The 55,756-nt window shown below is 73.2% G+C and carries 51 protein-coding genes; 24 read left to right on the top strand and 27 right to left on the bottom strand.

Features of this window, described 5'->3' with window-relative positions; genetic code table 11:
* Positions 1-345 precede the first annotated feature (345 nt).
* Positions 346-711, bottom strand: a complete 366-nt coding sequence (locus AB0D93_RS29810) for a nuclear transport factor 2 family protein (RefSeq protein ID WP_362125700.1) — start codon at positions 709-711, stop codon at positions 346-348.
* 175 nt (positions 712-886) lie between these two features.
* Between AB0D93_RS29810 and AB0D93_RS29805 the strand changes: the two genes are divergently transcribed.
* Positions 887-1,192, top strand: coding sequence for a hypothetical protein (locus AB0D93_RS29805; protein WP_362125697.1), 306 nt, complete (start codon positions 887-889; stop codon positions 1,190-1,192).
* An 87-nt stretch (positions 1,193-1,279) separates the two neighbouring features.
* Here AB0D93_RS29805 and AB0D93_RS29800 read toward each other — a convergent pair whose 3' ends face one another.
* Positions 1,280-2,059, bottom strand: a complete 780-nt coding sequence (locus AB0D93_RS29800; RefSeq protein ID WP_362125694.1) for an acyltransferase domain-containing protein — start codon at positions 2,057-2,059, stop codon at positions 1,280-1,282.
* Positions 2,060-2,335: 276 nt separating this feature from the next.
* Between AB0D93_RS29800 and AB0D93_RS29795 the strand changes: the two genes are divergently transcribed.
* Both AB0D93_RS29795 and AB0D93_RS29790 read left to right on the top strand, forming a co-directional pair.
* A complete protein-coding gene (locus tag AB0D93_RS29795; RefSeq protein ID WP_362125691.1) occupies positions 2,336-3,424 on the top strand; it encodes an S-(hydroxymethyl)mycothiol dehydrogenase in 1,089 nt (362 codons plus the stop codon).
* On the top strand, positions 3,424-4,053 hold the full coding sequence (locus AB0D93_RS29790; RefSeq protein ID WP_362125688.1) for an MBL fold metallo-hydrolase: 630 nt from the start codon (positions 3,424-3,426) through the stop codon (positions 4,051-4,053). Before AB0D93_RS29795 ends, AB0D93_RS29790 begins: the two co-directional genes overlap by 1 nt.
* A gap of 215 nt (positions 4,054-4,268) precedes the next feature.
* Here the strand turns inward: AB0D93_RS29790 and AB0D93_RS29785 are convergent, their stop codons facing one another.
* On the bottom strand, positions 4,269-5,174 hold the full coding sequence (locus tag AB0D93_RS29785) for a LysR substrate-binding domain-containing protein (RefSeq protein ID WP_362125686.1): 906 nt from the start codon (positions 5,172-5,174) through the stop codon (positions 4,269-4,271).
* A gap of 70 nt (positions 5,175-5,244) precedes the next feature.
* On the opposite strand from AB0D93_RS29785, the gene AB0D93_RS29780 reads away from it, so the two are divergent.
* Both AB0D93_RS29780 and AB0D93_RS29775 read left to right on the top strand, forming a co-directional pair.
* Positions 5,245-5,883: a maleylpyruvate isomerase family mycothiol-dependent enzyme gene (locus tag AB0D93_RS29780; RefSeq protein WP_362125683.1), complete on the top strand. Its 639-nt coding sequence runs from the start codon at positions 5,245-5,247 to the stop codon at positions 5,881-5,883.
* A 114-nt stretch (positions 5,884-5,997) separates the two neighbouring features.
* A complete protein-coding gene (locus AB0D93_RS29775) occupies positions 5,998-6,696 on the top strand; it encodes a L,D-transpeptidase family protein (protein WP_362125680.1) in 699 nt (232 codons plus the stop codon).
* 30 nt (positions 6,697-6,726) lie between these two features.
* Here the strand turns inward: AB0D93_RS29775 and AB0D93_RS29770 are convergent, their stop codons facing one another.
* A complete protein-coding gene (locus AB0D93_RS29770; RefSeq protein ID WP_362125677.1) occupies positions 6,727-7,929 on the bottom strand; it encodes a Gfo/Idh/MocA family oxidoreductase in 1,203 nt (400 codons plus the stop codon).
* A gap of 128 nt (positions 7,930-8,057) precedes the next feature.
* Between AB0D93_RS29770 and AB0D93_RS29765 the strand changes: the two genes are divergently transcribed.
* Positions 8,058-9,206, top strand: coding sequence for an ROK family transcriptional regulator (locus AB0D93_RS29765; RefSeq protein ID WP_362125673.1), 1,149 nt, complete (start codon positions 8,058-8,060; stop codon positions 9,204-9,206).
* A gap of 99 nt (positions 9,207-9,305) precedes the next feature.
* On the top strand, positions 9,306-9,491 hold the full coding sequence (locus AB0D93_RS29760) for a hypothetical protein (protein ID WP_362125671.1): 186 nt from the start codon (positions 9,306-9,308) through the stop codon (positions 9,489-9,491).
* A 107-nt stretch (positions 9,492-9,598) separates the two neighbouring features.
* On the opposite strand, the gene AB0D93_RS29755 is transcribed toward AB0D93_RS29760, so the two are convergent.
* Both AB0D93_RS29755 and AB0D93_RS29750 read right to left on the bottom strand, forming a co-directional pair.
* Complete coding sequence (locus tag AB0D93_RS29755; protein ID WP_362125668.1) at positions 9,599-10,984, bottom strand: S1 family peptidase; 1,386 nt, start codon at positions 10,982-10,984, stop codon at positions 9,599-9,601.
* Between the two features lie 544 nt (positions 10,985-11,528).
* Complete coding sequence (locus tag AB0D93_RS29750; RefSeq protein ID WP_362125665.1) at positions 11,529-12,359, bottom strand: SAM-dependent methyltransferase; 831 nt, start codon at positions 12,357-12,359, stop codon at positions 11,529-11,531.
* A 146-nt stretch (positions 12,360-12,505) separates the two neighbouring features.
* Between AB0D93_RS29750 and AB0D93_RS29745 the strand changes: the two genes are divergently transcribed.
* Both AB0D93_RS29745 and AB0D93_RS29740 read left to right on the top strand, forming a co-directional pair.
* Positions 12,506-13,684 (top strand): aminotransferase class I/II-fold pyridoxal phosphate-dependent enzyme, encoded by a 1,179-nt coding sequence (locus AB0D93_RS29745; RefSeq protein WP_362125662.1) that lies wholly within the window; start codon positions 12,506-12,508, stop codon positions 13,682-13,684.
* Positions 13,685-13,726: 42 nt separating this feature from the next.
* Positions 13,727-14,113 (top strand): PPOX class F420-dependent oxidoreductase, encoded by a 387-nt coding sequence (locus AB0D93_RS29740; RefSeq protein ID WP_362125659.1) that lies wholly within the window; start codon positions 13,727-13,729, stop codon positions 14,111-14,113.
* Between the two features lie 21 nt (positions 14,114-14,134).
* On the opposite strand, the gene AB0D93_RS29735 is transcribed toward AB0D93_RS29740, so the two are convergent.
* The 3 genes from AB0D93_RS29735 to AB0D93_RS29725 form a co-directional block, all read right to left on the bottom strand.
* Positions 14,135-14,536 carry a hypothetical protein gene (locus AB0D93_RS29735; RefSeq protein ID WP_362125656.1) on the bottom strand — a complete coding sequence of 134 codons (402 nt, stop codon included), beginning with the start codon at positions 14,534-14,536 and terminating at the stop codon, positions 14,135-14,137.
* A gap of 254 nt (positions 14,537-14,790) precedes the next feature.
* On the bottom strand, positions 14,791-15,210 hold the full coding sequence (locus AB0D93_RS29730; protein ID WP_362125653.1) for a zinc ribbon domain-containing protein: 420 nt from the start codon (positions 15,208-15,210) through the stop codon (positions 14,791-14,793).
* 160 nt (positions 15,211-15,370) lie between these two features.
* On the bottom strand, positions 15,371-16,117 hold the full coding sequence (locus AB0D93_RS29725; protein WP_362125650.1) for a TetR family transcriptional regulator: 747 nt from the start codon (positions 16,115-16,117) through the stop codon (positions 15,371-15,373).
* Positions 16,118-16,436: 319 nt separating this feature from the next.
* On the opposite strand from AB0D93_RS29725, the gene AB0D93_RS29720 reads away from it, so the two are divergent.
* The gene (locus AB0D93_RS29720) at positions 16,437-17,279 is read left to right on the top strand and encodes a hypothetical protein (protein ID WP_362125647.1); all 843 of its coding nucleotides are present in this window, start codon (positions 16,437-16,439) and stop codon (positions 17,277-17,279) included.
* On the opposite strand, the gene AB0D93_RS29715 is transcribed toward AB0D93_RS29720, so the two are convergent.
* Positions 17,266-19,683 (bottom strand): polysaccharide lyase 8 family protein, encoded by a 2,418-nt coding sequence (locus AB0D93_RS29715; protein ID WP_362125644.1) that lies wholly within the window; start codon positions 19,681-19,683, stop codon positions 17,266-17,268. The two genes, AB0D93_RS29720 and AB0D93_RS29715, sit on opposite strands and share 14 nt — an antisense overlap.
* A 193-nt stretch (positions 19,684-19,876) precedes the next feature.
* Here AB0D93_RS29715 and AB0D93_RS29710 point away from each other — a divergent pair, with 193 nt between their 5' ends.
* Together AB0D93_RS29710 and AB0D93_RS29705 are read left to right on the top strand one after the other, a co-directional pair.
* Positions 19,877-20,560 (top strand): peptidoglycan-binding domain-containing protein, encoded by a 684-nt coding sequence (locus AB0D93_RS29710; RefSeq protein ID WP_362125641.1) that lies wholly within the window; start codon positions 19,877-19,879, stop codon positions 20,558-20,560.
* 158 nt (positions 20,561-20,718) lie between these two features.
* Positions 20,719-21,192 (top strand): flavin reductase family protein, encoded by a 474-nt coding sequence (locus AB0D93_RS29705; RefSeq protein ID WP_362125733.1) that lies wholly within the window; start codon positions 20,719-20,721, stop codon positions 21,190-21,192.
* 240 nt (positions 21,193-21,432) lie between these two features.
* On the opposite strand, the gene AB0D93_RS29700 is transcribed toward AB0D93_RS29705, so the two are convergent.
* The 6 genes from AB0D93_RS29700 to AB0D93_RS29675 all read right to left on the bottom strand — a co-directional run bounded on the left by AB0D93_RS29700 (position 21,433) and on the right by AB0D93_RS29675 (position 28,506).
* The gene (locus tag AB0D93_RS29700) at positions 21,433-23,808 is read right to left on the bottom strand and encodes a SpoIIE family protein phosphatase (protein WP_362125730.1); all 2,376 of its coding nucleotides are present in this window, start codon (positions 23,806-23,808) and stop codon (positions 21,433-21,435) included.
* Positions 23,809-24,005: 197 nt separating this feature from the next.
* Positions 24,006-24,386, bottom strand: a complete 381-nt coding sequence (locus AB0D93_RS29695; RefSeq protein ID WP_362125638.1) for a hypothetical protein — start codon at positions 24,384-24,386, stop codon at positions 24,006-24,008.
* 441 nt (positions 24,387-24,827) lie between these two features.
* Complete coding sequence (locus AB0D93_RS29690; RefSeq protein ID WP_362125635.1) at positions 24,828-25,745, bottom strand: MurR/RpiR family transcriptional regulator; 918 nt, start codon at positions 25,743-25,745, stop codon at positions 24,828-24,830.
* A gap of 78 nt (positions 25,746-25,823) precedes the next feature.
* Positions 25,824-27,911 carry a phospholipid carrier-dependent glycosyltransferase gene (locus tag AB0D93_RS29685; protein WP_362125632.1) on the bottom strand — a complete coding sequence of 696 codons (2,088 nt, stop codon included), beginning with the start codon at positions 27,909-27,911 and terminating at the stop codon, positions 25,824-25,826.
* 92 nt (positions 27,912-28,003) lie between these two features.
* A complete protein-coding gene (locus AB0D93_RS29680; protein ID WP_362125629.1) occupies positions 28,004-28,198 on the bottom strand; it encodes a hypothetical protein in 195 nt (64 codons plus the stop codon).
* Positions 28,199-28,215: 17 nt separating this feature from the next.
* On the bottom strand, positions 28,216-28,506 hold the full coding sequence (locus tag AB0D93_RS29675) for a hypothetical protein (RefSeq protein ID WP_362125626.1): 291 nt from the start codon (positions 28,504-28,506) through the stop codon (positions 28,216-28,218).
* A gap of 226 nt (positions 28,507-28,732) precedes the next feature.
* On the opposite strand from AB0D93_RS29675, the gene AB0D93_RS29670 reads away from it, so the two are divergent.
* A complete protein-coding gene (locus AB0D93_RS29670) occupies positions 28,733-28,888 on the top strand; it encodes a hypothetical protein (protein ID WP_362125623.1) in 156 nt (51 codons plus the stop codon).
* Between the two features lie 6 nt (positions 28,889-28,894).
* Here the strand turns inward: AB0D93_RS29670 and AB0D93_RS29665 are convergent, their stop codons facing one another.
* Positions 28,895-29,557: a nucleoside/nucleotide kinase family protein gene (locus AB0D93_RS29665; RefSeq protein WP_362125620.1), complete on the bottom strand. Its 663-nt coding sequence runs from the start codon at positions 29,555-29,557 to the stop codon at positions 28,895-28,897.
* A gap of 84 nt (positions 29,558-29,641) precedes the next feature.
* On the opposite strand from AB0D93_RS29665, the gene AB0D93_RS29660 reads away from it, so the two are divergent.
* Positions 29,642-30,382: a beta-phosphoglucomutase family hydrolase gene (locus AB0D93_RS29660; protein ID WP_362125617.1), complete on the top strand. Its 741-nt coding sequence runs from the start codon at positions 29,642-29,644 to the stop codon at positions 30,380-30,382.
* Positions 30,379-32,733 (top strand): glycosyl hydrolase family 65 protein, encoded by a 2,355-nt coding sequence (locus AB0D93_RS29655; RefSeq protein WP_362125614.1) that lies wholly within the window; start codon positions 30,379-30,381, stop codon positions 32,731-32,733. Before AB0D93_RS29660 ends, AB0D93_RS29655 begins: the two co-directional genes overlap by 4 nt.
* Before the next feature lie 48 nt (positions 32,734-32,781).
* On the opposite strand, the gene AB0D93_RS29650 is transcribed toward AB0D93_RS29655, so the two are convergent.
* On the bottom strand, positions 32,782-33,675 hold the full coding sequence (locus tag AB0D93_RS29650) for a M56 family metallopeptidase (RefSeq protein ID WP_362125611.1): 894 nt from the start codon (positions 33,673-33,675) through the stop codon (positions 32,782-32,784).
* Positions 33,672-34,055: a BlaI/MecI/CopY family transcriptional regulator gene (locus AB0D93_RS29645; protein WP_362125608.1), complete on the bottom strand. Its 384-nt coding sequence runs from the start codon at positions 34,053-34,055 to the stop codon at positions 33,672-33,674. The genes AB0D93_RS29650 and AB0D93_RS29645 overlap by 4 nt, the downstream gene beginning before the upstream one ends.
* Before the next feature lie 168 nt (positions 34,056-34,223).
* Between AB0D93_RS29645 and AB0D93_RS29640 the strand changes: the two genes are divergently transcribed.
* From AB0D93_RS29640 to prcB, 3 genes are all read left to right on the top strand, one after another.
* Positions 34,224-35,708: a hypothetical protein gene (locus AB0D93_RS29640; RefSeq protein WP_362125728.1), complete on the top strand. Its 1,485-nt coding sequence runs from the start codon at positions 34,224-34,226 to the stop codon at positions 35,706-35,708.
* Complete coding sequence (locus AB0D93_RS29635) at positions 35,705-36,652, top strand: lysylphosphatidylglycerol synthase domain-containing protein (RefSeq protein ID WP_362125605.1); 948 nt, start codon at positions 35,705-35,707, stop codon at positions 36,650-36,652. Before AB0D93_RS29640 ends, AB0D93_RS29635 begins: the two co-directional genes overlap by 4 nt.
* 74 nt (positions 36,653-36,726) lie before the next feature.
* Positions 36,727-37,581: a proteasome subunit beta gene (gene prcB / locus AB0D93_RS29630; protein ID WP_362125602.1), complete on the top strand. Its 855-nt coding sequence runs from the start codon at positions 36,727-36,729 to the stop codon at positions 37,579-37,581.
* A gap of 135 nt (positions 37,582-37,716) precedes the next feature.
* Here prcB and AB0D93_RS29625 read toward each other — a convergent pair whose 3' ends face one another.
* The 4 genes from AB0D93_RS29625 to AB0D93_RS29610 are packed head-to-tail and all read right to left on the bottom strand — an operon-like array spanning position 37,717 to position 40,250.
* Positions 37,717-38,382, bottom strand: a complete 666-nt coding sequence (locus AB0D93_RS29625) for a response regulator transcription factor (RefSeq protein WP_362125599.1) — start codon at positions 38,380-38,382, stop codon at positions 37,717-37,719.
* Positions 38,336-39,091 carry a phosphatase PAP2 family protein gene (locus AB0D93_RS29620; protein ID WP_362125596.1) on the bottom strand — a complete coding sequence of 252 codons (756 nt, stop codon included), beginning with the start codon at positions 39,089-39,091 and terminating at the stop codon, positions 38,336-38,338. The genes AB0D93_RS29625 and AB0D93_RS29620 overlap by 47 nt, the downstream gene beginning before the upstream one ends.
* Positions 39,088-39,591 carry a hypothetical protein gene (locus AB0D93_RS29615; RefSeq protein WP_362125593.1) on the bottom strand — a complete coding sequence of 168 codons (504 nt, stop codon included), beginning with the start codon at positions 39,589-39,591 and terminating at the stop codon, positions 39,088-39,090. The genes AB0D93_RS29620 and AB0D93_RS29615 overlap by 4 nt, the downstream gene beginning before the upstream one ends.
* Positions 39,588-40,250 (bottom strand): DedA family protein, encoded by a 663-nt coding sequence (locus AB0D93_RS29610; protein WP_362125590.1) that lies wholly within the window; start codon positions 40,248-40,250, stop codon positions 39,588-39,590. Before AB0D93_RS29610 ends, AB0D93_RS29615 begins: the two co-directional genes overlap by 4 nt.
* Before the next feature lie 212 nt (positions 40,251-40,462).
* On the opposite strand from AB0D93_RS29610, the gene efeU reads away from it, so the two are divergent.
* The 4 genes from efeU (at position 40,463) to AB0D93_RS29590 (ending at position 45,691) form a co-directional block, all read left to right on the top strand.
* Positions 40,463-42,493, top strand: a complete 2,031-nt coding sequence (efeU, locus tag AB0D93_RS29605; RefSeq protein ID WP_362125725.1) for an iron uptake transporter permease EfeU — start codon at positions 40,463-40,465, stop codon at positions 42,491-42,493.
* A 56-nt stretch (positions 42,494-42,549) separates the two neighbouring features.
* A complete protein-coding gene (gene efeB, locus AB0D93_RS29600) occupies positions 42,550-43,821 on the top strand; it encodes an iron uptake transporter deferrochelatase/peroxidase subunit (protein WP_362125587.1) in 1,272 nt (423 codons plus the stop codon).
* A 168-nt stretch (positions 43,822-43,989) separates the two neighbouring features.
* Positions 43,990-45,147: a HoxN/HupN/NixA family nickel/cobalt transporter gene (locus AB0D93_RS29595; protein ID WP_362125723.1), complete on the top strand. Its 1,158-nt coding sequence runs from the start codon at positions 43,990-43,992 to the stop codon at positions 45,145-45,147.
* Positions 45,148-45,214: 67 nt separating this feature from the next.
* The gene (locus tag AB0D93_RS29590; RefSeq protein WP_362125584.1) at positions 45,215-45,691 is read left to right on the top strand and encodes a DUF5709 domain-containing protein; all 477 of its coding nucleotides are present in this window, start codon (positions 45,215-45,217) and stop codon (positions 45,689-45,691) included.
* Positions 45,692-45,805: 114 nt separating this feature from the next.
* Here the strand turns inward: AB0D93_RS29590 and sthA are convergent, their stop codons facing one another.
* Positions 45,806-47,206, bottom strand: a complete 1,401-nt coding sequence (gene sthA, locus AB0D93_RS29585; RefSeq protein WP_362125581.1) for a Si-specific NAD(P)(+) transhydrogenase — start codon at positions 47,204-47,206, stop codon at positions 45,806-45,808.
* 142 nt (positions 47,207-47,348) lie between these two features.
* Positions 47,349-47,555 (bottom strand): hypothetical protein, encoded by a 207-nt coding sequence (locus AB0D93_RS29580; RefSeq protein WP_362125578.1) that lies wholly within the window; start codon positions 47,553-47,555, stop codon positions 47,349-47,351.
* Positions 47,556-47,708: 153 nt separating this feature from the next.
* Between AB0D93_RS29580 and AB0D93_RS29575 the strand changes: the two genes are divergently transcribed.
* Complete coding sequence (locus AB0D93_RS29575) at positions 47,709-49,550, top strand: glycoside hydrolase family 15 protein (RefSeq protein ID WP_362125575.1); 1,842 nt, start codon at positions 47,709-47,711, stop codon at positions 49,548-49,550.
* 91 nt (positions 49,551-49,641) lie between these two features.
* Positions 49,642-49,875, top strand: coding sequence for a hypothetical protein (locus AB0D93_RS29570; RefSeq protein ID WP_362125572.1), 234 nt, complete (start codon positions 49,642-49,644; stop codon positions 49,873-49,875).
* A 120-nt stretch (positions 49,876-49,995) separates the two neighbouring features.
* Here the strand turns inward: AB0D93_RS29570 and AB0D93_RS29565 are convergent, their stop codons facing one another.
* Together AB0D93_RS29565 and AB0D93_RS29560 are read right to left on the bottom strand one after the other, a co-directional pair.
* Positions 49,996-52,635 carry a SpoIIE family protein phosphatase gene (locus AB0D93_RS29565; protein WP_362125569.1) on the bottom strand — a complete coding sequence of 880 codons (2,640 nt, stop codon included), beginning with the start codon at positions 52,633-52,635 and terminating at the stop codon, positions 49,996-49,998.
* A gap of 197 nt (positions 52,636-52,832) precedes the next feature.
* Complete coding sequence (locus AB0D93_RS29560) at positions 52,833-55,340, bottom strand: SpoIIE family protein phosphatase (RefSeq protein WP_362125566.1); 2,508 nt, start codon at positions 55,338-55,340, stop codon at positions 52,833-52,835.
* Positions 55,341-55,756: the final 416 nt, after the last annotated feature.

Genomic DNA, 55,756 nt, shown 5'->3' with positions numbered 1-55,756 from the left:
GGGTGCGCTCTCGGCCCGGCTGGGACGAGGAGGCGGGGCTGATCACCCGTACCCACGAGACCGGTGACCGGCGGCGGGTACGGCTCCGGTTCACCGGGGCCGGCCATGCCGTGTTCGAAGCGCACGCGGCAGCGGAGGACGCGGGCGAAGACGCGCTGCTCTCAGCGCTGACCGAAGCAGAGCGGCGGACACCGGCCGACCTGTCGCGGAAGCCGGTGCCGGCTGCCGAGGGCGCACCCGGGGGATCCGTCCCAGGCTCGCCCGGGCCGAGAAGGTCCAGGTCAGACGGGAGGTGACCTGGACCCTCGCGCATCTCCTTCCGGCACCTGTCATGCGGGGCTGTGCCTACTCGTCCCAGGCCTGGATGATCAACTGGTCGGCTATCTTGCCGTCGCGCAACGTGATCATCGACTCGGCGAGGACGCGCGTGCCGTCCCCGTACTGGCATGACTCGCTGAACGCGGCGTGTTCGCCCTGCACGACGCACCGCTCCAGCTTGTGTGTCATGTCGCGGCTGTAGACGTCGTCCAGCAACTCGGCGATCTGGCCCCTGCCGCGCAGGACGGTGGGGTGACTGGGCTGGTTGTTGCGATCGACGATACGGATCTCCGCGTCGTCGGCGTAGAGCGACAGAAGGGTGTTCCCGGTGGTCCCTTCTATGCCCCGGCGCAGTGTGTCGACGTCGAAAGCGGAACCTGTCGCGGTGCCCATGGGTGACCTCCTTCGAGCGCCCGCGGCCCGGCGGGGCGCGGGCCGCACGGACTCCCACCCTTCGAGACTCCTCCGGCCCGGCGGTCACGGCAAGCGCACGCGGCGGTCTCCGCCTCACGAGTGAGGAACGGCCCCGGCCCGTGTCCGGACGGGGCCCGGCACCGTTGCTGAGGGCATGATCTCAACACGACGTATCGTCGCGGCCCTCGGCCTCGCCGCCGGGGTCACGGGCCTTGCCGCACCGGTGGCGAACGCGGCCGCCGTGAGCGCACCGCACACCGGGCAGATCAACCCCATGACCGTGGTCGACTCGCTCGCCGTCAGCGACATCCCCGCCGATCACAGGGCGAAGGTCCCGCGGGTCTCGGAGCAGATGCGGGCGGTGAACAAGGTCGGCCAGCTGAAACGGCTGAACGAACTGCACCAGGTCACCGACCCCGTGGCCCCGGTCACGGGGCTGCTGCCGGCCGTCGGGGCCTAGCCACCGGCGGCGCGCCGTCCCGGGCCGAGGGGCCCGGACGCCGGGGCCGTCGGCGGGTGTGCACAGGGCCGTCCCGCGGGGCGGCCCTCACTGCTGTGCGGCCCCCGAGCCGGAGCCCGGCCCCGAGCCCAGCAGCGCCCAGTCACGGGACAGCGCGAAGGCCGAGGGCGTGACGCCCGGCGGGCAGTCCGGGAGACAGGCCGGGAGCATGCGGGTGAGCCGGTCCCCGGAGCCCAGTTCCAGCCAGGTGCGGACGCCGTCGCGGTGGAGCACGCCGACGGTCTCCGCGAAACGCAGCGGCGCACGCCGCACCCAGTACTCCGGCTCGGCCGTCTCGGCGCCCACCGGGCGCGCGGTGAGGTCGGAGACGAGGGGCAGCAGCGGCGCGCGCGGGTGGAGCGTGGCGAGGGTACGGCCGTAGGCGTCGAGGAGGCCGTCCGGGTGCGGGGAGTGCGCCGGGCCGCCCAGCAGCCGGGCGAGGGTACCCACCGCGTGACAGGCGTCCGCCAGGGAGAAGACACCCGCGGCGTACGCGGCGGCCATCCGCCCGGCCGCCTGCCCGAACACCACGTCCGGCCGGACTCCCCAGCTGTGCAGCAGCCGGTACTGCGCCACCTGGAGCGCGAAGACCGCCGGCCCGGAGAACGCCTCCCGGTCCAGCAGCGCGGCCGTACGCGAGTCGTCTCCGGCGAACATCACGCATTTCAGGGGAAGTTCGAGATACGGATCCAGGCGCGCGCAGATGTCGTCCAGCGCTTCGGCGAACACCGGGAATGCGTCCCGGAGTTCACATCCCGTGCCGGGGCGCGGTGCGGTGCAGGCCGAGAAAAGGAATGCGGTACGTCCATTGCGGCCGTCGAGAGACATGCCCCCATTGAGGCACGCCCGGTTCCGTGCACACACCAGGCAAACTCCCGCACCCAGCAAAAAGATTGCCATCATGGAATGACGTTATTCGGTCACATTCTTACCGGAGAGCGAGTAATTCTTACTGAGTGGCTCGTGCTTCTCGCCGGGGCACGCCGGCCCGGCCCATTTCGCCCGGCGGCCGGAAAGATCCGCGACGACCGCCGTGGTCCGCCCCGCCACCGATCGGTCGCGCGTAGTGTCTGCGGGGAAGGTCATCGAGGAAGGGGTCGGACCATGGCGCAGGAAGTGCGCGGCGTGATCGCACCGGGGAAGGACGAGCCCGTACGGGTCGAGACGATCGTGGTGCCGGATCCCGGGCCCGGCGAAGCCGTGGTGCGCGTCCAGGCCTGCGGTGTCTGCCACACCGACCTGCACTACAAGCAGGGCGGCATCTCGGACGACTTCCCCTTCCTGCTCGGTCACGAGGCCGCCGGGGTGGTGGAGTCGGTCGGCGAGGGCGTCACCGACGTCGCACCGGGCGACTTCGTCGTCCTCAACTGGCGTGCGGTGTGCGGCGCCTGCCGGGCCTGTCTGCGCGGCCGGCCCTGGTACTGCTTCAACACGCACAACGCCCGGCAGCGGATGAGCCTCGCCGCCACCGGGCAGGAACTGTCCCCGGCTCTCGGCATCGGCGCGTTCGCCGAGAAGACACTCGTCGCCGCCGGCCAGTGCACCAAGGTCGACCCGGCAGTCTCCCCGGCGGTCGCCGGCCTGCTGGGCTGCGGCGTCATGGCCGGCATCGGCGCGGCGATCAACACGGGCGCGGTCGGCCGGGGCGACTCCGTCGCGGTCATCGGGTGCGGCGGCGTCGGTGACGCGGCCGTCGCGGGGGCGAACCTCGCGGGCGCGGCGAAGATCATCGCCGTGGACATCGACGACCGCAAGCTGGACAAGGCCCGCACCCTGGGCGCCACCCACACCGTCAACTCCAAGGACACCGACCCGGTCGCGGCGATCCGCGAGCTGACCGGCGGCTTCGGCGCCGACGTCGTCATCGAGGCCGTCGGCCGCCCGGAGACGTACCAGCAGGCCTTCTACGCGCGCGACCTCGCCGGCACCGTCGTCCTCGTCGGTGTCCCCACCCCCGAGATGAAGCTCGAACTGCCCCTGCTGGACGTCTTCGGCCGCGGCGGCGCCCTGAAGTCGAGCTGGTACGGCGACTGCCTGCCCTCCCGCGACTTCCCCATGCTGATCGACCTGCACCTGCAGGGCCGGCTGCCGCTCGACGCGTTCGTCACCGAGACCATCCAACTGGACGAGGTGGAGAAGGCGTTCGAGCGGATGCACCAGGGCGACGTGCTGCGCTCGGTGGTGGTGCTCTGATGACGGTACGCATCGAACGCCTCGTCACCTCCGGGCAGTTCAGCCTCGACGGCGGCACCTGGGACGTCGAGAACAACGTGTGGATCGTCGGCGACGAGCGGGAGGTGATCGTCATCGACGCCGCCCACGACGCCGAGGCCATCGCCCGCGCCGTCGACGACCGGCACCTGGTCGCCATCGTGTGCACCCACGCCCACAACGACCACGTCAACGCCGCGCCGGCACTCGCCGACCTGACCGGCGCCACCATCTGGCTGCACCCCGACGACCTGCCGCTGTGGAAGATGACCCACCCCGGCCGCGACCCCGACCGGCACCTGCTGGACGGCCAGGTCATCGAGGCGGCCGGGGCCGACCTGACCGTGCTCCACACCCCGGGCCACGCGCCCGGCGCCGTCTGCCTGTACGAACCCGGGCTAGGCACCGTCTTCACCGGGGACACCCTCTTCCAGGGCGGTCCGGGCGCCACCGGACGCACCTACTCCCACTTCCCGACGATCATCGACTCGATCCGCGACAAGCTCCTCACCCTCCCGCCGGAGACCAAGGTCCTCACCGGCCACGGCGACTCCACCACCATCGGCGCAGAGGCACCTCACCTGGAGGAGTGGATCAGGCGCGGACACTGAGACCGCGTCCGCAACACCGACAGAGGACGTCCGGCTTTCCCGTGACAGTGGACGGCGACAGCAGTCACCGCACACGGGAGGCCGGACATGCCAGGACCACTGCAGGACAAGGCGGCACTCGTCGCGGGCGCGCCCCGGGGCGCCGGCCGGGGCGGGGACCTGCGGCTCGCCGCGCGGGCGCGACCAGCCCGCCGCGGACCCGCGGCCGGCGACGGTCAGGCCTCTCCCGCCCCCATCGCCTTCCGCAGCCGCCCCAGCAGCGCCCGCGCCGCCGGCAGCATGGGTCCCTCCGACCGCCACGCCAGGGCCACCCGACCGCGGGCGCGGGGATCGGCGAGCCGCAGGGTGGCGAGTCCCGGCCGGGGCCCGAGGCCGGGCAGCACCGCGACGCCCAGGCCGCGAGCCGCCAGCCGGCCCAACGCGTCGGGGGTCGCCGCCTCGAACGCGATGTGCGGCCGGAAACCCGCCTCGGCGCACAGCCGTTCCAGGACACCGCGCATCCCGGTGCCGCGCGGCAGGCCGATCAGCCGGTGCCCGCGCAGGGCCGTCGGCGGCACGGCACCGGCCGCGTCGTACTCCAGGAACAGGGGGTGTCCGGGTACGGCGACCACGACCAGCGGCTCGTCGATCACCACGTGCTGATCGACACCGGGCGGCGGTGTCTCCTCCGTGACGCCCAGCACCGCCAGGTCCAGCTCGCCCCGGCGCAGTGCCGTGAGCATCCGGTCCGAGGTGTCCTCGGTAAGCGTGACCTCCACCCGGGGGTGTGCCTCGTGGAATTCCGCCAGCTGCCCGGCCACGTCGAAGGCGTGCGCGAGGGTGCCGGGGACGAGACCGACGGCCACCCGGCCGCGCAGCAGCCCGGTGTACTCCTCCACCGTCTGCCGCACCCCGTCGACCGCCGCGAGCGCGGCCCGCGCGTACGGCAGGACGGCCTCACCCACCTCCGTCGGCCGCACCGAGCGGCCCGAGCGGTCGAGCAACGGTTGCCCCAACTCACGTTCCAGCTGCCGTATCTGCGCACTCAGCCCGGGCTGGGCCAGATGCAGCCGCTCGGCGGCACGGGTGAACCCGCCCTCCTCCACCACCGTCACCAAGTACCGCAGCTGCCGCAGCTCCATAACGGATCATGCTAGATGGCAGACGGATCATGTCTTGGACTTCCGGTCGGACGGTCAACATCCTGGAGACATGGGTAAATCACCGGACACCGCGGCCCTGAGGACCGCCATCGCCGCCGAACGACGTGAACTGGCCGATCTCTTCGAGGCGTTGACCCCGGCCCAGTGGGACGCGCCCAGTCTGTGCAAGGGCTGGCGGGTGCGCGAGGTCGTGGCGCACATGTCGATGGGCTTCCGTCACCGGACCGGCCAGGTGCTGTGGGAGCTGGTCAGGGCGCGCGGCAGTCTGCACCGCATGACCGACCGGCTCGCCCGTCGCGACGCGGCCGCCCATGCGGACGCCGCACTCGCCGGATTTCTGCGCACCCATGCCCACCATCCGTGGAAGCCCCCCGTCGGCGGCCTCGCCGCGGCCCTCGGTCATGACGTCGTGCACGGCCTCGACGTCACCGTCGCCCTCGGTCTGGACCGCGAGGTGCCCGGTGACCGGCTGCGCATCCTCCTCGACGCCGTCGATCCGCGCGCCTTCCGCGTCTTCGGCACCGACCTCACCGGCGTACGGCTGTGCGCGGACGACCTGGACTGGTCCTTCGGCTCGGGAGCGCCCCTGTACGGCCGCGGGCAGGACCTGTTGCTGGTCGCCTACGGTCGCGGACTTCCCGCGGGCCGGCTGCGCGGCGACGAAGTTCACCGTTTCGTCACAGCCTGACCGGAACCACAACCCCCGTGCTCCCGCGCGGGTCTAGTAGTCGGGAATCGCGGGAACATCGCGCAGGGGAGCCCCGGGGCAGGCCCTGGGCGACAAGGGGAGAAGAGGTTGCACATGGGGGACATACGCAGACACGGCGTCGTCGCGCTGGGCGTCACGGGACTGGTGGCGCCGCTCGCGCTCGCCGTCACCGCGGTGCCGGCCCAGGCGGTCACGAACTGCACCACGCAGGCAGGGCCGTACCAGAAGCAGGTGGAGGAGTTCCTCGGCCGGCCGGTGGACGGCAAGCAGTCCGCCGCCGACTGCAAGGCCATCAAGGCCTTCCAGGACAAGCACGGCATCACGCCCGACATCGGCTACGCCGGTCCCGTCACCTGGGGCGTGATGGACCTGATGAACAAGCAGAAGGCCGTCGGGAAGAACCCGAACAAGGACGGCAAGTGCCCGGTGAACAAGGGCCGGATCGCCTGTGTGAACCTCACGCTCCAGCTCAGCTGGATCCAGGACGGCAGGAAGCTCGTCCACGGGCCGGTCCCCGTGCGCACCGGCCGCAAGGGCTACGCCACCCGCACCGGCCTGAAGAAGATCTACTGGCGGGACATCGACCACGTCTCGACCGTCTACAACGTGCCGATGCCCTACAGCCAGTTCTTCGACGGCGGCCAGGCCTTCCACTCGGTGGGCCTGAGCATGTGGAACCCGCCGGGCTCGCACGGCTGCGTCAACATGACGACCAAGGACGCCAAGGCGTACTGGTCGCTGCTGAAGACGGGCGACGACGTCTTCGTCTACGGCCGCAAGCCGGGCACCTGAGCGGCACCTGAGCCGTCGCCGCCCGGCCCGTCACTCCTGCGGCGCGTCCCCGAAGTCGGGGATGTCCAGCCGGACGCCGCCCTGCCGCGCCGACTCGTGCGCGATGATGCCCGGCAGGGTGTAGCGGGCGGCGACCCACGCGTTCACCGAGGGCAGCGTACGGGTGTTGACCGCGGTCACGAAGTCGTCCACGAGGAAGTGGTGGCTGCCCTCGTGGCCGTTGTGCAGATGGTCGAACTCCCGCGGCAGCCCCGACCGGTCGTGGACCGGCGCCGAACCGGAGGTGAAGGCCGCACGCAGCTCCGGCGCGATGTGCGCGAGGGACGGGTCGTCCGGAGCCAGCGTCGGCTTGGGCTCCAGCAGTTCGCTGATGTCCTTCACCCCGTTCTTGTCCTGCCACAGCGCCACCGTCGCCAGCTGCTCCATGCTGGCCTCCGTACCGAAGAAGCGGAACCGGGACTCGCGGATGTGCGAGGGATAGCCGACCCGCCGGAACTCGTTCGTGCGGAACGATCCGCCGCCCGCCACCTCGAACAGCGCGGTCGCGTTGGACACGTCGTTGTCGAACCGGCTGACCGAACGATCGAAGACGCCGTCGCCGCGACCGTCCCGCACCCCGATCGCCGACACGCTCACCGCGTGGGTCCGCCAGGCCCCGAGCACCCCGCCCACCGAGTGCGTCGGGTACAGCAGCGGCGGATAGCTGGCGGTCGCCTTCCAGTCCTTGCCGCCGCTGTACTGGTAGGCCTCGTAGAAGCCCAGGTCCATGTCGTGGACGTAGTCGCCCTCGGCGTAGAAGAGCCTTCCGAAGGCGCCCTGGGCGATCTGGTTGCGGGCGTGCACGGTCGCCGGGTTGTACTGGCTGGTCTCACCCATCATGTACGTCAGTCCGGTCGTCCGGACCGCGTCGATGATCGCCGATATCTCCTCGGTGGTGATCGCCATGGGTACGGCGGAGTAGACGTGCTTGCCCGCGCCCAGGCCCTGCAGGACCAGCGGCCCGTGCGTCCAGCGCTGGGTGAAGACGGCGACCGCGTCGACCGCCGCCGACTCCAGCATGGCCTCGTAGGACGGGAAGGTGCCGGCGAGGCCCTGTGCGGCGGCGAGCCGCTCGGCCCGCTCGGGCAGCAGGTCGGTGACGTAGACGTCACGGACGCCGGGATGGGCCTGGAACAGTGTGGCGAACTGGCCGGAGAACTGGCCGGCGCCGACGATGCCGAGGGAGAAGGTCATGCCCATTACTTTTGAGGCGGAACAATCCAGTCGTCAAGGGGCGGGCGGGAGGCTTCTTTCTCGCGTCCGACACGCGATATGGTGAGCTGCTTACTTCTGAGGCGGAAAAAAAGGAGAGGGTCGGGTCCATGACCAACTGGCTGCCGCTGAGCCCCGCCGAGCGCTCGGTGGCGATCCAGGTGCTCGTGCACGGGCCGCTGTCCCGCACCGAGCTGGCCCGGCGGCTCGGGCTCTCCCAGGGCAGTCTCACCCGGCTGACCAAGCCGCTCCTGGATTCCGGGCTGCTGGCCGAGGCGCCCGAGACGGCCGGTCCGGCCCAGGCGCGTCAGGGCCGTCCGTCGCGGCCGCTCGACGTTGTGGCCGACGCCCGCTCCTTCCTGGGCTTCAAGATCACCGGCGACATGGTCTACGGCGTCGCCACCACCCTGCGCAGCGAGGTGACCGCACGACTCGACCGCCCGCTCACCACGCGCGAACCGGAGGCCGTCGCCGCGCTGGTCGCCGAGATGGCGGCCACCCTGGCCGAGGGGCGCCCCGCCCTCGCGGGCATCGGCATCGGTGTGGGCGGCCTGGTGCGCGAGCGGGCGGTGGTCGCCGAGTCCCCGTTCCTCGGCTGGCGCGACGTGCCGCTCGCCACACTGGTACGGGAGCGCACCGGTCTGCCGGTCGTGGTGGAGAACGACGTGGCCGCCCTGGTCGAGGCCGAGACCTGGTTCGGGGCGGGCCGGGGGCTCGACCGGTTCGCCGTCCTGACCATCGGGGCCGGCATCGGCTACGGGCTGGTGCTCGGCGGCCGTCGCGTGCCGTTCGCCGAGGACGGCCGCGGTTTTGGCCGGCACTGGATCATCGACCCGAACGGTCCGCTCACCCCCGCCGGAGAACGCGGCAGTGCCGTGTCCCTGCTCACCATCCCCAGCATCGAGTACCAGATCCGCGCCGCCACCGGCCGTGACACCACCTACGAGGAGATCCTCAGCGGTGCCGCCGGGGGTGAGCCCATGGCCGCCCGGGTGATCGGCGAGGCCGCCCGCGCCCTCGGGGTTCTGATCGCGCAGATCGCCAACTTCGCGATGCCGCAGAAGATCCTCCTCGCCGGGGAGGGTGTCGGCATCATGGATGTGGCCGGGAACACGGTCCACGAGACCGTCCGTGCCCACCGGCACCCGCACGCCGACCCGGTCGCCCTGGAGACGAAGATCTCCGACTTCCACGACTGGGCGCGCGGCGCAGCCGTGCTGGCGATCCAGGTGCTCGTGCTCGGTGAGTCCCTGGTGTGAACTCCCGCCCCTGGCTTGACACATTGACGTGATGAGTGCCACGTCCGTAATGCCCGTATCGCGTGTACTTACTCACAGCGCCTTCACCTCGCTCGGCATATGCTTCACAGCATGTCCACCACTGTTGAAGCCGCCCCCGAGCGCTCGGCCGCGGAGGTCAACGAGGAGATCAGGGCCCTGTGGCGCCGGTCGGGCGGGACACTGACCACCGAGCAGCGCGCGGAGTACCAGCGCCTCGTGATGGAGTGGGCCGCCGCGACCCCGCCGTCGCAGCGGGCGGCCTGACCGACCTCGCGCGGACCGCGCCGTATCGCCACCGAATCGTCCAGGGCACCCGTGAGCGCACGGGTGCCCTTCTCTCGTCGTAGGCGCCGGGGCGCGCCCTCCTCTCGTCAGCCCCAGGTCGCCGAGTAGTACCGCTGATAGGCCTTGCGGTCCTGCTCGGCCCGGATGTAGCGGGTCGCGACGAGCGCGATCAGGCTGCCCGCGACGACCAGCAGCCCCGGACCCACGTTACGGGTGTCCGTCAGCCGCGCCAGCAGCGTCTGTCCCTGGGCTCCCGTCACCGGTGCCGAGGAACCCGGCGAGGCCGCGCTCGGTGTGACCGCGCCCTGTGCGGCCGAGCCGGACGGCGCGGGGGAGGGGGCCGCGCTCCCGGCGGCTCCGCCGGCGTTCTGCGCCGCGACGATGAGCTTGACGTTCAGCGCCGCCAGCGCCCGCGTCACCGGCTGGAAGAACGTCGTCCCGCCCGCCGTGCAGTCACCACTGCCGCCCGAGGTCACACCGAGCGCGATCCCGTCGGAGAAGAGCGGCCCGCCGCTGTCGCCGGGTTCGGCGCACACGGTGGTCTGGATGAGGCCGGTGACGGTCCCCTCCGGGTAGTTGACCGTCGCGTTCAGCGCGGTGACCTGGCCGTCGTGCAGACCGCTCGTGCTGCCGCTGCGGAACACCCGCTGACCCACCGCCGCATCGGCGACCCCGGTGATCCGCACCCCGTTGCCGCCGCCGATCGCGACGACGTCGGCGCCGTCACCGGCCTTGCCGGAGGCGTACTGCACCAGGGAGAAGTCGTTGCCGGGGAAAGTGCTGCTCACCGTCCGGCCGAGCTGCTGGTTGCCCTGGTTGTCGGCGAACCAGGTGGATCCCGCGGGGCCGCAGTGACCGGCCGTGAGAATGAAGTCGCTCTGCCCGTTGGTGACGTTGAACCCCGCCGAGCAGCGGCCGCCGGTCGACAGGATCGGCTGGGCGCCGTTCAGCCGGGTGGTGAACGTTCCCTTCAGGCGCTCCATCCGCACGAAGCTGCCGATCCGCGCGGCGACTTGGCTCATCCGGGACCAGTCCCCGGCGGAGACCGTGCTGTCCGCGCTCACCACGACCCGGTTGGTGCGGTAGTCCACGGCCCATGCGGTGCCCGCGACCCGCGGTGCCGAACGCAGCGCGGCCGTGGCGGACTTGAGCTCGTCCATGCTGTGCGGGACGACCTTCGCCTCGGCTCCGGCGCGTCGTACCTCCCGCGCTGTGGCCTGGTCGGTGACCGCCACCACCGGCCGCCCGTCGGCGCCGATCCAGTCGCCCGCCGTCCGGGCCGTGCCGAGCCGCGCCACCAGACGGGCACCGGTGTTCCCGGCGCCGGTCGTGGCGGCGAGCGGTCTGGTGGCGGCCGGAGGCGTCTCGCTCGCCATGGCCGCCTGGGCGACCATGGCGCCGCCCAGGAGGAGTCCGCCGACCGCCGCCAGGCGTGTCACCCGCCTGACGATCCGTCGTCGTGCGTGCCGCATGCAGGGCTCCCGAAGCCGAACCGAACACGCGCCGCCCCGACCGGCGGCGGCGCGAGACCCTCGCGTCGTCGAGGGCCACCCCTCCATACGCACCCCACACCCCCGACGTTCACCAACCCCCCGATCCCCGCGGGCGCTTTGCTCGCCAGGGGTCCCCGCGGGGGAATCTGCTGTCCCGGGGTCCCCGCGGGGGGACTCTGCTGTCCCGGGGCCCCTGAGGGGATGGACGCAGGCCCTGCCGGGTTCCCGCAGGGCGGGGCTCGATGGCGCGGGGCTTCTGTGGGGCCGGTGCAGGCCCTGTCGGGTTCCTGCCGTTCGGGCCGTGCTGTTGGCGCTGCTCGCGGGGGATCTGCGTGCCGATGCAGCACAGGGCGGCTGGTGGACGGGCTGCGGGACGACGAACGGCTCCCCGGCCAGGCACGGGCCTCGGGGGGTCCCTGCCGACCGGACTCGACTCTCGCTGCGTTGCCAGGAGGACGGGCGCAGGCCTCGCGGGTCCCCGTAAGGCGGGGCTCAGGCCTTGCGGGGACCCGTATGACGGGGCTCAGGGCTTGCGGGCCACGCCGCCGAACATGGCGACCTCCGCCGGCTCGGTCCCTTGAGCGTCCTCCGGGCGCCAGCGCGAGCAGGACACGACACCGGGCTCCAGCAGCTCGAGACCGTCGAAGAACCGGGCCACGTCCGCGGGGGTGCGCTGGTTCAGCTTCGGCGTGCCGTGCTCGTTCCAGAACTTCACCGCCTCGTCCACGTCCGGCATCTCCGGATGGGTGACGGTGTGCGACAGCACCAGATGGCTTCCCGAGGGCAGCCGGTCGGTCAGGCGCCGTACCAGAGCGTACGGGTCCTCCTCGTCGCCGATGAAGATGACCACACCGAGCAGCATCAGCGCCACCGGCTCGCTGAAGTCCAGCGTCTTCGCAGCGTGTTCGAGGATCGCGTCGACGTTGCGCAGATCCTCGTCCAGATAGTCGGTGCGGCCCTCGGGCGTGCTCGTCAGCAGCGCACGCGCGTGCGCCAGGACCAGCGGGTCGTTGTCGACGTACACGATCCGCGACTCGGGCGCGACGCCCTGGGCGACCTCGTGCGTGTTGTCGGCCGTGGGCAGTCCGGTGCCGATGTCCAGGAACTGCCGGATGCCCACCTCGCCGACCAGGTGGCGCACCGCACGGCCGAGGAACAGCCGGTCGGCGCGCGCGTACTCCCCGATGCCCGGGTGCAGTTGACGTATCTGGTCGCCGGCCGCACGGTCGACCTCGTAGTTGTCCTTGCCGCCGAGCCAGTAGTTCCAGATCCGGGCCGTGTGCGGCTGGCTGGTGTTGATGCGCGCACGCAGCGACACGGCCACGTCGTCGGTGGCTGCCGGGTTGTCGGTCACGTGGGTCAGCTCCTGGATGCCGAGGAAAGCCTGATGAAATGGTGCACCGTGCAAGACGCAATCTAGACGCCCGAGTTGATCTCCGCCGCCCGCCCCGGGCTTTTCGGTCGTTCCCGTACCCCCCGCGGCCTCCTATCGTGAGCCGGATGATCCGCACCCCGCACCCCGCTTCCGGCGAACCCGACCCGCTGCGTGCCCTCGACCTGGAGCAGCTGCGCCGTCGTACCAGCATGAAATGGCGCACGTACCCGGCGGACGTGCTGCCGCTGTGGGTGGCCGAGATGGACGTGGCCCTCGCCGGGCCCGTCGTCCGCGCCGTCACCGCCGCCCTCGCCCTCGGCGACACCGGCTACCCCGCCGGCACCGCCTACGCCGAGGCGCTGGCCGCGTTCGCCGCCGCCCGCTGGACGTGGGACGGCATCGCCGTCGAGCGCACCGCGATCGTCCCGGACGTGATGCTCGGTGTGGTCGAGATGCTCAAACTGGTCACCGGGCCCGGCGATCCGGTGATCGTCAACCCGCCGGTGTACCCGCCGTTCTTCCAGTTCGTCACGCACATGGACCGCCGGGTGGTCGAAGCCCCGCTCGGCGCCGGCCTGCGCCTCGACCCGGCCGCCCTGGAGGAGGCGTTCCGGGCGGCGACCGCCGGTGCCGGCCGCGCCGCCTATCTGCTGTGCAGCCCGCACAACCCCACCGGCACCGTCCACACCGCCGGTGAACTGACCGCCGTCGCCGCCCTCGCCGAGCGCCACGGCGTCCGCGTCGTCGCCGACGAGATCCACGCCCCGCTCGTCGCCCCGGGCGTCACCTTCACGCCGTACCTGAGCATGCCCGGCGCCGAGAACGGCCTGTCGCTGATGTCGGCCTCCAAGGGCTGGAACCTGGCCGGCCTCAAGGCGGCCCTCGCCCTCGCCGGACCCGGGGCCGCCGCCGACCTCGCCCGCCTGCCCGAGGAGGTGAGTCACGGCCCCAGCCACGTCGGCGTCATCGCCCACACCGCCGCCCTGCGCGAGGCCACCGGCTGGCTGGACGCCCTGCTGGCCGGGCTGGACGAGAACCGGAGGCTGCTCGCCGCCCTGCTGGCCGAGCACCTGCCGGCGATCCGTCCGCATCCCGCCGAGGCCACCTGTCTCGCCTGGCTCGACTGCCGCGCCCTCGGCCTCGGCGACGATCCCGCGCAGGTCTTCCTCGACCGCGGCCGGGTCGCCCTCAGCTCCGGCCTGCCCTTCGGCACCGGTGGCGCGGGGTTCGTACGGCTGAACCTGGCGACCTCGCCCGGGATCCTCACCGAGGGGGTAGGGCGCATGGCGGCGGCCCTGGCGTGACCGGGCGAGCCCCTGAGCGGCCGGCCTCCTACACTGCCCGGCATGGACGACATGCGGCTGGACCGGTTCGGCACCGGCAAGTACCTGCTGGTGACCAGCTACCGCAAGAACGGCACCCCGGTCGCCACCCCGGTGTGGGTGGTGCGGGACGGTGACACCCTCGGTGTCTGGACGGCCGCCGACAGCTTCAAGGTCAAGCGGATCCGGCGCCGCCCCGACGTCCTCGTCGGCCCCTGCGACCTGCGCGGCAATCCCACCGGTGAGCAGGCGGCGGCCACCGCGGAGATCGTCGACGCGGCCACCACCGCCCGCTACCGGGAGCTCGTCGCCCGCAAGTACGGCATCGTCGGCCGCCTCACCCTGCTGGGCAGCCGGCTGCGGCGGGGACTGGACGGTACCGTCGGGATCCGGGTGACCCTCGCTGAATGAGGGCCACCCGCAACAGCCGTGCTACGACGCGTCCAGTACCGAACCGGACAGCACCAGCCCGTCCGGGAGCGGCTCGCCGGTGTCCATGTCGGTCTGCCGGAACCGCACCGGCTCCGCCGGCTCCGCCACCCGGTCCCCGAGCGTGGGCAGCGTGACGTCCGCACTCGTCCGCCCGGCCGGGACGTCGACGAACAGGTAGAGGCCGTCGACCTTGGACAGGGGCCGCTCCGGGTCGGGCTTCGCGCCGGCGGTGTCCCGCGGCCAGCGGGCCGGGACGTCCTTCGTGGAAAGCCCGGGCGCGGTGGCCGGCACCACGACGAACATCGTGCTCATGTCGGCATCGGCCGCCTCCGACAGGGACACCCGCCACGTCAGCGACCGCCCCTCGGTGACCCGGGCGGCGACGGGCGTGACGACGGTCATGGTCGGCGCCGGATATGGCCCGTCCGGCGGGTCGTGCGGCAAGCACCGGGCGCAGGACCGGCGTTGTGTCCGCCACGCGGGTCCTGGGGCAACGGCGGCCGGCGTCCGCCGAGGCGTGCGACCGGCCGGCGCGTGCCGGTCTCCGTCGCGGCCCGGCGGCCGATCGGCACGGCGAAGTGCGCGACCGTGACGTACGCCGGACCGTCACCGAACGGAACGGCGCGCTCGCTGTCGTCTCGGCGCCAGACGGGCCCTCAGGTCCAGGCGCTCCGGTACGACTCGTCCAGCAGTTGGAAGACCGGCTCGCCCCGCACCGGGTCCTGGGCGGTGGAGAGCCGGACCCGGTCGCCGCTGTGGATGCCGACCGGCGGACCCATGACCCGGCCCCGTACGACGAAACCCTCGGCCATCTCGATCAGCGAGACATTGCGCGCCGCGGGAGTGTTGCGGTGCACCACGGTGGAGTGCCGGACCGTGCCGACGCCCTCGCTGCGCTCCGTGCGCAGCTCGCTGCCCTGGCACACCGGACACAGGAGCCGGTGGTACATCGCGGTGCCGCACCAGGTGCACCGCTGGAAGACGATGGCGTCCCTGGAGTCCGCGGAGACGGGGTCGAGGACACCCGCCGCGGAACCGGCCGCCGGATGCGAGGCGTTTGCTGAGTAGTGGTACACGCTGGTCAACTCCCTGCGCTCGGCCGGAATCCCGCGTGTCCGGCGCGCACCGGGCACACGAGTGCGCGGCGGCCGTGCCACCGTGCACGCCGACAGAGTATGGCACTCAGTGTCACTCGTAAAGGCACTGCGTACCCCCAATGTGCGAGACGGAGCCATCTCAGCCGCGGCCGAGCGCCGCCTCCAGCTCCTGCACCACCCGCCACAGCGGCGCGTCCCGCCGGGAGACCAGCACCACCACGTCGTCCGGACGGCCCTCCTGCTCGCCGGCCGGCGGCGGGGCGATCCGGACCGGCGCCGTGGCCGGCCCGGTGGCGTGGCCGAACGTCTTCTGCACATACCCGAGCGCGTGGTCCAGGGCCGCGCCCGCATCGCCCAGGCCGTCCGAACGCAGCCAGGAGCGCAGGGCGTTGTTGTGCGCGGCGACGACCGCGGCCGCGACGACGTCGGCCCGCAGCGTCCCGTCGGGCCGGCCCGCGAACCGCTCGCGCAGATACTCGGCGAGCGCGCGCTCGTAGCGCCACACCACCGACAGCTCGTAGGCCCGCAGGCCCGGCACCTGCTTGGTCAGGCGGTAGCGCTGCACGGAGAACGTCGGGTTCTCCGCGTACATCCCCAGCACCAGCCGGGCCGCGTCGCACACCCGGCGCACCGGTTCCGCCCCCTCGTCGCTCGCGGCGAGGAAGGCGGTCATGTCGGCCAGGCACCGCTCGTGGTCGGGGAAGACCACGTCCTCCTTGGAAGGGAAATAGCGGAAGAACGAACGCCGGCCGACCCCGGCCAGGGCAACGATGTCGTCCACGGTGGTCTGCTCGTACCCGCGTTCCAGGAAGAGCCGGAAGGCCGCCGCGACGAGGGCCTCCCGCATCGGCGGCTTCGCGGCCGGTGCCGCGCTGCTGGAGCTCATGGAGGGGAACGTAGCACCCGGACGGGCAGCCTGACACTCAGTGCAGCTCGAGTGCACTCCTGGGGGAACTGAGTGCTGCGCGAGTCCCGCTGAACATCCCCTTCCGGGCACGGTCCAGGCCGCGATGTACGGACTGTACGGCTTCACGGTCGCCGGCCTCGTCGAGCACGGGGCTACGTCACGGGAGGTCGTTCGGGCTCACATCGTACGGAGGTCCGGGCCGGGGAAGGGAGTGTTCCTACCTCGACGTAACCTTTCTGCACCCACCGCCGACACGGCCCCCGAACCGATGCGGCCGCACCGCCCGAGGAGAGCCCGTATGCCCGCCGCCCGCCCCCGTCTGCTCTACGTCACCGACCTGGCGTACGAGGCCCGCGGGCGTCGCTACTGCGACGAGGACATCTTCCTCACCTCCCGGCTCCGGGCCCGCTTCGATCTCGCCCTGTGCCATCCGCTGGACGCCGAGGCGCTGATGGACGGCTACGACGCCGTGGTCGTCCGCAACAGCGGGCCCGTCCTCGGCTACCAGCGCGCGTACGACGCCTTCCGCATACGGGCACTCGACACCGGTGCCCGGGTGTACAACCCGCTCACCGGCAAGGCGGACATGGCGGGCAAGCGGTACCTGCTCGACCTGAGCGCCGCCGGCTTCCCCGTCATCCCGACGGTCGGCCGCGCCGAGGACCTGCACCTGCTCCCGGCCGCCGAGCGGTACGTGGTCAAGCCCATGCTCGGCGCCGACTCCCTCGGCCTCAGGATCGTGCCCCCCGGCCAGGTCGCCGCGCTCGCCACCGGCGACGTCCTGATCCAGCCCTGCGTCGACTTCGTCCACGAGGTGTCCTTCTACTTCGTGGACGACGACTTCCAGTACGCCCTCCACGCCCCCGACCCGGAGCGCCGCTGGGAGCTGCGGCCCTATGCGGCCACCGCCGCCGACCTGGAGTTCGCCCGGCGTTTCATCGACTGGAACGACCTCGGCCACGGCATCCAGCGCGTCGACGCCTGCCGCACCCGCGACGGCGGCCTCCTCCTGGTCGAGCTGGAGGACCTGAACCCCTATCTGTCCCTTCAGGCCCTGCCGGAGGAGGCCAGGGACGCCTTCGTCACCGCGTTCACGGCGTCCCTGGGCCGGTTCGTGCAGGGAGCGCTCAGCCCAGCCTGACCGTGACCTGCTGGGTGGCCCCGGCCGTGCCGGTGAGATCGCCGAAGGCCAGCGTCAGCGTGGAGCCGGTCGCGGCCGAGGTCAGCGTGGCCGGCGCGGACGTCACCGCGGTGACCGGCCGCCGCCAGGTCAGGGTGAGGCCCGTGCGCATGCGCATCGGATCGCTCACCGCGACCACGGCGGTGCCGTCGCCCCTCTCGCTGATCATCACGCACGCCGGAGCGCTCGCGGTGAGCGTTCCGACCGTTCCGCCGAACCAGAAGTTCACCCCGGTGAAGCCGAGTGAGCGCACGGCGACGCCCTGCTGCCCGTCGGTGTTGGCGAGCACCGTCAGCCAGTGCCGGTCCGCGGCCCGCGCCCTCGTCGCGGCCGCCGTGGCGCCCGGCAGCAGGAGGTAGGCGTACGACGCGTTCGCCGGGTCGGTGCCGTGATCGACGTACATCGTCAGGTACTCGCGGTTCAGGACGGTGGTCGAACCGGCCTTGTTGATCGTGCTCCAGCTGCCGTCGCGGGCCTCGCGCAGGGCCCGCACGGTCGCCCCGCCGGGGAAGACGTAGCCGCCGTGCCCGCCGAGGTGCGCCCAGCGCGCCCCGGTGAGCGTCGCCGACCAGGGGGAGGCGGCGGGCTCGACCGTGCCGTCGACGGTGAAGGGGGCGCCGCCGGTGGGGCCGAGGTTGCGGTTCTCCACGGTCGTCTCGACGGCCGCGCCGTCGGTGCAGGTGATGCCCGCGCCGAGGCAGACGACGGTGTCGTCCAGGAAGAACCACGACTTCTTCGCCACGAGCGTCGACTGCAGGCCCTTGAGGTACTGCCCGACGGCGGCCCGGTGCCCGTCCGTCGCCCCGCCCACCCAGTTCACGTCCGGCTTCGAGGCGCCCCAGTCCCCGCCGGCCGCGTCCGCCAGCGCCTTGCGCGAGACGGTCGTACCCGGCAGCCGGCAGGGGTCGACGGTGGGCCAGAAGGCGTCGCTGTACTGTCCGTTGGCGAAGGTGTCGCGCCACCAGTAGAGCATTCCGGACCCGGTGTGCCAGCCGCGCAGGTTCTCGCCGTTGCCGGTCTCGTAGTACGTGATCCGCTTGTCGGCCATGCTCAGCGCGGCCGCCCAGCCGGGTCTGCGGTGGGTGGCCCGTGCCATGGACGGGAACAGGCGGTGCCCCACCGGCTCGTCGACCGCCGTCACCGAGCCGTCGTCCTGAACCCCCTTGAGCCGGGCCAGGTGCGGCAGGCTCAGCACCGGGTCGGCGAGCGGCGGGCTGTAACGGTCGCGCTGCATCCAGCCCTTGACCAGCGCGCGCCAGCGGGCGTTCTCCGCCGTGCTCGCGCCCTGCCCGAGCAGGACGATCGAGGCCAGTATCGGATGGCCGCGAAGGTGGTCGTCCTGCTGGATGCGCCCGGGGTCCGCCGCCGAGAGCCCGCGGCTGATCGCCCGGCCCGCGACGCCGTCCATCACCAGGCCGTTGTAGAGGAACGGCGCCCAGGCGTGCTCCACCGCGTCGAACACGATCTGCCGGTCCGGGTCCGTCACCTCCCAGCCGGAGCCCGCCAGCAGCGCGAAGAGCAGACCCAGCCCGCCGAGCAGGACCGAGCCGTACGAGCCGGTGTACGGCACCGTGGTGTGCTGGATGAAGGAACCGTCGGCGTACAGGCCGTCGCCCGAGGTGACGTAGGGGAAGACGGGGGAGAGGGCGTCGCGGGCCAGCGCCACCTTGGCCGCGCTCGCCCCGACGACACCGCGCAGCGCCAGCACCCGGCACAGGTCGACCCGGTTCGCGCCCGTGCTCGTCCCGCTGTAGCTCGCCACCGCCGAGTCGGGCACGAAGTGGTCCACCGCGGCCAGGTAGCCGGCGAGCCGCGGGGCCGGCAGCGCCTCGTACATCAGCACGCACACGTCCAGCAGCGCCTGCGGGGCGCCGATCTGCCAGCTGTACCAGTTGCCGTACCGGGCCTGGGCCGCGTTGTAGACGTCGTCGTGGAGGTGGTCCAGGCCCGTCAGGATCGCGTCGCGCAGATCCGCGTCGCCGGTCAGGCCGGTGCCCGGCTGGCAGTAGGCCTGCGCGAGCGTGCTCAGCCTGGTGTAACTGGTGTTCATGTTGCCCGAGTAGACGTACGACTCCTGGTCGGTGTCCGGATCCGGGTCGGCGTAGACCAGGTCCGGCCACAGGGAGCCGGCGGCGGGAGCCATCGTGTCCCGGTACCGGCCCGCCGTCGTGCCCAGGTCGGCGAGCCGGCTCCGGAACGGCTCGGCGGCGGGGTCGAACCCCTCGCCGAGGATCAGGTCGCGCCACCTGGCCCGGAGCGTCGCGAACTCGTCCGGCGCCGAGAACGCCCGGGGGCCGAGACCCACGGCGACGGCGGTTCCCGTACAGACGGTCAGAAAACCACGGCGGGACCAAGGAGTCGTCATGACGGCGCTTTCTAGCATGCGCTTTCTCAAACGCTCAATGGTTCTTGCCGAGTTGAGCGTTCCGACCGTTCGGTGGAGTGAATCGCCGGAGCGCGACGGCTGGGCCGATCGGCTGAACAGGGTCCCCGCCCGGGCCGTATCTCAGCATGGGGAGCTCGCGAGTCCCGTCCGTACGGGACGGAAGGAGAGCCAGGTGCCGACACCGCCCGAACCCGAACGGCCGCACGCCGGACCGGTCCTGGAACCCGTCCGGGTGCTGCGGCCCCGTCGTTTCGACGCGCTCGCGGAACTGATGCGCGAGATGGATACCGCCCCCGCGCACACGGCGGGCGCCGACGAGGCGGAGACCCAGGAGCTGCCACCCGTACCGCCGACCCGCGCCCCTGCACGTGCCGCCGCCCCGGCCCCCGTCGCACGCCGAGTGGCCGTCGCCGTCGCCGTGGCCGCCGCCGCACTCCTCGGCTTCGGCTGCGCCCTGCTGCTCCCCGGCCGGCAGGAGGCCGCCGCGTCACCGCCTGCACACCGGCAGGCGACCACCGCGCCGCCCGCGACCCCGACGCCCACCGCCACCGCGACCGGTGCACCGCCAGCCGGCACCGCGACCGGTGCACCGACCGTCGGCACCGACCCCGACGGCCCGGGCACCCTTCGGCAGGGCGACACCGGCCCCGAGGTCACCGAACTGCAGGAACGCCTGCTGCGCGTCCCGGATGTCTACCCCGGCGGCTCGACCAGCGGCACCTACGACGCCACCCTGACCGCCGCCGTGGCCCGGTTCCAGCTCTGGTACGGCATCAGCGGCGACGAGACCGGTGTCTACGGCGACGACACGCGCCGCGCGCTGGAGTCACGGGGCGGCCTGGGCGACGATTCATGAACGGCACCCGGGGAACACCGGGAGACGGGCCGTGACCTGACCGGGACCGGGCCCGGCAGCGTGAGCCGGAGCCGGTCCGGAGCGGCGGACGGGAGCGCAGTGCCATGACGGACGGGGACGGTGTGGTGAGCACGACGGGCGCCGGCCCGGAGGGCGGCATGGACGGCTTCTTCGGCCGGCTCAACCCCGACATGTGCGTCGTCACGGCCGCGGCCGAGGGCGAGCGGGCCGGGTGCCTGGTCGGCTTCGCCTCGCAGTGCTCCGTGCGGCCGCTCCGGTACGCCGTCTGGCTGTCCAAGGTCAACCGCACCTACCGTGTCGCACGCGCCGCGCAGCACCTGGGCGTGCATCTGCTCACCCGCGACCAGCGGGACGTCGCGGAACTCTTCGGCGGCCGGACCGGCGACGAGATCGACAAGTTCGCGCGCCTGGACTGGACCGAGGAGTACGGCGGCGCGGTGGTGCTGCGGGACGTGGCGGCCTGGTTCGTCGGCACCATCCTCCACCGCACCGACGGCGGCGACCACGTCGGCTTCGTCCTCGACCCGGTGCGCTGGGGCGAGGGGCGGCCCGGGCCGCTGCTGCGGCTGTCCGACGCGGCCGGCATCGACGCCGGTCACCCCCTGGACTGAACGGGCTCGAACGCCGGGTCAGGCCTCGGCAAGACCATTGCGCGAGCGGTGGCCCGGCCCCATGATGGGCACCCCGCGGCCGACCGCCGCGTGCTCCTCCGTACCACGATCGAAAGCCAGCCCGATGACCGGCTCCCGCATTCCGGGCCTGCTCGTGCCCGCCATTTTCCTGCTGGCTCTGATCGCCGGCGCCTGCTGGTACTGGCGGCACAGAAACGACGACTGATCCCGGCCACGCCGTCACGACTCCGGGTCAGCCGTGTCCTCCAGCGGCATCCTGATGTCCAGCACGCACACGTCGTCCCGCCGCTCGTCCGCGAGCAGCGTGGCGAGCAGCTCGTCCAGCGAGCCGGACTCGCCACGCGCATGCGTGCGCACCACCCCGGCCAGCCGGTCCAGGCCCGCGTCGAGGCTCTCGCCGGGGCGCTCGACCAGGCCGTCGGTGTACAGCAGGATCCGGTCGCCGGGTTCCAGGTGGATTTCCGCCGACTCGTAGACGGCCGCCGCGCTCGCGCCGAGCAGCATGCCGGCGGGCCGGTCGAGACGGAGCACCTCGCCGTCGCGGACGAGCAGCGGGGGCAGGTGCCCGGCCTGGGCCCAGGTGAGAACGTGCCGGTGGGGGTGGTAGCGGGCGAGCACCATGGTGGCCGTGGTCTGGCTGTCACGGGAGTGCAGCAGCAGATAGTTGAGCCGGGTCAGCGCCCCGGTCAGCGAGGAGCCCGTGGTCACCATGCCCTTCGCGGTGAACCTGAGCTGGGCCATCGTGGCCACCGCGTCGACGCCGTGACCGGCGACGTCGCCCACCACGAACAGCGCGTCGTCGTCGGGCAGTTCGATGGCGCTGAACCAGTCGCCGCCCACATGGATGCCGGACTGCGCCGGCAGGTACGCCACCTGGACGCGCAGCCCGGCCAGCTGCACCGGCCTGCTCGGCAGCGGCAGCAGGGCGTGCTGCAGCCGGGCGGCCAGGGCCCGTTCGGCCTGCAGGATCCCGCGCTGCAGCAGCATCGCCCGCTCGCTCTCCATCAGCGCCAGTTCCGCGGAGCGCTGCGGGGTGAGGTCCTGGATGAAGCCGTGCACCTCCACGGTGGTGCCGTCCTGCGCGGTGACGGCCTCCGCGACCAGCCGCAGATGCCGGACACCGCTCGCCGTGGCGATGCGGAACGGCCTGTCGAACGGCCGGGCGTGGCGGACGAGTTCGGCGATCGCGCGGGCGAGCGGGCCCGCGTCCTCCGCCAGGGCCAGGTCCGGCAGCCGTTCCAGGGCGAGCGGGCGCTCGGCGCTGTCCCGGCCGAGCACGGTGTACGTCTGCTCGGACCAGGAGATCTCCTGGGTGAGCAGGTTCCAGTTGGCCCAGCCGAGATTGCCGAGCCGCTGCACGTCGGCCAGGCGCTGCTCCTGGCGCTCCGCGGGCTCGTGCCGCAGCCAGGTGACCAGCAGGCCCTCGCCCAGCGGGGCGGCCCGCACCGAGTAGGTGGTGGTCACGGGCACCTCGCCGGTCACGTCCTGGTAGACGAACGGCTCGCTGACGAACGGCACCCCGGTCTCCACGGCCTGCAGGTACCCCTGCCACAGCGGCTCGCCCGCAACGGACGGATAGCTCTCCAGGACCCGTCTGCCGACCATCTCCCGGCCGGTCCGGCCGAACACGTCGACCGCTTCCGCCGTGGCGGCCTCGATGCGGTAGTCCGCCACCTCGCCGGTGGCGGCGCGCAGCGGTGTCAGCAGGATCGCCGCGCCGGGCAGCGCGTCGAACACCGACTGCACGGTCTGGGTGACTCCCTCGCCCACGCGTTCCTGGGGTGTGTCGAAGGCGCGCAGCCGGCCCGCGCACAGCCGGGCCACGGCCCGCAGCAGTTCCCGCTCGCGCGGAGCGAAGGCCCCGCTGCGCCTGCGCAGCACGCCGAGGGCGACGTCCGCGTCCTCCCCGGGCGGCACGGGCAGCCAGGCCCGGCTGGGCCAGCGCTCCGGCGGCTCCCCGATCAGCAGATACCGGTCCCGGTCCGTGGCGGGGTCCTCCAGCCACAGTGGATCGCCGGCCCGCAGGGCCTCGAGCGCGACCACTCCGGACACCGGGGGCACGTAACGCCACTGCGCCGCGAGGGTCTGGTCGACGCCGGCGTGCCCGATCAGTTCGAGTCCGCCCTCGGACAGCTGTCCGTACAGCATCACGGCGTCGGCGTCCGTCTCGGGTCCGATGTGGTCCAGCAGGCACCGGGCCAGCTCGTGCGGCGTGCCGACCCGCACCAGGTCCCGGCCGATGGCCCCGAGGGCCTTCGCGAGGTCCGCCGTGCTGGTGGCCGCGACCGGCGAGGAGACGGCGGCCGGCGATTCGACCGGGGCGGGCGGGGTGCCGGGCGGCTGCTCCTGCGGCGGTGGCAGGGCGCCCAGAGTGAGCCAGCACTGTTCGAGGAGGGTGCGGTTGCCGTCCTCGGCGCGCTGCAGCAGCTCCACGTGCGCGGCTTCCGGCGTACAGCCCGTGACGGCCATCAGCACGCCTTTGGCCCGCTCCAGGACCGCCGAGGTCGCGGCCAGGTCCCGCAGTCGTTCCAGCTCCGCGCGCTGCCGGGCCACCACATTCACCAACGCCGTCGGATCGGCGCCACCGGGGGGCACCGGGTGCGCGGGCTCGCTCGTCACGGGACGAGCATCGCACAATCGCACCCGTTTGATCACTCGTCTGCCGGATCCGACTTCATACGAACGTCGCAGGGTCTCCGTACGACCGCCCGGAGGCGGTCACGAGCCGTCCACACGAAAGGGGACGAAGGGTGCCGTGCTGTTGACCGGCGCAGCCGGGACGGACCGGCGGATCAGCGGCCCGTGCCGCGTCCGGCCAGGGCCTCGCTGACCGCGCGGACGCTGCGCGCGATGTGCTGCAGCTGCAGGACCTCGGCGGCGTACAGCTTGATCGTGTGCTCGATGACCGACTCGGGCAGGCCGAGCATCGGCAGCTCGGCCCGCGCGGTCTGCAGCGCCGTCCGGGCCACCCGGATCTCCTGCTGGACCTGGAGCTGCGCATGCCGGGCGAGCAGCACGGGGTGGCGGATGAGCGCCGGATAGCTGGCGTAGCGCGCGGGGATCAGCTCGCGCAGCCACTTGGCCGCCGAGCGCTCCCAGTCGTAAGAGCCCGGCGTCTTGACCTGACAGGGCCAGTCGGGGCTGATACGGGTGCTGGTCAGAGTCATGATCATCGCTTCCGGTGGGCGGCGTCGTGAGGGTGGTCGACGGGTGCGGGGCGGCCCCGGCCTAGGGGATGGCCGGGGCCGCCACGGGCGAGTCGCGCAGACGACACGCCCCGGTACACCCCGGGCGCCGACGTGGGTAGGGGACGGCGGCTGGGGGTGTCCGTGCGGGGACCCCGGGCGTCGGCAACCGGCGCTGCGCGGAGACTTGCGTACGCATGGGCGGTCCGTCGGCTTTCTCGGGGCGGTGTGCGAGCGGTGAGTCCGCGGGTGGGGAACGTACCCGGAGTGGGCCGGGCGCGATCCGTGAGCAGTATTTATATATGCCGTCCGCTTTGCAAGACGTATGAAAACATTCATGCGTGATTTGTCGTGGATGGTCCCTGTCCATGGCGGTGGAGACCGCAAGATCTCCACCGCATCCGGGACCCGGCGCGCGAACTGCCGGATTCAGTCCTTCATGAAGAACTGGTGCTGGTCGGAGAGCTGTTCGTACTTCTCCAGCCGGGCCTGGGTGCGCTCCGGGTCGGCGTCGGTCATGGCCTGCAGCAGCGCGGCGGCCATCACGCCGGGCGCGGCGTAGGAGTCGAACACCAGCCGGGAGCCGGTGCCGGTGGCGAACGTGACGTCGGCCTCGTCGGCCACCGGCCCGAGCGCCAGGTCGGTCACCAGGGCGACCTTCAGACCGGCGCCCCGCGCCACCCGGACGGCCTGGAGGGTCTCCTGGGAGTGCCGGGGCATGGCGAAGGCGAGCACCCAGGTGCCGCCGGCCTCGCGGCACTGCAGCAGGGCGTCGTAGGCCACGCTGCCGCCCCGGGTGACCAGCCGTACGTCGGGATGGATCCGGCGGGCCGCGTAGCCGAAGTACTCGGCCAGCGACTCCGAGATGCGCAGGCCCAGCACGGTCAGCGGGGTGGAGCGGGACAGTTCGCGGCCGATCCGGATGATCTCGTCGGGGTTGGCGAAGTCGCGCCGCAGGTTCTCCAGGTTCTCGATCTCGGCGTCGACCGCCGCCTGGAGCTCGTTGGCCCGGTTCTCCTCGCCGGGACCGCCGGCGAGCGTGCTCAACGCGATCGACTGGAGCCTCTCGCGCAGCGCGGGATAGCCGCTGAAGCCGACGGCGGCGGCGAACCGCGTGACCGAGGGCTGGCTGACGCCGACCCGGTCGGCCAGCTCGGTGATGGACAGGAAAGCGGCCTCGGTGATGTGCTCGATGAGGTACTGGGCGATGCGCCGCTGCCCCGGCGACAGACGGGGGCCGTCGAAGAGTTCCCTCAGCCGGGAGGTCGGGGCGGCCTCGGCCGCGGGCACGGTCTTGCCGGACGTGATGGCTGATGCCTGTGCGCGTGCCTGCTGCGGCGAGGGCACCGGTCCGCCTCCTTTGTCTGCCACAAGCACTCAACATAGCTCACCCACCGTCATGAACACGGGGTTGAGCAGGAGGTTTCAGCGCCGGAAGAGGCTGATGGAATGGCCCACGTCACCGGCCGGACGGCTGCTGTCGATCAGCTCGGCGAGCCGTCCGCGCGCCTTGGCAACCGCGGAGTCCGACACCACCAGCAGCCCGTGCACCCGATCCACCGGCACCGTGCGCGGATCGGTGGCGCGGATGCCGTAGTACGACGGCACACCGCTGCCCTTGTACACCAGCCACACCCGCTCGCCCGGATACCGCTGCCGGAGCCGGTCGGCGAGCCGGCCCAGGTCCTGTCCCCAGTCCACGTTGGAGTCGTGCAGCAGCCGGTGGGTGCGCGCGGGCCCGCCGAAGGCCTCGTTGGAGTACGGCAGGTAGTACGGGAACGTGCGCACCGAACTCACGGCCGTGCACAGCACCAGCGCCGCCGTCGCGACGCCCGTCCACCGCCTGCCGGGCCGCGGCACACAGGCCGCCGCCACCGCGAGGAACATGGGCACGAACAGCGCGTACCGGGTGCCGAAGTCCCGCGAGCCCGTCATGGCCGCCGCGAGGAGCACCGCGGGCGGGAGCAGCACGTACGGTGCCGCGGGCCGCAGCCGCCGCACCGCGACCAGCGTCACGGCGCCGGACACACCCAGCGTCAGCAGCCCGAGCGGCGTCTTCACCAGCAGGGCGGCCGGCAGGTAGTACCAGAGGGAGCCGGTGTACACATGCCCGAACAGATAGCCCTGCCACGGGTAGGCCTCCAGTCCGAACTGCACCCGCATGCCCGCCCGGTAGGCCTCGGGCACCGGCAGCAGGTCCACCAGCCGGCCGCGCGGCCCGTGCAGCGCCGGGACCGGTTCGGCGGGGGAGAACCGCAGGCCGGGATCGACGGCGAGATACGCGGCCCAGACGACGGCGAGCGCCACCAGCACCACGACGAGCGCACCGCCGAGCGCCGCCGACGGCTTGCGCCGGCCCCCGATGACGGAGAGGGCCGCCGCGCGCCCGCGGCCTCCCCGACCCGCGAGGGCCGGGCGCACGCGCTGAACGGCCAACCCCGTGAACGCGGACAGAACCCGCCGGGCCGGACCCGTGCTGGAAGGAGGCCCGTCGGCCGAACCACCGCCCCGTTCCCGTCGATTGCCCGCGTCGGGCCGCTCCCCGGCCGGGTGCTGGTCATGTCCCCGGCCGACGTTTGGTTCCGGCTCGTCGGCCTTCGGTACGTGCTGTTCCCGGCCGGTGTCCGTGGCGGGCGGTGCGCCGGCCGGGTGCTTGTCGGGTGCCGGGCCGAGGCCCGGGTCCGGTCGGCCGGTCTGCGGTACCTGCCGGTTCCGGTCCGTGTCCGTGGCCGGCCGGTTCACCCGGGGGAGCCCTGGGCTCCGGCGCGCCGCCAGGACGGACGTCGCGGCCAGCGCCATCAGCACGGGGACCGCCGGAAGTGCGCTCATCTTGGTTGCCACCGCCGCCCCGAGACAAGCCCCGGCCGCCGGCAGGTACAGGCCGGGCCGGCGCCGGGCCCGCCACACCAGCCAGGCCGCCGTCAGCACGAACCCGGCCGCCGGCACGTCCAGCGTGGCCAGTGAACCGTGGGCGATGAGATCCGGCGAGAAGGTGTACAGCGCGAGCGCGGCCAGACCGCCCGCCGTGCCCGTCAGGTCACGGGCGAACGCGAAGGCGACCAGCCCGAAGAGCAGGGTCAGCGCGATGACCGGCAGGCGCGCCCACAGCATCACATGCCCGGGGTCGTTGCCCGACTCGTACAGAAGATGCCGGCCCACGTCTCCTTGGGTGCCGGTGTACGAGGGGTCGTAGCGCGGGTCGGCCACCGCCACACCGGCCGCGATCAGCAGCTTGCCGAGCGGTGGATGTTCGGGGTTGTAGCGGATGCGGTGCTCGTGGAGGTAGTCGGTGGCCGTCGCGACGTAGACCGGCTCGTCGATGGTCGGGGTCTGCTGGACGGCCGTGGTGACCATCGCCACGGCCATCTGGGCGAGCAGCACCACGGCCAGCAGGGGCACCAGCCATCGCCGGTGGCGGCGCAGCCGGACGTACGGGCCGCCGGGGACCGGCCGCCCGGCCCCCTCGGCGGCAGCCGCACGGGTGAGGACCAGGTGCTGTTCGCGCGCCATCATCCGCCCCGCGGTGTCGCCGGCCGAGGGGCTGCGGGAACGGTCGTGGGCCCGATCATGGCCCTACTGTCGCACCGCTCCCGCCGCCGGGGGCGTCACCGCTCCACGAGTCGTACCGGCAGACCTTCTGCCGTGTACACGGGTACGGCCCGCAGCCCGTCGGAGTTCACCGCGATCCGGGAGAACCGGCCGCGCAGCCGGGGCGCGTCGACGACCGGCAGGGTGCTGCCCTCGGCCGGCGGCCGCTCGGTGTGGAGGCGCAGCGGCAGTACCGCCGGGCCGCCCGGCACCGCCGGGTGACCGGCCGTCAGCGGCGCCTCGCCTCCGGCGCGCAGGATGACGCCGAGCGTGCCCGCAGCCGTACGGCCACCCGCGGCGTGCCGCCCGCCACCCGCACGGCCCCGGGGCCGAGGGCGTCCCGCGAGCCGGCCACCAGCGTGCCCTCGGCCAGGACCGTCCCGCCCGTGTACCGGTTGCGGCCGGTCCAGGGGCAGTGAGCCGGTGCCCTGCTTGGCTGGCTGCCGGGGCCATCGACGTCGTCGCGCCAGGCGTCGGCGGCCGGGAAGCCGCCGGCTGCCCCGCCCAGCGTGACCGACACGTCCGCGTCGAAGTCGAAGGCGCCGTAACCGTCCGCCGCGGCGAACAGGCCCAGCCGCCACCCCTGTTCGAAACCGCCGCGTTCAGATGCGGCAGCCGGGTCTCCAGCAGCACCTCCGCGCCCTTCGGGACGACCGGCGGCACATCGCGGCCCTGCCGGGTGAGGACGTAGGCCAGCCACCGCACCCGAGGCCGATCCGGCGCGGGGCGCGCCCGAGGGGCTGCGCGTGTTCGCCGTGCGGTACGGACCCGGCGGCCCCTTCACGCCCGCCTTCACCGGTGGCGAGCAGGGGCTGACCGTACGCACGGAGGCGTTCACGGCGGTCGTCGGCGTGGTGGCGCGCGACAGCCGTGGTGAGCCGTCCCTCGTCCTCCACCGCTGAGCCTCCTCAGCCCTCGGGGAGCACCGGTGCCGGCAGCGCACCCGCCGGCACCACCAGGTCCGCCGTGGCCCGCGTCCTCGCCACCAGGTCCGCGTTGCGCTGGTCCGTGCCCAGCACCCAGGCCACGGCCGACCCGGGGTCCTTGCCGAACTCCTCGTGCCGGGCGACCAGTCGGCGGATCCGCTCGGCCTCGTCGATCTCGCAGAACCACACCTCGTCCAGGCACGGCCGCACCCGCGCCCACGAACCCTCGGTCAGCAGCAGGTAGTTGCCCTCGGTCACCACCAGCCTGGCGGCCGGCGGCACCGGGATCGCGCCCGCGACCGGCTGCTCCAGCACCCGCTCGAACCCGGGCGCGTACACCACCTCGTCGGTGTCCTCGCGCAGCCGCCGCAGCAGCGCCGCGTACCCGGCCGCGTCGAAGGTGTCCGGCGCGCCCTTGCGGTCCCGGCGGCCGAGCCGGTCCAGCTCGACGTCGGCGAGGTGGAAGCCGTCCATGGGCACGTGCGCGACCCAGGGCGGTCCGCCGTCGTTCAGGGCGCGTACGAGATGCTCGGCGAGCGTGGTCTTGCCCGCCCCGGGGCTGCCCGCGATCCCGAGCACGGCACGCCGGCCGTCCCGGACGAGGAGACGGGCACGGTCCAGGAGGTCGTCGAAGGTCAGCGGCACACAGAGAGTGTGTCACCAGGAGTTCGCCGCGTATGTGGCGTGTGCCACTCACTGGACGGCGCCCTATGGGGAACAGTGCTGGGTATGACTCAGCTCGGTCTTCCCGACGCAATCCAGGCCTGTCTCTTCGACCTCGACGGGGTCGTCACCAAGACGGCCGTCGTGCACGCCGCCGCCTGGAAGGAGACGTTCGACGCGTTCCTGCGGGACTACACGGGGGAGCAGGGACGGCCGTTCGACCCGGTCGCCGACTACGACGAGTACGTCGACGGCCGGCCCCGCGCCGACGGCGTCCGCGCCTTCCTCGACTCGCGCGGCATCCACCTGCCCGAGGGCACCCCGGAGGACCCGCCGGAGGCCCCCACCGTGCACGGCCTCGGCAACCGCAAGAACGTCCTGCTGCTGGAGAAGATCCGCAGCGGCGGGGTGGAGGCCTACGAGGGCAGCCTGCGCTATCTGGAGGCGGTCCGGGCGGAGGGCCTGCGCACGGCCATCGTGTCGTCCAGCGCCAACTGCAGGGACGTACTGCGCGCCGTCGGCGCCGAACACCTCTTCGACGTACGGATCGACGGGGTCGTCGCCGCCGAACGGCACCTGCCCGGCAAGCCGCACCCCGACACCTTCCTCGCCGCCGCCCACGACCTGGGCGTCGAGCCGTCCCGGGCCGCCGTGTTCGAGGACGCGCTGGCCGGCATGGACGCCGGACGCGAGGGCCGCTTCGGGTACGTCGTCGGCGTGGACCGCGTGGGCCAGACCGACGCGCTCTACGCGCACGGCGCGACCATCGTGGTGAGGGATCTCGCCGAACTGGGAGGCAAACAGTGATCACCGACCGGTCGTACAGCGTGGAGCCGTGGACCGTACGGGAGACCGCCCTGGATCTGGACGTCCTGGCCCAGAGCGAGTCGGTGTTCGCGCTCTCCAACGGGCACGTCGGCTGGCGCGGCAACCTCGACGAGGGCGAACCGCACGGCCTGCCCGGCAGCTACCTCAACGGGGTGCACGAGGTGCACCCGCTGCCGTACGCGGAGGCGGGCTACGGCTACCCCGAATCCGGCCAGACGGTCATCAACGTCACCAACGGCAAGATCCTCCGGCTGCTGGTGGACGACGAGCCGTTCGACCTGCGCTACGGCCGGCTCGTCACCCACGAACGGGTCCTGGACCTGCGCCGCGGGGTGCTGGAGCGCACCTGTGAGTGGACCTCTCCGGCGGGTTCCACGGTCCGGGTCCGCTCGACCCGGCTGGTGTCGCTGACCCAGCGCGCGGTGGCCGCCGTCGCGTACGAGGTGGAGGCCGTCGGCGGCCGCAGCCGGGTGGTGATCCAGTCCGAGCTGGTCGCCAACGAGTCCCTGCCCGGATCGAACGGCGACCCCCGCGCGGCCATGGCGCTGCAGTCCCCGCTGGAACAGGAGGACCACTTCGCCTCCGGCAGCCGGCTGCGGCTGGTGCACCGCACCCGGCGCAGCGGCCTGCGGGTGGCGGTGGCCGCCGACCACGTCGTCGACGGGCCCGAGCGCACCACCACCCGCAGCGAGAGCGGCGCCGACGTGGCCCGGCTGACGGTCACCGCGGTGCTGGAGCCCGGGCAGACGCTGCGGGTGGAGAAGCTGGTCGCCCACGGCTGGTCCGGCACCCGCTCGCTGCCCGCGATGGCCGACCAGGTCGACGCCGCCCTCGCCGCCGCCGCGCACGACGGCTGGCAGGGCCTGCTGGCCGACCAGCGGGCCTGCCTGGACGACTTCTGGGCCCGCGCCGACGTCGAGGTGGAGGGCGACGAGGAGGTCCAGCAGGCGGTCCGCTTCGCGTTGTTCCACGTCCTGCAGGCCGGCAGCCGCGCCGAGCAGCGCGCCATCCCGGCGAAGGGCCTGACCGGCTCCGGCTACGACGGGCACGCCTTCTGGGACACCGAGATGTTCGTGCTGCCCGTGCTCACGTACACCGCGCCCGCGGCCGTCGCCGAGGCCCTGCGCTGGCGGTACAACACCCTGGACGAGGCCCGCGAGCGCGCGGCACAGCTCGGGCTCGGCGGGGCGGCGTTCCCCTGGCGGACCATCGCCGGTCCGGAGGGCTCCGCGTACTGGCCGGCCGGCACCGCCGCCTTCCACGTGAACGCGGACATAGCCGACGCCGTGATCCGGTACGTGGAGGCCACCGGCGACACCGTGTTCGAGCGCGAGACCGGCGTGGAGCTGCTGGTGGAGACGGCCCGGCTGTGGCGCTCCCTGGGCCACCACGACGCGCACGGCGTCTTCCACATCGACGGCGTCACCGGCCCCGACGAGTACAGCGCGGTCGCCGACGACAACCTGTACACCAACCTCATGGCCCGGCAGAACCTGCTCGCCGCCGCCGACGCCGCCGAACGCCACCCCCGCGAGGCGGTCCGGCTCGGCGTGGACGAGGAGGAGGCGGCGACCTGGCGGGACGCGGCCGCGGCCATGTACATCGCCTACAACGACGAGCTCCGCGTCCACGAACAGCACACCGGATTCACCCGTTACCAGCGCTGGGACTTCGCCGGCACCCGCGCCGACCAGTACCCCCTGCTGCTGCACTTCCCCTACTTCGACCTCTACCGCAAACAGGTCGTCAAGCAGGCCGACCTGGTGCTGGCCATGTACACCTGCGGCGACTTCTTCACCGCCGAGTACGACGAGGAGCAAATATCCCGGAACTTCGCCTACTACGAGCCGCTGACCGTACGGGACTCCTCGCTGTCGGCCTGCTGCCAGGCCGTGATCGCCGCCCAGGCGGGCCACCTGGACCTCGCCTACGCCTACACCACCGAGGCGGCGCTGATGGATCTGCAGGACCTGGAGCACAACACCCGCGACGGGCTGCACATCGCCTCGCTGGCCGGGACCTGGATGGCCCTGGTGGCGGGCTTCGGCGGGCTGCGCCGGGACGGCGAGCGGCTGCGGTTCGCGCCGCGCCTGCCCGAGCGGCTGAGCCGGCTCGCCTTCAACGTCGAGTTCCGCGGCCGGCGGCTGCGCGTGGACATCGGCGCCGACAAGGCCACGTACGTCCTCCTGGACGGACCGCCGCTGACCCTGCGCCACCACGGCGAGCCGCTCACGGTGAGCACCGACGAGCCGGCCGTACGGGCGGTGCCACCGGCCGGCCGGCGGCCCGCGCCGGAGCAGCCACCGCACCGGGCGCCGAACGCGGGCTAGGCGCTCCCGTGCGTGTGCGGGGGCGTGCCGACAGCCCCGCGGACGCCCTCAGTTCAGCGCACCGGACAGCTGCCGCAGCAGGTCGCCCGTCGCGTCGGCGGCGAGCAGGGCGGAGAGGGTGCCCAGCAGGAGGACGGCCGCCGCGGCGGGCCACAGCCGTGGCGGCGGGCTGGTCTGCAGGGCCGCGATCCGCCGGGTGACGGCCCGGTCGGTGAAGTGCAGGGCGCAGGCGGTGCGGGCCGGGCCGGCGGTGAGCGCGGCCCGCGCCAGCGCCCTGGCGGTGGTCCGCCGGTCCCCGACCGAGGCCGCGGCCTGCTCGTCGGCCCACCGCTCCACGAGGAAGCCGACGGCCGTACGCACCGGGCCGAGCAGCGGGTCGGCCGCCGCGGCGAGGGTCGCCGCCGTGACCAGCGGCCCGTGCCGGTGGGCGAGATGGGCGCGCTCGTGCGCGAGGAGCACCCGCCGCTCGGCGGGGTCCAGGGCGCCCAGCATCCCCGAGGTGACCAGGATCCGGCCCGGCCGCCCCGGGATCGCGAACGCCCGCGGCACCTCGGAGGCGGCGACGATCAGCTCGGTGTCCGCCGGGTGCCCCGCGCACAGCCGGCGCAGGGCCCGCCGGGTGGAACGCTCGGCGCGCACCGCCCGGTACACCCGCAGGGCGATCGCCACGAGCGCCAGGCAGGCCGCGAGCCCGATCGCCTCCGGCACTGGATCCACCACCCGGTGCCCGTCCTCCCGGGCCTCGCGGATCACCGGTGGCGCGTCCCCGAGCAGTGCCGCGGCCAGCAGGACCAGCGACCAGCTCGTGGCCGCGGCGGTCAGCACGGCCGCCGAGGTCAGCACGCGCGCGGCGAGCGCCGGCGCGACCCACCGGGCGATCAGCGAGCCGACCGCCGACAGCAGCAGCGACAGGAGCAGCGGGCTGTACACGTCGAACTTCATGCGCCGCCTCCGGCGAGGAGTTCGCGCAGCGCCCGCTCCTCCTCGGGGCTCAGCCCGGTCACGAACTGCTGGAGCGCGGCGATCGGGTCGGGGCCCCGGTCCAGGGCCTCGTGCATCGCCTCGGCGGTCAGTTCGGCCGCGTTCTTCGCCGGACGGTAGGCGCCTCGCCGCCCGTCGGCGTCCCGCAGCACCAGACCCTTGTCGTACAGGCGTTTGAGGATGGTGTGCACCGTGTTGTAGGCCAGGGCGCCGTCGATCCCGGCCTGGATCTCCGCCGGGGTCAGCGGCCGCTCGGTGGCCCAGAGAGCCGCCAGTACCTCGCTCTCCAGCTCACCGGCGCTGCGCCGCTCCGCCCTGCCGCGGGACCCTGTGCCAGCCATGCCCCAACCTTACAGCGCGTAGTGCCATCGGCCGGATGGCCCCGTCTGTCCGGCCGGGAGCGGGAATTCGGGGTAGTTTGGCAGTGTTTCCCCCCGGCACCCGCCCCCGCCCTACAGGCTGTAGGGTGACCTGGGGTCCCCGAACGCCCAGGGGGCAGAGGGGTGATGATGGCCAGCGGCGCGCACGCCACACTCGCCGGAATCCGGCGCTCGCGCTCCCCGCGCACGTCCCGTGGCGCCCGCCCGGACCGTCCCCTCGTCCCGCTCGCGGCCGTCGCCGCCGTCTTCACCCTCGCCCAACTCCTCCTCGTCGGCCCCTACATGGGCCTCGGCTGGGACGAGACGGTGTACGTCAGTCAGGTCAGCGCGCACGCTCCCGCCGCCTTCTTCAGCGCGCCCCGTGCCCGGGGCGTCCCCCTGCTCGTCGCGCCCGTCGCCTCCTGGTCGTCCTCCACGGCACTGTTGCGGAGCTGTCTCGCGATCCTTTCCGGTCTCGCCCTGTTCCTGGCCCTGCGCGCCTGGCGCGGCCTGTTCCCGGTGCGGGTCCTCGCCCTCGCCGGCGGCCTCTTCGCCTCCCTGTGGGTGACCCTGTTCTACGGTCCCCAGGCCATGCCCAACTACTGGGTCGCCGTGGGCGCGTCGGCCACCGTCGCCTGCTTCCTGCGGGCCCGCGCGGGCCCCGGGCGTGCCGTGTGGTGGGGCCTGGCGGCGAGTGCCGCGCTCATGGCCCTGATGCGGCCCACGGACGCCGTCTGGACCGTGCTGCCGCTCCTCGCCCTGGGCCTGGTCCGCCGCCACTGGCGGGCCCTCGCGGCCCTGCTCACGGGGCTCGTGGCCGGCGCCGCCGAGTGGGTGATCGAGGCGTACGCCGCCTACGGCGGCCCGCTGCGCCGCCTGTCCGAGGCCTCCGCGATCCAGGGCGGCCTCGGCCGGCACTTCGCCGTCGTCGACCAACTGCGCAGCCTCGGCGGGCGCGCGCTGTGCCGGCCCTGCACGGGCGCTGCGCCCGCCGCGGTGGTCACCGTGTGGTGGTTCGTCCTGCCCGTGCTCGCCGCGCTCGGGCTCGCCGTGGCCGTCCGAGCCCGGCGTACGACGGTGACACTGCTGCCGCTCGCCTGCGCGGCGACGGTGGCCTGCCCCTACCTGTTCCTGATCGACTACGCGGCCCCGCGCTTCCTGCTGCCGGCCTACGCGCTGCTGGCGCTCCCCGTCGCCGACGCGCTGGTGTTCCTGGTCACCGCGCCGCGCGGCCGCCGGCGCCCGGTCGTGGCGACGCTCGTCTGCCTCGGGCTCGGCGCCCACCTCGCGGTGCAACTCGCCGTCCTGGTGCACACGGTGGACGGCGCCACCGCCCAACGCCGCGGCTGGTCCCGCACGGCCGCCGCCCTGCACCGGCTCGGCGTCCGCCCGCCCTGTCTGCTCACCGGAGGCGACGCCATCCCCATCGCGTTCTACACCGGCTGCGCCTCGGCCGCGACCGCCGGGCACAACGCCAACAGCACCGAGGCCGGCCTCGCCCGCACCGCCCGGCGGATCCCGGTCGCGGTGCTGGTGCCCGCCGGTTCCCGGCCACCCGGATACGCCCGCGACTGGCCGGCCGAGCCCTTCGACGGCGGGCGGCTCTACCACACCGTGCCAGGGAGTGGCCGATGACGTCACCGGCGGAAGCGGTCGCCTCCCTCGGCCGGCGCCGCGCCTACTGGCACGCCGGCGTCCTTCTCGCCGTCCTGCTCGGCGGGCTCTACCTGGCCCACCGGCACTGGCCCGCGCTCGAGAGCGGCGCCGGGCGGCTGGCGGGCGCCGACCAGGGCTGGCTGCTGGTCGGCGCCACGGCGGCGCTCGGCACCTGGGCGGCCTCGGCGCTCGCCCAGCAGGGCGCGGTCGTACGACGGCTGCCCGCGCCCCGGCTGGTGGCCGCCCAGTTCGCCGCCTCCGCCGCCAATCACCTGCTGCCCGCCGGGCTCGGCGCGGGCGCGGTGAACCTCAGGTTCCTGATGCGCTGCGGACTGCCCGCCGGCCGCTCGGCCAGCGCCCTCGCCGTCAAGGCCACCGCCGGGGCCGCGGTCCGCATGGCGCTGATCGCGCTGCTCACCCCGGCCTGCCCGGGCCTGCTGCGACTGCCGGAGCCGACCCCGACGGCGGTCGCCGTCGCCCTGGGCGGACTCGTCCTGCTCGCGGCCCTGCCGGCGACACCGTGGTGGGCGCGTTGCCGCCGGGCCCTGTCGGCCGTCCTGGCCGACCTCCGTGCCCTGCACATCTGTCCCGCCCGGGCGGCGGCCCTGTGGGGCGGCTCCCTCGCCTTCGCCGCGCTGCACTCCCTCGTCCTCATCGCCGTCACCCAGGCGATCGAACTGCCGCTGCCCCCACTCCAGGTGGCCCTGCTGTACCTCGCCGCCAGCAGCGCGGCGGCCCTGCTGCCCACCCCCGGGGGCCTCGGCTCCCTGGACGCGGCGCTCGCCCTCGCCCTCACGGTCTCCGGCGCCCCCGGCGCGGCCGCCGCCTCCGCCGTGCTCGGCTACCGGCTGCTGACCGTGTGGCTGCCCCTGCTGCCGGGCCTGCTGGTGCTCGGGGTGCTGGTGCGGCGCAAAGCCCTGTGAAACGCGCGGAGTTTCCCGCGCGCCCGCCGCTGGTAGGACTCGGGTGTCGCATGCCGCACCGGAGGGGGAGAGCCATGTCGGGGAACGACACAGCGGGGCTGCCGAGCGAGGCGTTCTTCACTCCGGGGACGTCGTCCTTCACCGAGTTCCTGGCCGCGCACCGCCCCCGGCTGCTGCCTACCGCGCCCGTGCTGCCCGGCGGCGTACGGGCCGCGGCCGACCGTTTCCCGCACGGCACCACCGTGCTCGCCCTCGTCTACCGCGACGGCGTGCTGATCGCCGGCGACCGCCGGGCCACCATGGGCAACCTCATCGCCCAGCGCGACCTGGAGAAGGTGCACCCCGCCGACGACTTCACGGCGGTGGCCTTCGCCGGCACCGTCGGCCTCGCCGTGGACATGGTGCGGCTCTACCAGGTCGAGCTGACGCACTTCGAGAAGATAGAGGGCACGCAGATGACCCTGGCCGGCAAGGCGACCCGGCTGGCGTCCATGATCCGGCAGAACCTCGCCCAGGCCATGCAGGGCCTCGCCGTCGTCCCGCTGCTCGCCGGGTACGACCTCACCGCACCCGAGGGTGGACGGGGGCGCATCTTCGGCTTCGACGCGGCCGGGGGTCTGTACGAGAAGCACGACTTCTACGCCGAGGGCTCCGGCTCCCCGTACGCCCGGGGCGCCCTGAAGAAGCTGTACCGGCCCGGCCTCACCCGGCGCGAGGCCGCCCTCGCCGCGCTCCAGGCGCTCTACGACGCGGCGGACGACGACTCGGCCACCGGTGGCCCCGACCTGAACCGCCGTATCTTCCCTGTCGTGTGTCTCATCACCGAGGACGGCTTCGAGCGGCTGCCGGAGGCGGAGACCGAGGAACTCAGCCGCGAGATGGTCGGGCAGCGCACCGCCCGCCCGGATGGACCGCACGCCACACCCTGAACCCGCTCGGCGCCGGGTGCTCGGGATGCGTTCGGTCCGCCCCGACGATCCGCACCGCGTCCGGGATGTCCTGGCAGCGGACAGGCGGCCCGCACTACAGGAGCGGCGGCGCTGCTCCTGTAGTGCTGGGAAGGCTCAAGTCAGGCGGTGGCCGATGCCGCGTGCGGTGGCGATCGTCCGCTCGCTGCCCGCGGTGCGCAGCTTGCGACGCAGCCGGGTCAGGTACTGGTCCAGCGTGTTGTCGTTGACCTGCGCCCCCTCCGGCCAGCCGGCGCGCAGCAGGTCGCGGCGGCGCACCAGCTCCCCGCCGGCCGCGGTCAGCGCCGCCAGCAGACGGAACTCCGTCGGGGTGAGATCGATGCGCCTGCCCTGCACGGTGGCGCTGTGCCGGACGGCGTCCAGCACCAGTCCGCCCCCGGCCGCGGACGCGGCCGGCGGCGTGACCCGGCGCAGGGCGGCGCGCAGCCGGGCGGCGAGCTCGGCGAGGTGGAACGGCTTGGGCAGATAGTCGTCACCGCCCGCCGAGAAGCCCGACAGCCGGTCCGTGATCCCCTGCCGCGCGGTCAGGAAGACGACCGGGGCGAGGAAGCCGTTGGCACGCATCGCCTGACAGACGTCCCGGCCGTCGGCGTCGGGCAGGCCGACGTCCAGCACGACGGCGGACACGTCCGGTGTCGCCAGCCGCAGCGCTGTGGCGCCGTCCCCGGCGCACACGGTGTCGAAGTCCTCGTCGTGCAGACCACGGCGCAGCACGTCACGCAGGGCGTGATCGTCCTCGACGATGAGGATCCTGGGGCGCATGTCTCTCCACCGGCCCGTCGGCCGAATCGCTGGGATGGGGTGTGCCCGGCTCCGGGACACGGGGGACGTACCGCTCGGGCAGCCACCGGGCCACCACGCAGACGAAGACACCGAGCCAGCCGACGGCGAACAGCCAGCCGCCCACCACATCGGTGAACCAGTGCACGCCCAGGAACACCCGGGTCAGCCCGACCCCCGCCCCCCACAGCGCGACCAGAGCGCACAGCGCGGTCCGGCCCCGCGGGGCACGCAGGCACAGGGCCAGGATCAGCAGCCCGGCCGTCAGCGCGGCCGTGGTGGTGTGACCGGAGGGGAACGACCAGCCCGAGGCGTGCGTCTGCCAGTCGTACCGCGGCGGCCGGGCCCTGCGGACCAGGTCCATCACGCCGTAGCGCACGGCCTGGCCCGCGCCGAGGCAGACCACGCCGAGCGGCACGGTCACCAGCCGCTCCCGCGCGGTGCGCCCCGCGATCACCCCGGCCAGGACCGCCAGCACGTAGGGGACGACGCCCGTTCCCGTCGCGGTCAGCCCGCGCGCCACCGCCACCGCCACGGGCGGGCGGTGCACGACGGACCAGGACAGCAGACCCTGGTCCAGGTACAGGGGGCCGCCCTGGTCGCTGATCACCACCGCGGTCAGGACCGCGAACGCCAGCCAGGCGCCCAGGGCCACGGTGCCCGCCGGCTCCGCGTCGAGTGCGGGCCTCATCCGGTTCCCGCCGCCGGCAGCGGGCGCGACCACGTCAGCGCCGGCCGCCCGGCCGGGCCCGTCGGCCACCACCGCGGGGCCTTCGTCGCCAAGGAGCCGGCCGGTCCACCGAGCGCCGCCCCCGCGACGACGCCGTACGGACGGCGCACCCCGGCCCGGGCGCCGGGCGCCACCGCGGCGAGCGCGTACGCCGAGGCCACCGCGCCCAGCCGCCGGCAGCCGAAGAACAGGGCGACCGCCGCGAGGAAGGCGGCCGCGGCGTGAGGGCCCGGCAGCGACCGGTGGCCGGACAACGCCACGACCACCGGCACGGCCAGGGACGCCGTCGCCGCGGCCGTCCCGTCCCGGCGGGCCCGCCACCGGCCCTCGACCATCAGTGGCGCGGACAGCGCCGGCCCGCGGGCCGGCCCGAGGAGCCGGCCGGGGGAGCGGTGGGCGAGGCCCACCACGACCGTGGAGAGCGGCGTGTCGAGCGTGGTGCCCGGCACGGCGAGCCTCATCCCCGGGCCTCCTTGGCCGCCTTGCGGGAGCGCAGCACCTCGGCGGCGAGCGGGAGGAGGGACACGACGACGATCAGTGCGATCACCGGCAGCAGGTACCTGTCGATGTTCGGGATCGAGGAGCCCAGCGCGTACCCCGCGAGGGTGAGACCGAGGCTCCACACGAGCCCGCCCACCACCTGCCAGAGGGTGAAGGTCCGGGCGGGGACGCCGAGCGCGCCCGCCATCGGGTTCAGCACCGTGCGCACCACCGGGACGAAGCGGGCCAGCACGATCGCCTTCGCGTGGCCGTACCGCTCCAGCAACTCCTCGGCGCGCTGCGCGCCCTCGCGCAGCTTCGCCGACCGGGTACGGGCCAGCAGCGCGCCGCCCGCCTTCCGGCCGAGCAGGAACCCGCACTGCGAGCCGGCCAGGGCGCCGACGGCCGCCGCGACGAGGAGCGGCCCGAGCGACAGGTGCACCCCGCGGTCCGACCCGCCCGTGCACAGCAGCCCCGCCGTGAACAGCAGGGAGTCTCCGGGCAGGAAGAACCCGATCAGCAGGCCCGTCTCGGCGAAGAGCACCACGCCCACGCCGAGCACGCCGAACGCGGCGAGCAGGGAGTGGGCGTCGAGCACGTTGACCGCGAGCTGCGACGCCAGGTGGGGGGAGGCGGTCATCGCCGTACGCCCTTTCCATCGACTTCCTCGACAAGATCCGACTACACATTTGTAGACGGTCCACCGGTCCGTAGACGAACGGAGAGGGGTGAACGTTCCCGGCCTTTACCTGTCCATTGCCACTTTATGACCGACTGCATACACGGCCGTGGTCATGATGGTCCGCGAAGGTAAGGCATGCCTTCGCTAAGTAGATGGGAGGGCTGCAGGGTATGTGGGACGACGCGTTTCCGAGTTTCCTGATCGGACTGAGGGAGGGACTCGAAGCCGGACTCATCGTCTCCATCCTGGTGGCCACCCTGGTCCGGGCGGAGGCGCGCTCGCGGCTGCCCCAGGTGTGGACCGGCGTGCTCGCCGCCGTCGCCGTGGCGATGAGCTTCGGCGCGGTGCTGACCTTCACCGCCGCGTCCATGCCGCAGACCGCCCAGGAGGCGTTCGGCGGCACCCTCAGCGTGATCGCCGTCGCGTTCGTCACCGCCATGGTGTTCTGGATGCGGCGCTCGGCCCGCAACCTCTCCGGCGAACTGAAGGAGAAGGTGACCGGGGCCCTCGCCATGGGCTCCGGTGTGCTGATCCTGACCTCCTTCCTCGCGGTCGGCCGTGAGGGTCTGGAGACCGCCCTCTTCCTGTGGACCACCGCGCGGGCGGCCGGCGAGTCGGCCGGACCGCTGACCGGCGCCGGCATCGGCCTGGTCCTCGCGGCCGGCCTGTGCTGGGGCCTGTACCGCCGGGTCCTGAAGATCAACCTGACCAAGTTCTTCACCGCCACCGGTGCCGTCCTGATCGTCATCGCCGCCGGCGTCCTCGGCTACGGCCTGCGCGACCTCCAGGAGGGCGGCGTACTGCCCGGCAGGACCGCCTACGCGGTCGACCTCGCGAGCAGCGTCGACGCCGGCTCCTGGTACAGCACCCTGGTCCAGGGCGTCTTCAACCTCACCCCGACCATGACCTGGCTCCAGGTGGTGGCCTACGCCGGCTACCTGGCCGTCGTGATGACCCTGTTCGTCCGCGGCGTGCGCGCCACCGGCCCGAAGCAGGCCGGGGAACGCCCCGCGCGGGAGCCGGAGGCCGTCCGGCCCGAGCGGCGCCGGCCGGTGTGGGTGGTGCCCGCCGCCGTGGTCGCCGTACCCGCGGTGATCGCCGGACTCGTCGTCGCCCTCTCCCGGCCCAAGCCCGCCGGCGACCAGACGGTCGCCGTCTCCGAGACCGAGTGCGGCAAGGGCTTCACCGCGCCCAAGCCCGGCCGGCAGACCTTCCAGATGCGCAACACCGGCGGCAAGACCTCCGAGGTGTACCTCATCGACCCGTCCACCAGCGCGGTCTACGGCGAGATCGAGGGACTGGCCCCCGGCACCACCCGCGACCTCGTCGCCACCGTCGCCGGCGGCACCTACGCCTGGCGCTGCGTCCCCACCGGCGGCAGGGTCGTCACCTCCAAGCCGGTGACCGTCAGCGGTGGCGGCGCGGCCAAGCCGGTCGTCCCCGTGTCCGAACAGGACCTCGCCGCACCCCTGAAGGCGTACAAGACCTACGTCGGCCAGGGCCTGGCCACCCTGGTCGGCCAGACCCGCACCCTCGCCGACGACATCCGGGGCAACCACCTGGACAAGGCCCGCACCGACTGGCTCACGGCCCACCGCACCTACTCCTCGCTCGGCGCCGCCTACGGCACCTTCGAGGACTTCGACAAGAGGATCAACGGCCGCGCGGACGGGCTGCCCAACGGCGTCCAGGACCAGGGCTTCACGGGCTTCCACCGCATCGAGTACGGCCTGTGGCACGGCCAGTCCGCCAAGGAGCTGACGGGCCCCGCCCAGCAGCTCGCCACCGATGCCGCTGGACTGCGGAAGGCCTTCCCGGGCCAGGACTTCGACCCCGGCGACCTGCCGCTGCGCGCCCACGAGATCCTGGAGAACACCCTCCAGTTCGAGCTCACCGGCGACACCGACGAGGGCAGCGGCACCAATCTCGCCACCGCCGACGCCAACCTCGCCGGCACCCGCGAGCTGCTCACCGTCCTCAAGCCGCTACTCACCGCCCGCGCGCCCCAGGTGCTCCCGGCGGTCGACGCGGGCGTCGGCCGCCTGCAGAACCTCCTGGACGCCGCCCACCACGGCACCGACTGGACCCCCGTCGACAAGCTCGCCGCCGCCGACAAGCAGCGCCTGGACGGCGCCACCGGGCAGCTGCTGGAAGACCTCGCCCCGATCCCGGACCTGCTCGAGATCCGGAAGTCCGCCTGATGACCGAAGCCTGCCCGGTGACGTCCGCGCACCCGCACCCCGAAGGGAACCCTGCGATGTCCACTGCCGAACCGTCGACCTGCCCCGTCGGCCCCGCCCGCCGCTCCTTCGTGCGGACCGCCCTGGGTGCCGGTGCCGCCGGAGCGGTCCTGGCCGGCGGCGGCTTCGCCCTCGGCGAGAGCGGTGGCACCGCCGAGGCCCAGCCGGCGAACGCCGACGGCACCGCGAAGGTCCCCTTCCACGGCGCCCACCAGGCCGGCATCGTCACCCCGGCACCGGCCGCCGCCACCTTCGTCTCGCTGGACGTGATAGCCGACGACCGCAAGGGCCTCACCGACCTGCTGAAGACCATCACCGAGCGGGCCCGGTTCCTCACCTCGGGCGGGGCCCCCACCGACCTGGGCGTCGGCGCGCCGCCCTCCGACAACGGCATCCTCGGCCCCGAGGTCCCCTCGGACGGCCTCACCGTCACCGTCGGCGTCGGCGCCTCCCTGTTCGACGACCGCTACGGCCTCGCCAAGGCCAGGCCGGCCAGGCTGACCCCGATGCGGACCTTCCCCAACGACAACCTGAACGCGGCCGAGTGCCACGGCGACCTGTCCCTGCAGATCTGCGCCCAGAGCCAGGACACGGTGCTGCACGCGCTGCGCGACATCGCCCGGCACACCCGCGGCGCCATGCAGATCAAGTGGCGCATCGACGGCTTCCAGAACGCGCCGCGCCCCAGCGGTGCCCAGCGCAACCTGCTCGGCTTCAAGGACGGCATAGCCAACCCGGACGTCACCTCCGCGCGCGAGACCCGCAAGCTGATCTGGGTCGGCGACGGCCAGGGCGAGCCGGCCTGGACCGCGGGCGGCAGCTACCAGGTGATCCGGATCATCCGGATGCTGGTGGAGTTCTGGGACCGGGTCTCGCTCACCGAGCAGGAGAAGATGTTCGGCCGCCGCAAGGACACCGGCGCCCCGCTCGACGGCGCCAAGGAGACCGACATCCCCCAGTACGCCAAGGACCCGCACGGCACCGCGATCCCGCTCGACGCACACATCCGCCTCGCCAACCCGCGCAAGGCCTCGACCGACGGCTCCCGCATCCTGCGCCGCGGCTACAACTACGACCGCGGCGTGGACAACGTCGGCAACCTCGACATGGGCCTGGTGTTCTGCTGCTACAACCAGGACGTCAAGCGCCAGTTCGAGGCGGTGCAGACCCGGCTGATCGACGAGCCCCTGGTCGACTACATCTCCCCGACGGGCGGCGGCTACTTCTTCGCCCTGCCCGGTGTCCGGGACGCCAAGGACTGGCTGGGCCGGGGCATGCTCTCCGCCTGACGGCACCCGCCCCGTTCCGGACGACGACGGTAGGCCTTTCCCTCCTCATGGGAAAGGCCTGCCGTCGCCTTTACCGAACAGCTACTGCACATGATTTGCAAGTACGGGAGGATGGCACCAGGCTGTGCTGGACAGCCGTCCCCGTACCACCGAAGGATGACCCACCCGATGACGGCCGCCCCCGGTTCCGCTCCGTCCCTCCCCGCCCAGGCCGACGCCAAGCGCTCGGCCTGGCATCGTGTCCGGAGCTCCATGACGCGGCAGGAGTGGACCAGGGTCGGTGGCATGGCGGCCTTCGTACTCGCCCTGCACGTCATCGGATGGGGCACCCTCGTGGGCCTCATCGCGCCGCAGCACTTCAGCGTCGGCAAGGAGCCCTTCGGCATCGGCATCGGCGTCACCGCCTACACCCTGGGCATGCGGCACGCCTTCGACGCCGACCACATCGCGGCGATCGACAACACCACCCGCAAGCTGATGGGCGAGGGACAGCGCCCGCTCTCGGTCGGCTTCTGGTTCTCCCTCGGCCACTCCAGCATCGTCTTCGGCCTCTCCCTGCTGCTCTCGCTCGGCATGAGGACCCTCGCCGGACCGGTCCAGGACGACAACTCGCACCTGCACGAGGTGACCGGCCTGATTGGTACGACCGTCTCCGGCACCTTCCTGTACCTGATCGCCGGCATCAACCTCGTCATCCTCGCCGGCATCTGGAAGGTCTTCCGGCAGATGCGCTCGGGCGCCTACGACGAGGCAGCCCTGGAGACGCAGCTGAACAACCGCGGCTTCATGAACCGCTTCCTCGGCCGGGTCACCGGCTCGATCCGCAAGCCCTGGCAGATGTACCCGCTCGGCCTGCTGTTCGGCCTCGGCTTCGACACGGCCACCGAGATCGCCCTGCTGGTCCTCGCCGGCTCCGGCGCCGCCTCCGGCCTGCCCTGGTACGCCATCCTGTGCCTGCCGGTCCTGTTCGCCGCGGGCATGTCGCTCCTCGACACCATCGACGGCTCGTTCATGAACTTCGCCTACGAGTGGGCGTTCTCCAAGCCCGTCCGCAAGGTCTACTACAACCTCACCATCACCGGTCTGTCCGTGGCCGTCGCCCTCATCATCGGCACCGTGGAACTCCTCGGCCTGCTCGCCGACAGGATGGACCTGCACGGCGTCTTCTGGGACTGGGTCTCGGGCCTCGACCTCAACACCGTCGGCTTCGTCATCGTCGGCCTGTTCTTCGCCACCTGGGCGATCGCCCTGCTGGTGTGGAAGGCGGGCCGTATCGAGGAGAAGTGGACCGAGGGCCTGGCGCCGGCGGAGCAGTCGGGGTCCTGACGGGGTTAGCCGCCCGCTTCCGGGAAACGCGGTCCGGGACCGCCCGCGAGCCCACAGGGAGGCCAGCATGAGCGACCAGCAGTCCGAGCAGACCCCGATGGCGGACGACGCCTACCAGCCCACCGGGACCAACGAGGAACAGGAGGACGCCGGACCCCTGGACCTCCAGGACGCGGTCGACGAGCGCACCTACGACGACGTCCTCGACGAGGGCTACTCCCCGCCCGAACGCCCCCTCGCCGTCGACAAGCAGGGCACCACCGCGGCCGAGCAGCACGCGGGGGAGACCCTGGACGAACGTCTCGCCCAGGAGGTCCCGGACGCCCAGCCGGCGGCGGGCGACGGGATCGGCGACCTCCCGGGCGGCGAGGGCGAGTCGGTCGACCCTGAGGCGGGCGAATCCCGCGCGGGCCGTCTGGTCGCCCCGGACGAGGGCGCGCACACCGACACCAGCAAGGAGGAGATCGCGCGGGACGTGGGCGTGGACGGGGGTGCGGCGGGCGCGGAAGAGGCAGCCGTGCACGTGGTCGAGGAGGAGACCTGAGCGGGACGGTCCCACCCGGGGGCGCGGGGCTGCGTCGCGGTGCGGCCCCGCCGCGTGGGCGCGAGAGACCACGGACCACCCGCACTCGGCGCCGCAACGGCAACCCCGACGGCGCTACCCCAACCGGTCGACCTGGCGGAGCCGGTTCGTCGCGTCCAGCGCAGCGACCTTGTACGACTCCGCCAGCGTCGGGTAGTTGAACACCGCGTCGACCAGATAGTCGACCGTCCCCCCGCACCCCATCACCGACTGACCGATGTGGATCAACTCCGTCGCGCCGGACCCGAAGCAGTGCACCCCGAGGAGCGTCCGGTCCACGGGCGAGACCAGCAGCTTCAGCATGCCGTGCGAGTCCCCGATGATCTGCCCGCGGGCCAGCTCCCGGTACCGGGCCACGCCCACCTCGAACGGCACCCGGTCCTCGGTCAGCTGGTCCTCGGTCCGGCCGACGAAGCTGATCTCCGGGATGGTGTAGATCCCGATCGGCTGCAGATGGTGCATGCGCCCCACCGGCTCGCCGCACGCGTGGTACGCGGCGGCACGGCCCTGTTCCATCGAGGTCGCCGCGAGCGCCGGGAAGCCGATGACGTCACCGACGGCGTAGATGTGCGGCACCTCGGTGCGGTAGTTCTCGTCCACCTTGATCCGGCCCCGCGCGTCCGCCGCCAAACCCGCCTTGTCCAGGTCGAGTTCGTCGGTGAGGCCCTGCCGGCCCGCCGAGTACATCACGGTGTCCGCGGGGATCTTCTTGCCGCTCTCCAGCACGGTCAGCGTGCCCCGCGGATGGCGTTCGACGGCTGCGACGGTCTCGCCGAACCGGAACGTGACGGCCAGGTCCCGCAGGTGGTACTTGAGCGACTCCACGATCTCCACGTCGCACAGGTCCAGCATGACGGGGCGCTTCTCCACCACGGTCACCTTGCTGCCGAGTGCGGCGAACATGGAGGCGTACTCCATGCCGATCACGCCGGCCCCCACGATCACCATGGACCGCGGCACCCGCTCCAGCGAGAGCACGTTGTCCGAGTCCATGATCGTCCGCCCGTCGAACTCGACCGTGCCGGGGCGGGCCGGCCTGGTGCCGGTGGCGATGACGACGTGCCCGGCGCTCAGGAGCCGTTCACGCCCGGAGATCTCGGACAGCGCGACGGTGTGCGGGTCGGCGAAGCGGGCCGTACCGGTGTACACGGTCACCTGGTTGCGGGTGAGCTGGCTGCGGACGACGTCCACCTCGCGGCCGACCACGTGCCGGGTGCGCGCGGTCAGGTCGGCGACGGTGATGTCCTCCTTCAGCCGGTAGCTCTGCCCGTACAGGTCGCGCTGGGTGAGACCCGTCAGGTACAGCACGGCCTCGCGCAGGGTCTTGGAGGGGATGGTCCCGGTGTGCAGGGAGACCCCGCCGAGCATGTCGGGGCGGTCGACGACGGCGACCCGGCGGCCCAGCTTGGCCGCGGCGATGGCGGCCTTCTGACCGCCGGGTCCGGATCCGATGACGAGCATGTCGAAGTCGGGCACCCTCGGGAGTCTGTCAGCCCTCCGGCCCGCTCCGGAAGGGATCGCCACCGGGGAAATCCCCCGAGCGCCACGGCAGTTCCCCGCTTCGGCATGGCTCCACTGACCCCGTTGAAACCGGAGCCCCTGATTTCCCCGGACCGCCCTACGGCATCAGCCGTTCGATGGCTGTCGGACCCTCCTTCTCCATCTTGCGGCGTGCCCAGTCGAGGTTCTGGGGGGTGACGTCCCTGCCCGCCGCCAGCACCAGGTCCTCCGGGGTGACATCCCTGGAGGGAGCGGAGTGGAGCAGGGCGTCCGGGGTGCAGTGGTCGTCGGACGACCGGGACTCGTCGGGTGTGGTAGACGACATGATGCCTCCTCCTCGGTCCGGATGACCGCATCCGTGCCGGTGCCGCCGAACGGGGCACACTCTCACCATTCCCCGCAGCGCCTTCCCACGCCACCGGAGAGCACACACTCCTAAGCTGGAAAACATCCCGCCCCGCTCACCGGGAGGCCGCCGATGGCCGAGACCCCGTTTCCCGAGGACGTCCGTCCCGGCCCTCGCTACCTGCCGATCGCCGAGCACGGGCTCATCGGAGATCTGCGCAGTGTCGCCCTGGTCGGCACGAACGGCACCATCGACTGGTACTGCTGTCCGTCCTTCGACGCCCCCAGCGTCTTCGCGGCCATCCTCGACGCCGAGCGCGGCGGCCGCTTCGAGCTGGCCGCCGCCGTACCCGCGCGTACCAAGCAGTTCTACTTCCCCGACACCAACGTCCTGATCACCCGGTTCTTCACCGAGGACGGCGTCGGCGAGGTGCAGGACTTCATGCCCGTCACCTCGGACGGCGTGGGCGAGGCGGGCCGGCACCGGCTGATCCGGCGCGTGGTCTGCGTCCGCGGCACCGTCCCGTTCCGGGTGCTGGTGGCCCCCCGCTTCGGCTACGGCGCCCTGTCGCACACCCTGCGCACGGTGGACGGCGTCGTGGTCTTCGACTCCGTCGCGCAGGCGGTGGCCCTGACCTCCACGGTCGTTCTCGAGTGCGACGAACGGGACGCGCGCGCCGACTTCAAGCTCGGCGAGGGCGAGACGGCCGTGTTCGCCCTCGACCAGGTCGGCGACGACGTGGCCCCCCGCTGCTGCCCGCACGCCGAGGCCGAGCACGAGTTCAACGCCACGGTCACCTACTGGCGGCGCTGGCTGCACCAGTCCCGCTACCGGGGCCGCTGGCGCGAGATGGTGCACCGCTCCGCGCTCACCCTGAAACTGCTCACCTACGCCCCCACCGGCGCCATCGTCGCCGCCCCCACCACCAGCCTGCCCGAGCAGCTCGGCGGCGAGCGCAACTGGGACTACCGGTATGTGTGGGTGCGTGACGCGGCGTTCGCCGTGTACGCGCTGCTGCGGCTCGGCTTCGCCGGCGAGGCGGAGGCGTTCATGCGCTTCCTGACCACGCACGTCAGCCCTTGTGAGACGGCCGACGCCGTCCCGCCGCTCCAGATCATGTACGGCATCGACGGCCGCAGCGAGCTGCCCGAGCGGGTGCTGCCGCATCTGGAGGGCCATCTGGGCTCCGCCCCGGTCCGGGTCGGCAACGCCGCCGCCGACCAGCTCCAGCTGGACATCTACGGCGCCCTGATCGACTCGATCTACCTGTACGACAAATGGGCCCAGCCGATCTCCAGCGGCCAGTGGGACGACGTGTGCAAGCTGGTCACCTGGGTGTGCGCGCACTGGGACCAGCCCGACGAGGGCGTGTGGGAGACCCGCGGCGGCCGCAGGAACTTCACCTACTCGCGGCTGATGTGCTGGGTCGCCATCGAACGGGCGATCCGCCTCGCCAACCGGCGTGGACTGCCCGCCGACCTGCCCCGCTGGCTACAGGCCCGCGACACGATCTACCGGCGGATCATGGACCGTGGCTGGAGCGAGCAGCGCGGCGCCTTCGTGCAGTACGACGGCGGCGACGTGCTGGACGCCTCGCTGCTGATGATGCCGCTCGCCAAGTTCGTCGCCCCCACCGACCCCAAGTGGCTGTCCACCCTGGACGCCCTCACCGAGGACCTCGTCTCCGACTCCCTCGTCTACCGCTACGACCCGCAGGCCAGCCCCGACGGGCTGCGCGGCGACGAGGGCACCTTCTCGATCTGCTCCTTCTGGTACGTCGAGGCCCTGGTGCGGGCGGGCCGGCTCGACGAGGCCCGGCTGGCCTTCGAGAAGATGCTCACCTACGCCAACCACCTCGGCCTGTACGCGGAGGAGATCGGCCGGACCGGCGAACAGCAGGGCAACTTCCCGCAGGCGTTCACCCATCTGGCCCTGATCAGCGCCGCCTTCAATCTCGACCGGGCGCTCGGCTGACCGAGAGGGCGGTGTGTCCGCAGGTCGTACGGGTACCCGGGAGTCTCCGGAAGGAGAACGACGCAGGGTCGACAGAAGGAGGAGACCCCGTATGACCAGCACCAGCGAGACCGGTGGCGTCACTGGCACGCGCGACAAGAACTACGACCTCATCTGGTATGTCGAGGCGTGTCTGGACAACGCCTTGCGCCTGGAGACGTACATCCAGGACGCCGAACGCGACCACGACAACGCGCTCGTGGACCTGTTCCACAAGGCCCAGGCCGACAGCCGCAAGGGCGCCGAGATGGGCAAGCAACTGCTGCGCGAGCGGCTGAGCGCCTGACCGCCTGTTCCGCTCAGGCGAACCGGGAACTCGGGACGGGTCCGGCGGACCGCACACGCGGCCCGCCGGACCCTCGTCGTGTCCCGGACCTGCCCCGCACCCTCACCGGCCTTGCGGAGCTCAGGGGCCTTCGGATGGCGGCAGCGGCTGTTCCGCCCAGATGACCTTGCCGTGGGGGGTGTAGCGGGTGCCCCAGCGTTCGGCGAGCTGTGCGACCAGGAACAGGCCCCGGCCGCCCTCGTCGGTGCTCGCCGCGTACCGCAGATGCGGCGAGGTCGTGCTGCTGTCCGAGACTTCGCAGATCAGCGTGCGGTCGCGCAGCAGCCGTACGGCGATCGGGCCGCGCCCGTGACGGATGGCGTTGGTGACCAGCTCGCTGAGGATCAGCTCCGTCGTGAACGCCAGCTCCTCCAGGTCCCAGTCGGCGAGCCGCCGGGTCACGGAGGAACGCACCTGCGACACCGCCGCGGGGTCGGTCGGAACCTGCCACTCGGCGACCCGGTCGGGGCCCAGCACCCTCGTGCGGGCGACGATCAGCGCGACATCGTCGCTCGGCCGGGCCGGCAGCCGGTCCAGCACCGCCCGGCAGGTCTCCTCCGGCGAGGCGCCCGGCGTGCCGAGCAGGGCGTCGCTCAGCAGGGCGAGACCCTCGTCGATGTCCCGCTCGCGGTCCTCCACCAGCCCGTCGGTGTACAGCACCAGCCGGCTGCCCTCCGCCAGCTCCAGCTCCGCCGTCTCGAACGGCAGCCCGCCCAGCCCCAGCGGCGGTCCCGCGGGCACCTCCGGGAACCCCACCCGGCCGTTGGGGTGCACCAGCGCGGGCGGCGGATGGCCCGCCCGGGCCACGCTGCACCGCCGCTGGACCGGGTCGTACACCGCGTACAGACACGTCGCGCCGGTGATCGCCGCGGAGCCGTCCGCGGCGGTCTCGTCCTGGTCGATCCGGCCCACCAACTCGTCCAGCAGGCCGAGCAGTTCGTCCGGCGGCAGGTCCAGGGAGGAGAAGTTATGCACCGCCGTGCGCAGCCGGCCCATGGTGGCCGCCGCGTGCAGCCCGTGTCCCACCACGTCCCCCACCACCAGCGCCACCCGGGCGCCGGACAGCGGCAGGACGTCGAACCAGTCGCCGCCCACACCCGCCTGCGCCGGCAGATAGCGGTAGGCGATGTCCAGCGCGCCCTGCTCGGGCAGCGAGCGCGGCAGCAGACTGCGCTGCAGGGTGACCGCCATGCTGTGTTCGCGCGTGTACCGGCGGGCGTTGTCGATGGACACCGCCGCCCGCGCGACCAGTTCCTCGGCGAGGGCCAGCTCCTCGGCGTCGAACGGCTGCGGCTTCTCAGCGCGCCAGAAGTTCGCCACGCCCAGCACCAGACTGCCCGCCCGCAGCGGCACGGTGATCAGCGAGTGGATGCCGTACTCCAGCACCTGCCCGGTGCGCTCCGGGTTCTGGGCGCGCCAGCCGGGGGCGTCGTTCAGCCGCGGCTCCAGGACCGACTGCCCGGTGGTCAGGCTGCGCGCCTGGGGCGAGGTGGCCACCCACCTGATCCGCTCGCCGACCGGGTACAGCGGCGAGTCCTTGCGGATACCGGCGCAGGCGGCGCGGCGCAGCGCGGTGCCCGGCTTGGGCTCCTCCCCGTGCAGCACCGCGTCGAACAGGTCCACGGTCGCGAAGTCCGCGAACCGGGGCACCGCCAGCTCGGCCAGCTCCTCCGCGGTACGGCTCACGTCCAGGCTGGTGCCGATGCCCACCCCGGCGTCGTACAGCATGTTCAGCCGCTCGCGCGCCTCCTCCGCACGGCCGGACAGGGCGCGCAGCTCGGTGGAGTCGCGCAGCGTGGTGACGCTGCCGGCCGGGCCGCCGCGCAGATCGGTGGGGCGCTGGTTGATCGCCAGCAGCCGGTCCTTGACCAGGCGCACCTCGTCCGTCACCGCCCGGCCCGAGGCCAGCAGCGCCGCCGTCTCGTCGTCCAGGCCCAGCTCCAGCACATTGCGCCGCTCGGCGTCCTCGGGCAGGTCCAGCAGCCGGTGCGCCTCGTCGTTGGCGAGCAGCAGTCGGCCGTCGCCGCCGACGATCACGACGCCCTCGCGCACCGCGTGCAGCACCGCGTCGTGGTGCTCGTACATCCGGGTCATCTCGTACGGACCAAGGCCCCGCGTCTGCCGCAGCAGCCGTCTGCTGACCAGGGCCGTGCCCCCGAGGGCCAGTGCGAGCGCCGCCGCTGCCGCCCCGAGCAGCAGGGGCAGCGTCTGCTGGGCGGCCCCGCCGACGTGCGCGGTGGTGATCCCGGCCGACACCAGGCCCACCACCTTGCCCGCGGAGTCCTTCACCGGCACCACGACCTGCACCAGCGGTCCTATCGTGCCGGTGACGTGCTCGGTGACCGTGCCCCCGGCCACCGCCGGGCCGATCGTGCCGACGAACTTCTTGCCGATGCGGTCGGGTTTGGGGTGCGTGTAGCGGATGCCGTCGGTGTTCATCACGACGACGAAGTCCACGCCGGTGGCCTTGCGGACCGCCTCCGCACGGGGCTGCAGTACGGCGGTGGGGTCCGGGCTGCGCAGCGCGGCGGCCGTGCCGGGCGCGTTCGCGAAGGACTCGGCGACGGCGAGGGAACGGTTCTGGGCCTCCCGGTCGATGTCGTGCCGTACCTGGAGGACCTGCGCCACCACCGCCGAGACGACCAGCAGCAGCACGATCACCACCTGGAGCAGGAACACCTGTCCGGCGACGCTGCGTCCGGTCACCGCCGACCGCAGCATCCCGGGTCTGCCGCCGTTCCCGCCCGGGGCCTGCGGCGGCCGGCCCTGCGCAGGGCGCGGGTGCCCCAAGGGACGGGTCGGCCGAGTCGCAGGCCGGCCGGGCAGTCGCACCATGTGCCCATGTCTACACTGCCGGGCCCCGTCCGGCGAGACCGTGTGCGGCGGTGCCGCGCGTCGATCGGCGCGGCGGGGCCCGGTCACCGGTGGGGTACGGCGGTCGAGCGACGCGCGGCGAGCAGCAGCGCCACGTCGTCGGGACGGTCGGTGGCGTGCCGGGCGGCGGCCGTGAGCCGGTCCGCGACCCCGCCCAGCGACCGCCCGCCCCGGCGTCGGGCCGCGGCGGCCCCCGCCCTGGCCAGCGCCAGCCGCAACGCCGTGATGCCCTCGTCGATGTCCGTGCCCGGGTGCTCCACCAGACCGTCCGTGTACAGGGCGAGGATCGCGTCCGGCTCCAGCAGCAGCTCGGCCACCGGGTACCGGGCGTGCGGATCCACCCCGAGGACGACACCGCCCGGAACGTCGAGCAGCCGGGTCCGCCCGTCGGCGCGGCGCAGCAGCGGCGGGGGATGCCCCGCCCGGGCGATCCGGGCCAGGCCGGTCGCCGGGTCCAGCCGCAGGTAGCAGCAGCTGGCAAACTGGCCGGGGTCGAGGTCGATGAGCAGGCGGTTGGTGCCGCTCAGCACCTCGTCCGGCGGCCGGTCACCCACCGCGAACGCGCGCACCGCACTGCGCAGCTGCCCCATGGTGGCCGCCGCCTGCACCCCGTGCCCCTGCACGTCACCGATCACCAGCGCGAGTCCGTCGCCCGCCTCGACCACGTCGTACCAGTCGCCACCGACGTCCATGCCCTGGGTTCCCGGCAGATACCGGCCCGCGGTCTCCACCTGCGGATGCGCCGACAGCCGGTGGGGCAGCAGCGCCTGCTGCAGGCCGCGGGCGAGGGCGGCCTCGCTGTCGTAGCGCTGGGCCCGCTCCATGGCGTGCGCGATCAGCCCGGCGAGCGCGGTGAGGACCGCGGTCTCCTCGGTGCTGAAGCGACGCGAGTCCTCAAAGCCGAGGATGCACGAGCCGACCGGCCGGCCGGAGGCGATCAGCGGCAGGAAGGCCCGGGCGCCCTCGTGGGCGTCCAGCGGAATGCCGGGGTAGGAGGCCGCCAGCTGCTGCATCGACTCGAAGAACAGCGGCCGGCCCGTGGTCAGGCACTCCACACCCGGCACCCGGGCGTCCAGGCCGATGCCCTCGAACCTGGCGAGGAACCCCTGGGGGAAGCCGGACTCCCAGGCGAGATACAGATGCCGCTCCTGGAGCAGATAGATGGCGAGGCGCCGGCCGCCGAACGCGGGCAGCAACTCCTGCATGACCACCGCCGACACCTGCCGGGCGGTCACCGCGTCGGTCAGCGCGATCGCCAGGGCGATCGGCCGGTACAGCGGCGCCATCGAGGGGCCGGCCGCCGTGTCCTCCGGAACGTGCTCCTCCAGCAGCGACTCGACCGGCGTGTCCACCCGGCTGGCCGGCACCAGTGTGCAGGTCAGCAGGTCCTCACCGGGGTGCAGCGACATGGCGAGCCAGTCCCCCGCACCGGGCTCGGAGCGCTCGTCGGCCGGCCGCCGCACATGGAAGCGCACCGGATCCGCGGCCAGCAGCGCGCCGCGCAGATGGTCGTCGTACGGCGGGCCGGCCAGCCACGGCATCGCCTCCCACAGCGGACGCCCGAGCAGCCACCCCCGGTCCCGGCCGGCGAGCCGGGCCGCGGCCTGGTTCACGTAGACGATCAGGCCCAGCCGGTCCAGGCAGAACACGCCCTGGGGCAGCAGGTCGGCCGCGCCGTCCGCGGCGGCCGGGCCGAGGCCGAACACCACTCCGCCGACCCGCTCCGCACCCCCGTCCACGGCGTCCGGCCACAGGTCCAGCAGCAGCGCGGTGCCGTCCCGCGCCCGCAGGCCGAGCGGTGCCGCCGGCGGCTTCCCGGCCGCGGTGTCGCGCAGCGCGGACAGCACCCGGTGTGCGTCGTGCGGGGCCAGGGCGCTGGCGAGGGCCGTGTCGGAATCCTCCAGGTCGGCGGAGCTCAGCCCGAGAAGGTCGCACAACCGGTCGTCCGCGCGCACCGCGCGGCTCACGGGGTCCCAGCCGAACCGCGCCACCGACGCCTGCACGGGCCGGCTCGTGGGCGGCGGCACGCACAGCGGCTCGCCGTCCCAGACGACCGCGCTCGCGTCCCCGTCGGCGAGTCCGATCAGCTCGGCGCCGAGTCCTTCGGCCAGCCGGGCGAGCAGCTCCCGGTCCAGCGGCTCGTCGACGGTGTCCGCCACCGCCGGGCGCAGCACGGTCAGCACGCCCAGTGGCTCGCTCGCGCCCGGCACCGGCACGTGCACCGACCCGAACGGGAAGGGCAGGCCCGCCGCGAACTGCGGATACCGGCGCACCGTCTCGGCGGCGTTCGCCAGCACCACCTGCACGCCGAGACGGTAGGCGTCGGCGACGGGGAAGGGCCGGCCGACGTGCAGCCGCCACCAGGGCCGGAACAGCGGACCGGGCAGCCCCGCGAGCACCGCCAGGCGCAGCAGCCCGGGGGTGCCTGAGCGCAGATACACACCGGCGACCCGGCCGCCGGCCGCACCGAGCGCGCCGGTCGAGGTGTCCGCCAGCAGCGCGGCCAGCCGGGCCCGCGTACGGACCACCTGCTCGCCACCGCTCCCGGCCATCGCCCTTACCTCGTCCCGTGCGCCTCAGGGTGGATGACACAGCAAGAATGCGCCAGAAAGGCAGTGCGACGCACCTGGGCGGGACGGGAAACCGCGAGAGAGCCGCGGGACGGGGGAGGAAGGGCGTCCCGAGGACGGGCGTCCCGCCGCGGGCCCGCCGACGTACTGCTGGGGTCGCCTGCCCGGTCGGGTGGTGGGGGTGTCGCGCTGCCGGGCCGTCGACGTGCCGCCGGGCGGTCCCGCTCGTCCGGGTGGCGCGGGCCCGGCTTGTCACTGTCACCGCGGGCTCGCCACCCGGCGGTGCCTCGCACTGCCCCGCCCCTCTCGCCCTGGAACCCGGCACCGGCGGCGCTGCTCGGCCGTCCCGGCGGTCTTCTGCACGACCGTACGGCCCGCATGTCCAGCGAACGCGGCCG

The organism is Streptomyces sp. NPDC048191, from assembly GCF_040652655.1.
Lineage (GTDB): Bacteria > Actinomycetota > Actinomycetes > Streptomycetales > Streptomycetaceae > Streptomyces.
Note: the sequence above shows the minus strand (reverse complement) of the source record. Positions and strands in the feature narration are given on the sequence as shown.

Coding starts and splice junctions, on each gene's coding strand:
- AB0D93_RS29765 (WP_362125673.1), top strand. CDS start 8,058: ATGACCAACTGGCTGCCGCTGAGCCCCGCCGAGCGCTCGGTGGCGATC.
- AB0D93_RS29580 (WP_362125578.1), bottom strand. CDS start 47,555: ATGTCGTCTACCACACCCGACGAGTCCCGGTCGTCCGACGACCACTGC.
- AB0D93_RS29760 (WP_362125671.1), top strand. CDS start 9,306: ATGCTTCACAGCATGTCCACCACTGTTGAAGCCGCCCCCGAGCGCTCG.
- efeB (WP_362125587.1), top strand. CDS start 42,550: ATGTCCACTGCCGAACCGTCGACCTGCCCCGTCGGCCCCGCCCGCCGC.
- AB0D93_RS29720 (WP_362125647.1), top strand. CDS start 16,437: ATGCCCGCCGCCCGCCCCCGTCTGCTCTACGTCACCGACCTGGCGTAC.
- AB0D93_RS29615 (WP_362125593.1), bottom strand. CDS start 39,591: ATGAGGCTCGCCGTGCCGGGCACCACGCTCGACACGCCGCTCTCCACG.
- AB0D93_RS29800 (WP_362125694.1), bottom strand. CDS start 2,059: ATGTCTCTCGACGGCCGCAATGGACGTACCGCATTCCTTTTCTCGGCC.
- AB0D93_RS29595 (WP_362125723.1), top strand. CDS start 43,990: ATGACGGCCGCCCCCGGTTCCGCTCCGTCCCTCCCCGCCCAGGCCGAC.
- AB0D93_RS29755 (WP_362125668.1), bottom strand. CDS start 10,984: ATGCGGCACGCACGACGACGGATCGTCAGGCGGGTGACACGCCTGGCG.
- AB0D93_RS29570 (WP_362125572.1), top strand. CDS start 49,642: ATGACCAGCACCAGCGAGACCGGTGGCGTCACTGGCACGCGCGACAAG.
- AB0D93_RS29775 (WP_362125680.1), top strand. CDS start 5,998: ATGGGGGACATACGCAGACACGGCGTCGTCGCGCTGGGCGTCACGGGA.
- prcB (WP_362125602.1), top strand. CDS start 36,727: ATGTCGGGGAACGACACAGCGGGGCTGCCGAGCGAGGCGTTCTTCACT.
- AB0D93_RS29715 (WP_362125644.1), bottom strand. CDS start 19,683: ATGACGACTCCTTGGTCCCGCCGTGGTTTTCTGACCGTCTGTACGGGA.
- AB0D93_RS29650 (WP_362125611.1), bottom strand. CDS start 33,675: ATGAAGTTCGACGTGTACAGCCCGCTGCTCCTGTCGCTGCTGCTGTCG.
- AB0D93_RS29590 (WP_362125584.1), top strand. CDS start 45,215: ATGAGCGACCAGCAGTCCGAGCAGACCCCGATGGCGGACGACGCCTAC.
- AB0D93_RS29785 (WP_362125686.1), bottom strand. CDS start 5,174: ATGGAGCTGCGGCAGCTGCGGTACTTGGTGACGGTGGTGGAGGAGGGC.
- AB0D93_RS29735 (WP_362125656.1), bottom strand. CDS start 14,536: ATGACCGTCGTCACGCCCGTCGCCGCCCGGGTCACCGAGGGGCGGTCG.
- AB0D93_RS29705 (WP_362125733.1), top strand. CDS start 20,719: ATGGACGGCTTCTTCGGCCGGCTCAACCCCGACATGTGCGTCGTCACG.
- efeU (WP_362125725.1), top strand. CDS start 40,463: ATGTGGGACGACGCGTTTCCGAGTTTCCTGATCGGACTGAGGGAGGGA.
- AB0D93_RS29645 (WP_362125608.1), bottom strand. CDS start 34,055: ATGGCTGGCACAGGGTCCCGCGGCAGGGCGGAGCGGCGCAGCGCCGGT.
- AB0D93_RS29610 (WP_362125590.1), bottom strand. CDS start 40,250: ATGACCGCCTCCCCCCACCTGGCGTCGCAGCTCGCGGTCAACGTGCTC.
- AB0D93_RS29685 (WP_362125632.1), bottom strand. CDS start 27,911: ATGATGGCGCGCGAACAGCACCTGGTCCTCACCCGTGCGGCTGCCGCC.
- AB0D93_RS29620 (WP_362125596.1), bottom strand. CDS start 39,091: ATGAGGCCCGCACTCGACGCGGAGCCGGCGGGCACCGTGGCCCTGGGC.
- AB0D93_RS29565 (WP_362125569.1), bottom strand. CDS start 52,635: ATGCTGCGGTCGGCGGTGACCGGACGCAGCGTCGCCGGACAGGTGTTC.
- AB0D93_RS29635 (WP_362125605.1), top strand. CDS start 35,705: ATGACGTCACCGGCGGAAGCGGTCGCCTCCCTCGGCCGGCGCCGCGCC.
- AB0D93_RS29795 (WP_362125691.1), top strand. CDS start 2,336: ATGGCGCAGGAAGTGCGCGGCGTGATCGCACCGGGGAAGGACGAGCCC.
- AB0D93_RS29575 (WP_362125575.1), top strand. CDS start 47,709: ATGGCCGAGACCCCGTTTCCCGAGGACGTCCGTCCCGGCCCTCGCTAC.
- AB0D93_RS29725 (WP_362125650.1), bottom strand. CDS start 16,117: ATGAGCTCCAGCAGCGCGGCACCGGCCGCGAAGCCGCCGATGCGGGAG.
- AB0D93_RS29695 (WP_362125638.1), bottom strand. CDS start 24,386: ATGATCATGACTCTGACCAGCACCCGTATCAGCCCCGACTGGCCCTGT.
- AB0D93_RS29640 (WP_362125728.1), top strand. CDS start 34,224: ATGGCCAGCGGCGCGCACGCCACACTCGCCGGAATCCGGCGCTCGCGC.
- AB0D93_RS29805 (WP_362125697.1), top strand. CDS start 887: ATGATCTCAACACGACGTATCGTCGCGGCCCTCGGCCTCGCCGCCGGG.
- AB0D93_RS29810 (WP_362125700.1), bottom strand. CDS start 711: ATGGGCACCGCGACAGGTTCCGCTTTCGACGTCGACACACTGCGCCGG.
- AB0D93_RS29625 (WP_362125599.1), bottom strand. CDS start 38,382: ATGCGCCCCAGGATCCTCATCGTCGAGGACGATCACGCCCTGCGTGAC.
- AB0D93_RS29660 (WP_362125617.1), top strand. CDS start 29,642: ATGACTCAGCTCGGTCTTCCCGACGCAATCCAGGCCTGTCTCTTCGAC.
- AB0D93_RS29745 (WP_362125662.1), top strand. CDS start 12,506: ATGATCCGCACCCCGCACCCCGCTTCCGGCGAACCCGACCCGCTGCGT.
- AB0D93_RS29790 (WP_362125688.1), top strand. CDS start 3,424: ATGACGGTACGCATCGAACGCCTCGTCACCTCCGGGCAGTTCAGCCTC.
- AB0D93_RS29560 (WP_362125566.1), bottom strand. CDS start 55,340: ATGGCCGGGAGCGGTGGCGAGCAGGTGGTCCGTACGCGGGCCCGGCTG.
- AB0D93_RS29770 (WP_362125677.1), bottom strand. CDS start 7,929: ATGACCTTCTCCCTCGGCATCGTCGGCGCCGGCCAGTTCTCCGGCCAG.
- AB0D93_RS29780 (WP_362125683.1), top strand. CDS start 5,245: ATGGGTAAATCACCGGACACCGCGGCCCTGAGGACCGCCATCGCCGCC.
- AB0D93_RS29740 (WP_362125659.1), top strand. CDS start 13,727: ATGGACGACATGCGGCTGGACCGGTTCGGCACCGGCAAGTACCTGCTG.